The following is a 57,507-nucleotide window of genomic DNA, read 5'->3' on the forward strand; positions in this document are numbered from 1 at the left end:
ACTTCGCCTCCTCGATGACGAACATCAACGCCTTCTTCCCGCTGCGCAAGAAGGGCTGGGCGCTCGGGCTGAACGCGGGCGGCGGCAACATCGGCGTGCCCGTCGTGCAGCTCATCGGCCTGCTCGTGATCGGGACCGCGGGCGCCATGCACCCGCGGATCGTGCTCGGCGTGTACATCCCGCTGATCGTCGTCGCCGGGCTGTGCGCCGCGAAGTTCATGGACAACCTGGCACCCGTACAGAACGACACCGGGGCCGCGAAGGATGCCGCGCGCGATCCGCACACCTGGATCATGGCGGTGCTCTACATCGGCACCTTCGGCTCCTTCATCGGCTACAGCTTCGCCTTCGGGCTCGTCCTGCAGACCCAGTTCGGCCGGACCCCGCTGCAGGCCGCCTCGCTCACCTTCGTCGGCCCGCTGCTGGGCTCGCTCATCAGGCCGGTCGGCGGCTGGCTGGCCGACCGGTACGGCGGCGCCCGGATCACCCTTGCGAACTACGCCGCCATGGCCGTGGCGACCGGTGTCGTCGTCTACGCCTCCGGCATCGAATCGCTCACCGTGTTCCTCATCGGCTTCACGGCCCTGTTCGTCCTGACGGGGCTCGGCAACGGATCGACGTTCAAGATGATCCCGGGCATCTTCCACGCCAAGGCGATCGCCCAGGGGCTGCGCGGCGAGGAGGCGGCGGCCCAGGGGCGGCGGCTGTCCGGGGCGGCGATGGGACTCATCGGCGCGGTCGGGGCGCTCGGCGGGCTCGCCATCAACCTCGCCTTCCGGCAGTCCTTCCAGACCTCGGGCACCGGAACGGCGGCCTTCTGGTCCTTCCTGGCCTTCTACGGGGTGTGTTTCGCGCTCACCTGGGCGGTATACCTTCGCCGGACCGCGGAGGTCCCCGCGAAGCCCCAGCTCAGCTACGCCGAAGTGTGATGATGACCTGAGGGCCGTCCGTTTGGATCAGGCTGGGCTCGCGGGGTCCGGTGCCGCGCCTCGCGGCGTTGTCGTCGGTCGCCATGGCTCCGCCATGACTCCCTCCTCCGCCTTGCGATGCACGGCACCGGACCCCGCTCCCTGATCCAGCCTGATCCAAACGGACGGCCCTGACATGTCGGGTGACGTAACGGGCGGGAAATACGGGTGAACCGAGCCTGTCACGCTTCGTTGGCAGGCTCGGCCCTCCGCACCATTGAGCAGCAGCGGGACGAGAGCCGGGTAGACCATATGCACGACGACGAACAGCACGGGCCCCTCGCGGGCTTCACGGTCGGTGTCACCGCCGCGCGCCGGGCGGACGAACTCTCCACCCTGCTGCGGCGGCGGGGTGCCACCGTGGTGCACGCGCCCGCCCTGCGGATCGTGCCGCTCGCCGACGACAGCGAACTGCTCGCCGCCACCAAGGAACTCATCGACGTCGTCCCCGACGTGGTCCTCGCGACCACGGCGATCGGCTTCCGCGGCTGGATCGAGGCCGCCGACGGCTGGGGCATCGGGGAACAGCTGCTGGACACCCTGCGCGGAGTCGAACTGCTCGCCCGTGGCCCCAAGGTCAAGGGTGCGGTCCGTGCCGCAGGGCTGACCGAGACCTGGTCACCGGCGTCCGAATCCATGGCCGAGGTGCTGGAGCGGCTCCTGGAGGAGGGCGTCGAGGGCCGCCGCATCGCCCTCCAGCTGCACGGCGAACCCCTGCCCGGCTTCGTGGAGTCGCTGCGCGCAGCCGGCGGCGAGGTCATCGGCGTGCCCGTCTACCGCTGGATGCCGCCCGAGGACATCGCACCGCTCGACCGGCTGATCGACATCACCGTCGCCCGCGGTCTGGACGCGCTCACCTTCACCAGCGCCCCGGCGGCGGTCTCCCTGCTGCGCCGGGCCGAGGAACGCGGGCTGCTGACCGACCTGATGGGCGCCCTTCAGGGCGACGTCCTCTCGGCCTGCGTCGGACCGGTCACCGCACTCCCGTTGCAGGACCGCGGCATCGACACCGCCCAGCCGGAGCGCTTCCGGCTCGGCCCGCTCGTTCAGCTGATCTGCCGCGAACTGCCCTCCCGGGCCCGGACCCTGCCGGTCGCCGGGCACCGCGTCGAGATCCGCGGCCACGCCGTCCTGGTCGACGACGAACTGCGCGCGGTGCCGCCCGCCGGCATGGCCCTGCTGCACACCCTGGCCCGCAGGCCCGGCTGGGTGGTGGCCCGCGCCGATCTGCTGCGCGCCCTGCCCGGCAGCGGTACGGACGAGCACGCGGTGGAGACGGCGATGGCCCGGCTGCGCACCGCGCTCGGGGTGCCCCGGCTGATCCAGACGGTGGTCAAACGCGGCTACCGGCTGGCCCTGGACCCGGCATCGGACGCCAAGTACGCCGACTCCTGAGCGCTGCGAAAACCGTGGGCGCACCGCTGCGACCTGCGGTTACCGTGGACGGATGAGTAATGACACCCATCGCGTCGACGCCGGGGTGCGGCTGCGTCCCGTGACCCTTGCCGATGCCTCCTCCCTCGCCGATTCGCTGACCCGCAGCCGTGCGTACATGCAGCCCTGGGAGCCCCTGCGGCCCGACGCCTTCTACACCGAGGAGGGGCAGCGCGAGCGGCTGGCGGGTGCGCTGGCGGACCGCGACGCGGGGCGCGCGATGCCCTGGGTGCTCTGCGACGCGCAGGACCGGGCGGTCGGCGGGTTCAACCTGAACGGCATGGTGCTCGGACCGTTCCGCAGCGCCACCCTCGGCTACTGGGTGGACGTGGATCTCGCGGGGCGCGGGCTGGCCACCGCGGCGGTGCGGCTGATCTGCGAACTGGCCCGGGACGAGCTGCGGTTGCACCGGGTCGAGGCCGGGACGGTGCTGGACAACGCGGCGTCGCAGCGGGTGCTCGCCAAGTGCGGCTTCGAGGAGTTCGGCCTGGCCCCGCGCTATCTCCACATCAACGGGGAGTGGCGCGATCACCGGCTCTTCCAGCGCATCCTGCACGACGGCCCGGTGACCGGGGAACCGGCGGGGTCCGGAGCCTGAACGGGCGGTCGGGTCAGTCCGCCCGGCGCGCGTGGCGGTGGCCGTCGAGCGGCCACGGCGGGTGCGCGGGCAGCAGTTCCGCGAAGCCGTATCCGGCCTTCTCCGCCACCCGGCACGATGCGTCGTTGTCCACCTGGTGCAGCAGGTCCAGCCGTACGAGACCGTCCCCGGCGAACGCCGTGAACGCCCAGTGGGTGAGCGCTTCGAGGGCCTGCGGAGCGATGCCACGACCGCGGGCGTGCGCCGCCGTCCAGTAGCCGACCTCGGCCGAACCCGAACCCGAGCCCGGCGCAGGGTGCACGAGGACGACGTTTCCGACCGGCCCGTCCCCGAGCGCGGGGTCCACCACGGCGAAGCTGTGGCGCAGCCCGGACGCCCGGCCCTCGTCCTGTGCGCGCAGCCAGCGCGCCGCCGCCTCCTCGTCCTCCACCGGGGCGCGCGACCCCGCCTGGATCGCCGGGTCGCGGTACGCGTCGAGCAGGACTGCGAGGTCGCCCGGCAGCCAGGGGCGGAGCACCAGGGAGCCGGCCCGGATGCGGTCGGTGCGCAGGTGGTCGGAGCGCAGGTGGTCGTCCATCCGGCCATCGTACGAGGGGAGTTGTCGCGGGTCCGCGCGGCGGCAGGGGTTACGGCCGGAGGCCGCGCGGGGCACTCTGGTGGGGACGGCGATCGGACCCGAGGCGGTGGCATGCGCATGGCGACGCGCAAGGGCTCGTACGACTGGCGGTTCGACTCCGGACGGCTCTGCCTGGACCTGGCCGCGACAGCTGCCGGGAGTCCGGGCACCGCCGACCCGCTGGACCGGCCCGAGCGGCTCGCCGACTGGCTGGTGCGCGCCGGGGCCGTACCGCTGGGCACCCGGCTCGACGGCGTGGACGACCACTGGCTCGTGCGGTTCCGGCAGCTGCGGAGCGCCGTGGACCGGCTGCTGACCGCGCAGCTCGGCGGACGGGCGGCGGACGGCGCCCTGGAGCGCGTCAACGCGCTCGCGGCCGCCGCCCCGCCCGGCCTGTGCGCCGTGCGCGCCGGGAACGGCGCCCTGGTACGCGGCCTGAGCACCGAGCCCGGCTGCGGGGCGCTGCTGGCCGCCGTGGCGCGGGACGCCGTGGACCTGCTCACCGACCCGGTCGCCCTGGCCGGGCTGCGCCGCTGCGAGGGCGACAACTGCCGCCGCGTCTACCTGGACACCTCACGCGGCCGACGCCGGCGCTGGTGCTCCAGCGAGGTCTGCGGCAACCGCGAACGGGTCGCCCGGCACCGGAGGCGTCATACCGAGCCGGCCGGTCCCTCCGCGGACCGCGAAACCCCGGATCCGTAAAGAATCTTGGACGGGCGTTGAATGGATCGCCCCGCATCCCCGTATCGATGGCCAAGGAGCTCGACAGGGTCTCGACCGGGAGGTTCGGGTGCGCAAGGATGCGGCCGTGGCCGATGACCGTCCGCACAGGGCCCGGCATCGCAGTGGGCCGCCCCCGTCGCCCTCCGCCGTCCCCGACGAGGAGCTGATGCGGGCGCTCTACCGCGAGCACGCCGGACCTCTGATCGCGTACGTGCTCCGTCTCGTCGCCGGCGACCGGCAGCGCGCCGAGGACGTGGTGCAGGAAACGCTCATCCGTGCCTGGAAGAACGCCGGTTCGCTCAACAGGGCCACCGGTTCCGTCCGGCCCTGGCTGGTGACGGTCGCCCGGCGCATCGTCATCGATGGCCACCGCAGCCGGCAGGCCCGGCCGCACGAGGTCGACCCGTCGCCACTGGAGGTCATTCCCGCGGAGGACGAGATCGACAAGGCGCTGTGGCTGATGACGCTCTCGGACGCGCTCGACGATTTGACCCCGGCCCACCGGGAAGCACTGGTCGAGACCTACTTCAAGGGCCGTACGGTCAACGAGGCGGCCGACGTGCTCGGTATCCCCAGTGGCACGGTGCGGTCCCGGGTCTTCTACGCACTGCGCTCGATGAAGCTCGCACTCGAAGAAAGGGGGATCACGGCATGAGCGACCAGGAATGGGAGCCCTTCGGACCCCGGCCGGCCGGTCCCCCCGACCCCTTTGCCGCCGCTGCCCCCGCTGCAACCCCCACCGGGCCCATGGACGAGGCAGGACACGACGCGGCGGGCGCTTACGCCCTGGGCATCCTGGACGGGACCGAGGCCGCCGCCTTCGAGGCGCACCTGGCCCGCTGCGCCCGCTGCGCCGCCCACCTCGACGAGTTCGCCGGGATGGAGCCGATGCTCGCGATGCTCGCCGAGTCCCCGGCCTCCGTGCCGGGCGCCCGCCCGGTCCCGCACGTCCCCACGCCGCCCGCGCCCCGGGTGCTCGACACCCTGGTCGACGAGGTGGCGGCCGGGCGCGCCCGGCGCACCCGGCGGACGAGGTATCTGGTGGCGGCGGCAGCGGCGCTGATCATCGGTGGCCCGGTGATCGCGGTGACGGCCACCGACGCTGGCCCGCGCGGCGTGGCGGCGGCCGACCCGCACCCCACCAGCCCCGCCGAGGACGCCTTCTTCCACCACATGAAGGAGAAGGCGGAGGCGACCGACCCGGTCACCGCGGTCGACGCCACGGTCGGGATGGAGCCGAAGGCCTGGGGCACGCACACCGTGCTGGAGCTGAAGAACGTGAAGGGCCCGCAGAAGTGCAGGCTGGTCGCCGTCTCGAAGACCGGCGAGGAGGAGGTCGTCACCTCCTGGTCCGTACCGCAATGGGGATACGGCATCGCGGACTCCGCCCACCCCACCGCCAGGTACCCGCTCTACGTCCACGGCGGGGCCGCCATGGACCGGGCCGACATCGACCACTTCGAGGTCCGTACGTTCGACGGCGAACGGCTGGTGAGCGTCGGCGTCTGAGGGCCGCAGCGCACGTCCTCGGAGGTGGCATCCCGGCCTCCGACACGCAATCGATATCCCGGAGCGCAAGATCGATGGCGGCGGCAGGTGCGCGACGGCCCCCCTTCGCATAGGGTTGACGGCTGCCCAATGCACGTCAGAAGGGGGCCTCGGTGGCCGCGCAGGATGCCGCTGTCGATTCGTTGCGGGACCGGGAAATCGGTGTCGAGCAGGAACATCTCGACCGTGTTTACCACCGCCTCGAGGAGAAGATCCACGAGGCGGAATTTCTCATGAATGACGCCGTCAAGCGCGGCCAGGTGGGTACACCGGGAGCGCTCGCCGAACGTGACGCCCAGGTGTTCCGCGCCGGAATCCACCTCAACCGGCTGAACAGCGAGTTCGAGGACTTCCTCTTCGGAAGGATCGATCTGCTGCTCGGCAAGGACGGTGAGCGCGGCCCGGACGGCGCGTTCACCTCCGTCGAACCCGCCGACGACGTCGTACGGGACGACGGCACCGCCGATATCGCCGAGACGCTGCACATCGGCCGGATCGGGGTCCTCGACTCCGACTACGCGCCGCTGGTCATCGACTGGCGGGCCCCGGCGGCCGCGCCGTTCTACCGCTCGACGCCGAAGGAACCGGGCCGGGTGGTACGCCGCCGGGTCATCCGCTCCAAGGGCCGCCGGGTCCTCGGGGTCGAGGACGACCTGATGCGGCCCGAGCTGACCGCGTTCCTGGAGGGCGAGAAGCTCCCCGTCATCGGCGACGGCGCGCTGATGGCGGCGCTCGGCCAGGCCCGCAGCCACACCATGCGGGACATCGTCTCCTCCATCCAGGCCGAGCAGGACCTGGTGATCCGGGCGCCCGCCGCCTCGGTCACCGAGGTCTCCGGCGGTCCCGGCACCGGCAAGACCGCGGTCGCCCTGCACCGGGCCGCGTACCTGCTCTACCAGGACCGGCGGCGGTACGCGGGCGGCATCCTCGTCGTCTCACCGACCCCGCTGCTGGTCGCGTACACCGAAGGCGTGCTGCCCTCGCTCGGCGAGGAGGGCCAGGTCGCGATCCGTGCGGTCGGCTCGCTCTCCGACGAGGCGGCCGGCATCGAGGGCGCCACCACCTACGACGAACCCGCCGTCGCCCGGATCAAGGGCTCCTCCCGGATGCTCCACGTGCTGCGCAAGGCGGCCCGCGGGGCGCTGGACCGGCCCGGACACCGCCCGTCTGCCCAGGAGGAGGGCCAGCTGGCGTTCGGGGAGGCCGAGGAGGCCCCTCGGGACGCCGGCACCCCCACCCGGCTCAGGGTGGTGGCCTTCGGCGCCCGCGTCGAACTGCACGAGGACGAGCTCCGGCGCATCCGCAACAACGTGCTCAGCGGCACCGCACCGGTCAACCTGCTGCGCCCGCGCGCCCGCAAGCTGCTGCTCGACGCGCTGTGGACCAGGTCGTCGGGCCGGGGCCGCTACACCGATCAGGAGCTCGCGGCCGAACTCCGCTCGTCGTTCGACGAGGACGTCTCCACCGAGGCACCGTTCATCGAGTTCCTGAACGCCTGGTGGCCCGAGCTCACCCCGCGCGGGGTGCTCGCCGCGATGGCGGACGAGAAGCAGCTCGGCCGGTGGGCGCGCCGGACCCTCAACCAGGGCGAGGTGCGCCGGCTCGCGCGCTCCCTGAAGCGGCTGGACGCGGAGGGCCGCGGGCCGCTCTCCGTCCACGACGTGGCGATCCTCGACGAGCTCCAGACCCTGCTCGGCACCCCGAACCGGCCCAAGCGCAAGCGCGAGTTCGATCCGCTGGACCATCTCACCGGTCTGGAGGAGCTGATGCCGCAGCGCGAGGAGACCCAGTGGGAGCGGGCCGAACGGCTTGCGGCGGAGCGCACGGAGTACGCGCACGTCATCGTCGACGAGGCGCAGGACCTCACGCCCATGCAGTGGCGGATGGTCGGCCGCCGTGGCCGGCACGCCACCTGGACGATCGTCGGCGACCCGGCGCAGTCCTCCTGGTCCGATCCGGACGAGGCGTCGGCGGCGCGTGACGAGGCGCTGGGCAGCCGGCCGCGCCGGAACTTCACGCTGACCGTCAACTACCGCAACCCGGCGGAGATCGCCGAGCTCGCCGCCAAGGTCCTGGCGCTCGCGATGCCGGGCATGGAGTCCCCGGCCGCGGTCCGCTCCACGGGCGTGAAGCCGCGCTTCGAGACCGTGCGGGACGGCGATCTGGCCGGCACCGTGCGGGAGGAGGCGCGGCGGCTGCTCGGCGAGGTGGACGGCACGGTCGGTGTCGTCGTCGCGATGAACCGGCGGGCGCAGGCCCGTGGCTGGCTCGCGGAGCTCGGCGAGCGCGTGGTGGCGCTCGGCAGCCTGGAGGCGAAGGGCCTGGAGTACGACGCGACGGTGGTCGTCTCGCCCGCGGAGATCGCGGACGAGTCCCCGGCGGGGCTGCGGGTGCTGTATGTGGCGCTGACGCGCGCGACGCAGCAGCTGACGGTCGTCTCGGGGGAGCGGGACCTGCCCGACGAGGACGGGGTGCCGGACCTGCTCAGGGACTGACGGGACCCGGGAGGTGGCGGTGCGGGAGCCTTTTTCGGGTCAACCTGCGCTGGGGGAATCACTTCTCCGGGGTGTTTGTTAGCCTGGAGTCGGCACCGGCTCGATCCAAGCCCCCGGGCCCAACCTTCGTCGCTTCGAGCGACCACTTGCCGCGAGGCGAGCATGGCGGGTCGGTGCCGTTCAACTGAAGAAGACAGACCCGCGTCACCCTCCGGTGGCGCGGGTCTGTTTTTGTTCACGGTCCCGGATGCGCGGCCGGCAGGGGTTCCGCCGAGGCCCTCATATCTCGTATGGTGGAAAACACTTTCCGAAGCGTGGCAGTCATTACCGGCTACTCGTCGGTAGGTGCGAATATCGGAAGGCGTGTCCGGGGCGGCAGTTCCGGCCACGTATAGCAATGAAGCTAAGGAAAGCGAAGGACTCGGCCATGGCAACGGCGCCCAGCGTCTCGTACTCGATGACGGTCAGGCTGGAGGTGCCCGCGAGCGGCACAGCGGTCTCCCAGCTCACCACGGCCGTGGAGTCCTCCGGCGGTTCGGTCACCGGCCTCGACGTGACCGCTTCCGGCCACGACAAGCTGCGGATCGACGTCACGATCGCGGCCTCCTCCACCTCGCACGCCGACGAGATCGTCGAGGGTCTGCGCGACATCGAGGGCGTCATCCTCGGCAAGGTGTCCGACCGTACGTTCCTGATGCACCTCGGCGGCAAGATCGAGATGCAGTCGAAGCATCCCATCCGCAACCGTGACGACCTCTCGATGATCTACACCCCGGGCGTGGCCCGGGTCTGCATGGCGATCGCCGAGAACCCCGAGGACGCCCGGCGCCTCACCATCAAGCGCAACTCCGTCGCAGTCGTGACGGACGGCTCCGCGGTGCTCGGCCTCGGCAACATCGGCCCGATGGCCGCCCTCCCCGTCATGGAGGGCAAGGCGGCCCTCTTCAAGCGCTTCGCCGGCATCGACGCCTGGCCGATCTGCCTGGACACCCAGGACACCGACGCGATCGTCGAGATCGTCAAGGCGATCGCCCCCGGCTTCGCGGGCATCAACCTGGAGGACATCTCCGCGCCGCGCTGCTTCGAGATCGAGGCCCGGCTGCGCGAGGCCCTGGACATCCCCGTCTTCCACGACGACCAGCACGGCACCGCCATCGTCGTCCTGGCCTCGCTGACCAACGCCCTGCGCGTGGTGGGCAAGGGAATCGGGGACGTACGGGTCGTCATGTCCGGTGCCGGAGCGGCCGGTACGGCCATCCTGAAGCTGCTCATCGCCGCGGGCGTCAAGCACGCGGTCGTCGCCGACATCCACGGTGTGGTGCACGCCGGCCGTGAGGACCTGGTCTCCGCCGACGCCGACTCGCCGCTGCGCTGGATCGCCGACAACACCAACCCCGAGTCCGTCACGGGCACCCTCAAGCAGGCCGTGGTGGGCGCCGACGTCTTCATCGGCGTCTCGGCCCCGAACGTGCTGGACGGCGACGATGTCGCGGCCATGGCCGACGGTGCGATCGTGTTCGCGCTCGCGAACCCGGACCCCGAGGTCGACCCGGCGATCGCGCGCCGGACCGCGGCGGTCGTGGCCACCGGCCGCTCGGACTTCCCCAACCAGATCAATAACGTCCTGGTCTTCCCCGGCGTCTTCCGCGGGCTGCTGGACGCTCAGTCCCGCACCGTCAACACGGAGATGATGCTCGCCGCCGCGCGCGCCCTCGCCGACGTGGTCGCCGAGGACGAGGTGAACGCGAACTACATCATCCCGTCGGTCTTCAACGACAAGGTCGCCGGAGCGGTCGCGGGAGCCGTCCGGGAGGCCGCGAAGGCGGCCGGTGCGGCTGTGACGGGCCCCACGTCCGTCTGATATCCGGCGCGTCGCGGGTCGCGGCGCCCCAAACGCCCCTTTAGGGTGGGCGGGCGACGCGTCCCGTAGAGCCCCGCATCAGGTGCGGACCGCTTTTGGGGAGTCGACGGAACGTCACCATGACGAGGCAGTGGTGCTTTTCGTGTGACTCCGGAGGGTGCCGGATTGGCTTTCCCGCCGCAGGTGGGGGCAGGATGCTTTCCCAAGGACTTCGTCCGGGGGAGACCCCACGGGGCGCGAAGGTCTAAAAAAACGGACCCGGGTCCGGGGACTGTCCGAGGGCCCTGGCAGCATCGGCTTCGATCTCACGCCTCACAGGCAAGAAGAACACGGGAGTAACAACATGAACCGCAGTGAGCTGGTGGCCGCCCTGGCCGACCGCGCCGAGGTGACTCGCAAGGACGCCGACGCCGTGCTGGCCGCGCTCGCCGAGACCGTCGGTGAGATCGTCGCCAAGGGCGACGAGAAGGTCACCATCCCCGGCTTCCTGACCTTCGAGCGCACCCACCGTGCCGCTCGCACCGCTCGTAACCCGCAGACCGGCGACCCGATCAACATCCCGGCCGGCTACAGCGTGAAGGTCTCCGCGGGCTCGAAGCTCAAGGAAGCCGCCAAGGGCAAGTAAGACCCTGGGCACGACGAAGGGCGGTCACCCCGACCAGGGTGGCCGCCCTTCGGCGTACGGGCCGCAGAACGCCGTTCCGGGCCTCGGAAGAGGCAGTCCCGGGGGCGCTGGGCCCCCGGGAGCGTCCTCAGACCAGTGAACCGCCCGGCAGCTCCACCTTGGCGCCGAGCTTCTCCAGCTTGTCCATGAAGTTCTCGTAGCCGCGGTTGATCAGGTCGATCCCGTGCACCCGGGACGTCCCCTGGGCCGCCAGGGCGGCGATCAGGTACGAGAAACCGCCGCGCAGGTCCGGGATGACCAGATCCGCGCCCTGCAGCTTCGTCGGCCCGGAGACGACCGCGGAGTGCAGGAAGTTGCGCTGGCCGAAGCGGCAGTCGCTGCCGCCCAGGCACTCGCGGTAGAGCTGGATGTGCGCGCCCATCTGGTTGAGCGCCGAGGTAAAGCCGAGCCGCGACTCGTACACCGTCTCGTGCACGATCGACAGACCGGCGGCCTGCGTCAGCGCCACGACCAGCGGCTGCTGCCAGTCGGTCTGGAAGCCGGGGTGCACGTCCGTCTCCAGCGCGATGGCGTTCAGCGCGCCGCCCGGGTGCCAGAAGCGGATGCCCTCGTCGTCGATCTCGAAGGCGCCGCCGACCCGGCGGAAGGTGTTCAGGAACGTCATCATCGACCGCTGCTGGGCGCCGCGGACGTAGATGTTGCCCTCGGTCGCAAGCGCCGCGGACGCCCAGGAGGCGGCCTCCAGGCGGTCCGGGATCGCCCGGTGCGTGTAACCGTCGAGACGGTCGACACCGGTGATCCGGATGGTCCGGTCGGTGTCCATGGAGATGATCGCGCCCATCTTCTGCAGTACGCAGATGAGGTCCTCGATCTCCGGCTCCACGGCCGCGTTGGACAGCTCGGTGACACCCTCGGCGAGCACCGCGGTCAGCAGCACCTGCTCGGTCGAGCCGACCGAGGGGTACGGCAGCCGGATCTTGGTGCCGCGCAGCCGCTGCGGGGCCTCCAGATACTGGCCGTCCGCCCGCTTCTCGATCGTCGCGCCGAACTGGCGCAGCACGTCGAAGTGGAAGTCGATCGGCCGGCCGCCGATGTCGCAGCCGCCGAGACCCGGGATGAACGCATGGCCCAGCCGGTGCAGCAGCGGGCCGCAGAAGAGGATCGGAATGCGCGACGAGCCCGCGTGGGCGTCGATGTCGGCGACGTTCGCACTCTCGACATGAGTGGGGTCGAGGATCAGCTCACCCGGTTCGTCACCCGGACGGACCGTCACGCCGTGCAGCTGCAGCAGCCCGCGCACCACCCGCACGTCGCGGATGTCGGGCACGTTGCGCAGTCGGCTGGGCCCGCTGCCGAGCAGCGCGGCGACCATTGCCTTCGGCACCAGGTTCTTGGCGCCTCGGACGCGGATCTCGCCCTCCAGCGGGGTTCCGCCGTGGACAAGCAGGACATCGTCTGTGCCGGTCATGAATCTCGCGTTCCGGAGTGGTCGGGCAGGGGGCCAACCGAAAGGGTAATGGCCCGGCACCCCCCTTCCATAAGAGAGCGGGGGGTGTACGAACGTCATGAATCCGCCACAACACGCTCTGCTGCCGGGATCTTGCGGAGGGTTACCGTCCGGATGAGCGGCCCGGCCGTGCGCTCCTTGTGCATCCGTGCGCCCTGAGCTGCGCTCGGGCACCCTGGGCGATCAGGGAGTCACTTGGCCCCCGCGAACGCCGAAGATGCGGGATCATTTCTGCCATGACGGAGGTGTCCTCGCTCACAGGGCGACTGCTCGTGGCCACACCCGCCCTCGCCGACCCGAATTTCGACCGTGCGGTGGTGCTGCTCCTCGACCACGACGAGGAGGGCTCGCTCGGCGTGGTCCTGAACCGCCCGACCCCGGTCGGCGTCGGTGACATCCTCGCGTCCTGGGCGGAGCTGACCGGTGAGCCGGACGTCGTCTTCCAGGGCGGCCCCGTCTCGCTGGACTCGGCGCTCGGTGTGGCGGTGATCCCCGGCGACGAGGGCCCCCTGGGCTGGCGCCGGGTGTACGGGGCGATCGGTCTGGTGGACCTGGAGACGCCCCCTGAGCTGCTGGCCGCGGCCCTCGGCTCGCTGCGGATCTTCGCCGGTTACGCGGGCTGGGGCCCCGGCCAGCTGGAGACGGAACTGTCCGAGGGTGCCTGGTACGTCGTCGAGTCGGAACCCGGCGATGTCTCCTCGCCCCGCCCGGAAAGTCTCTGGCGGGCGGTCCTGCGCCGTCAGCGCAGCGAACTGGCCATGATCGCCACGTATCCGGACGACCCTTCGCTGAACTGATGCCGGGTCTTTCAGTACGCTTGGCGGTTATGAGCACTCTTGAGCCCGAGCGCGGGTCAGGCACCGGAACCCTCGTGGAGCCGACACCACAGGTGTCGAACGGCGACGGCGACCACGAGCGCTACGCCCATTACGTCCAGAAGGACAAGATCATGGCGAGTGCCCTGGAGGGCACCCCCGTGGTCGCGCTGTGCGGCAAGGTCTGGGTACCGGGGCGTGACCCCAAGAAGTACCCGGTCTGCCCCATGTGCAAGGAGATCTACGAGTCCATGGGCGCCGGCGGCGACAAGGACAAGGGCAAGGGCGGCAAGGACAAGAAGTAGTCCCACCCGCACCACCGGACAGCCCGGGAGAGCCCCCGGGGCACGCAGTCGCGTGCCCCGGGGGCTCTTCTTCGTGCGCGGCCGCCGGCGTTGCACGGGCTGCTCCCGACGGTCACAGAGTGGTGGAGACCACTTGTCGGCGACCTGGTCCGGACCTACCCTCCTGCAAGTTGTGCAGAACGAAACGAGCGTTGCGCATGCTGCAACGCCTACCGGTAGGGGTTCCCGGATGAAGATTTCTGCCCGAATTGCCGCCCCGGCCGCGGCCCTTGTGCTGGCCGGCCTGACCGCCACCGCCTGCGGAGCGCCGCAGACCTCCGACAACGGCGCCAAGAGCGACGAGAAGACCGGCACGCTGCGCGTCTGGCTGTTCCAGGAGGTCGGCAACAAGCCCAAGGAGAAGGTCGTCGACGCCGCGGTCGCCGGCTTCGGGAAGACCCACAAGGGCGCGAAGGTCGAGATCGAGTACATACCCGTCGAGACCCGCGCCCAGCGCGTCAAGGCCGCGTTCAACGACCCCAAGAGCGCCCCCGACCTCATCGAGTACGGCAACACGGACACCGCCGGCTACGTCAAGGACGGCGGACTGGCCGATGTGAGCACGGAGTTCGCCGCCTGGGACGAGGCCAAGGACACCGACCCGACCGCCAGGCAGTCGGTGACGGTCGACGGCAAGGTCTACGGGGCCCCGCTCTTCGTCGGCGTACGGGCGCTGTACTACCGCACCGACGTCTTCGCGGAGCTGGGGATCAAGGCCCCCAAGTCCCAGGCCGAACTGATCTCCACCGCAAGGAAGATCCACCGGAAGAAGCCGGACCTGTACGGGCTCGCGGTCGGCGGCGCGTACACCTACGGCGCGATGCCCTTCATCTGGGCCAACGGCGGCGAACTGGCCGACGGGAGCGCCTCCTCGTACAAGGCGGCCATCAACAGCGACAAGGCACGCAAGGGCATCGAGGCCTACACCTCGCTCTTCGGCGACACCAACTGCCCGGCCGCCAAGTGCGCCGCCATGGGCGGCAACGCGACCGTCACCGCCTTCGCCGCCGGCAAGGCCGCGATGGCCATCGGCGGCGACTTCAGCCACACGGCCGTCGAGGCAGGCACGGTGAAGGGCAAGTACGCGGTCGTGCCGCTGCCGGGAGTGGCCGAGGGCTCCGTCGCCCCGGCGTTCGCGGGCGGGAACAACATCGGCGTACTGAAGAGCAGCGCGCACCGCACGCTGGCCGTCGACCTGATGAAGGCGCTGACCGGCAAGGCGACCCAGGCCAGGATGTTCGACGCGATGGGCTTCCTGCCGACGTACACGGACGTGCGGGCCGATGCGGCGAAGCGGGAGCCGTTCGTGGAGCCGTTCGTCGAAACACTCGGCGCGGGCGCCAGGTTCGTGCCCGCCTCGCCGGCCTGGGGGCAGATCGACTCCTCGCTGATCCTGCCGACGATGTTCCAGGAGATCGTCAGCGGCCGTAAGGACGTGGCGAAGGCCTCGGACGACGCGGCGAAGAAGATGGACGCGGCGTTCGCCGACGCGGGCTGACGATGACGGCCAACAGCACGGCGTACAAAGCGCCGCCCCCCGTACCCGGAACGGACGCTCCCCCTCCGCGCCCGCTCCGGCGCCGCCGCCCGGCCTCACCGGCCGGGCGGCCGGGCTGGACCCCCTGGCTCTATCTGCTGCCCGCACTCGTCCTGATCGGCGGGCTGCTGGTCTACCCGATCTACCAACTGGGCCTGATCTCCTTCCTGGAGTACACCCAGGCCCAGGTCAGCGGTGGTGAGCCGGCCACCTTCCAGGGCTTCGGCAACTACGCGACGCTCTTCCACGACAGCCAGTTCTGGCAGGTGCTCCTGGCCACCGTGGTCTTCGCCGCGGCCTGCGTACTGGCGACCCTGCTGACCGGCTGCGCGCTGGCCGTCCTGCTGACCCGGGTGCGGGCCGTGCCGCGGCTCGCGCTGATGATGGCCGCGCTCGGCGCCTGGGCGACCCCGGCGATCACCGGCTCGACCGTCTGGGTCTTCCTCTTCGACGCCGACTTCGGGCCGGTCAACCGGGTGCTGGGGCTCGGTGACCACTCCTGGACGTACGGGCGCTACAGCGCCTTCGCGCTGGTGCTCCTCGAAGTCCTGTGGTGCTCGTTCCCGTTCGTGATGGTGACCGTGTACGCGGGCATCCGGGCGATCCCCACCGAAGTCCTGGAGGCGGCCGCGCTGGACGGGGCCTCGCAGTGGCGGATCTGGCGGTCGGTCATGGCGCCGATGCTGCGGCCGATCCTGGTCGTCGTCACCATCCAGTCGGTCATCTGGGACTTCAAGGTCTTCACCCAGATCTACGTCATGACCAACGGCGGCGGCATCGCGGGCCAGAACCTGGTGCTCAACGTGTACGCGTACCAGAAGGCGTTCGCGTCCTCGCAGTACAGCCTCGGCTCCGCGATCGGTGTCGTGATGCTGGTGATCCTGCTGGCCGTCACGCTTGTCCATCTGCGCCTGGTGCGGCGCCAGGGGGAGGAACTGTGAGCCTGCCGACCCTGTTGCGCGTCCGCCGGCCCGGCCGGCTCGCCGCCGAGGCCGCGGCCCTGCTGATCGCCGCCGCCGTCGCCTTCCCGCTGTACTGGATGGTGCTCTCCGCCATCAAACCGGCGGGCGAGATCCAGTCCGCGCACCCGCGCCCGTGGACGCTGTCGCCGTCCCTGGACTCCTTCCGCCGGGTCTTCCAGCAGCAGGACTTCGGGCGCTACTTCCTCAACAGCCTGCTCGTCGCCGGCACGGTCGTCGTGGTCTCCGCGCTGGTCGCCTTCCTGGCGGCCACGGCGGTGACCCGGTTCCGGTTCCGCTTCCGGACCACTCTGCTGATCATGTTCCTGGTCGCGCAGATGGTGCCGGTCGAGGCGCTGACCATCCCGCTGTTCTTCCTGATGCGGGACTTCGGCCAGCTGAACACGCTCGGTTCGCTGATCCTGCCGCACCTGGCCTTCTCGCTGCCGTTCGCGATCTGGATGCTGCGGGGCTTCGTCAAGGCCGTCCCGGAGGCCCTGGAGGAGGCCGCGTACATCGACGGGGCGAGCCGTACCCGCTTCCTGTGGCAGATCCTCTTCCCGCTGGTCTTCCCGGGACTGGTCGCGACCAGCGTCTTCTCGTTCATCTCGACCTGGAACGACTTCCTGTTCGCGAAGTCCTTCCTCATCAGCGACACCTCCCAGTCGACGCTCCCGATGGCGCTGCTGGTCTTCTTCAAACCCGACGAAAACGACTGGGGAGGGATCATGGCAGCCTCGACGGTGATGACCGTTCCCGTGCTGGTCTTCTTCGTACTCGTACAGCGACGCCTGGTCTCGGGACTGGGCGGAGCGGTTAAGGACTGACGACATGGACATGGAACTGATCCCGGCGCCCGTGAGCGTCGGTGACCAAGGGCGGTGCGGATTCGTCCTGGACCCGTCCACCACCATCGCGGCGGCGCCCGGCACCGAGGGCACCGAGCGGTGGCTGCGCGCCACGCTCGGCGCCGCCTTCGGCCTGCCGCTCGCACCGGGCGGCGAGGGCGCCGCGCGCGCCGTCCGGCTGCGCATCGACCCGTCTCTGGCCTCCGAGGGCTACCGGCTGACCACCCAGCCCGACGAGAGCGTCGTGATCACGGGCGGCAGCCCCGCCGGAGTCTTCTGGGGCGCCCAGACCCTGCGTCAGCTGCTGGGCCCCGAGGCCTTCCGTCGGGCGCCCGTCGACGGCCGCACCGAGACCGCCCTCGCGTTCACGGACATCGAGGACCGCCCCCGCTTCGGCTGGCGCGGTCTGATGCTCGACGTGTCCCGGCACTTCCTGCCGAAGGACGACGTCCTGCGCTACCTCGACCTCCTCGCCGCCCACAAGCTGAACGTCTTCCACTTCCACCTCACCGACGACCAGGGCTGGCGCGTCGAGATCAAGCGCTACCCGCGCCTGACCGAGGTGGGCGCGTGGCGTTCGCGTACGAAGTACGGACACCGGGCGTCCGAGCTCTGGGACGAGACCCCGCACGGCGGCTACTACACCCAGGACGACATCCGCGAGATCGTGGCATACGCCGCCGAGCGGCACATCAGGGTCGTCCCCGAGATCGACATCCCGGGCCACTCGCAGGCCGCCATCAGCGCCTATCCGGAGCTGGGCAACACCGACGTCGTCGACACCGCCGCGCTGTCCGTCTGGGACAACTGGGGCGTCAACCCGAACGTGCTCGCCCCCTCCGACCACACCCTGCGCTTCTTCGAGGGCGTCTTCGAGGAGCTGCTGGAGCTCTTCCCCGCGGCCACCTCGCCGTTCATCCACGTCGGCGGCGACGAGTGCCCCAAGGACCAGTGGAAGCAGTCGCCGGCCGCCCAGGCCCGCATCAAGGAACTCGGCCTCGCCGGCGAGGACGAGCTGCAGTCCTGGTTCATCCGACACTTCGACACCTGGCTCACCGCGCGCGGCCGCCGGCTCATCGGCTGGGACGAGATCCTGGAGGGCGGACTGGCCGAGGGAGCGGCCGTCTCCTCGTGGCGCGGTTACGCGGGCGGCATCGCGGCCGCCGAGGCCGGGCACGACGTCGTGATGTGCCCGGAGCAGCAGGTGTATCTGGACCACCGTCAGCACGGCGGTCCCGACGAGCCGATGCCCATCGGGTACGTCCGCACCCTGGAGGACGTCTACCGCTTCGAGCCCGTACCGCCGGCGCTCTCCGAGGAAGCGGCCCGGCATGTCCTCGGCGCCCAGGCCAACGTCTGGACCGAGGTCATGCAGAACCGGTCCCGCGTCGACTACCAGGTCTTCCCCCGCCTCGCGGCCTTCGCCGAGGTCGCCTGGTCGGCCCTGCCCGCCCCCGCGGACCGGGACTTCGCGGACTTCGAGCGCCGAATGGCCACGCATTACGCGCGACTTGACGCGCTCGGTGTCGACTACCGGCCGCCGGGCGGTCCGTTGCCGTGGCAGCGGCGCCCCGGTGTCCTCGGGCGCCCGATCGAGGGAACACCCCCGAACGTGTGAGTCCGGACGCGGTCCGGTTGCCGCCACCACGGTCCCCGGGACCGTGGTGGCGGCGCCGTTTCGGGCGGGATTCCGTCCGGGGGAGCCTTCGCCCACCGGAAGGGATATGTCACACAAGCACGTGTAAGAGCGGCAATTCGCACTCTGTGCCGAAGAAGTGCGAAACGGGATCATTCCCCTGGTCAGGGACGGATACACCCTTCGCGGACCCTCGCGTCGGACCGGTCCGAAGATGTGCCAGAGTTGCCACGTCCGGGCTTTGAGCACGTACCGTACGGCGAAACAGGCCGGACGCCGGGACACCGGGAAGGGGCAGCTGGGTTGACCACGCACGCACCGCAGGCGACGCAGTCCGTCACGCTGCCTGCCTCGCTGGACGAGGCCGTGGCGGCACTCGGCGCCATGCCCGCCGCCGTCCCCGTGGCAGGCGGCACGGACCTGATGGCGGCCGTCAACAGGGGGCTCCTGCGGCCCTCCGGACTGGTCGGCCTCGGCCGGATCAGCGAGCTCCGCGGCTGGCACTACCAGGACGGCCACGCCCTGCTGGGCGCCGGTCTCACCCACGCACGCATGGGGCGGCCCGACTTCGCCGCCCTCATCCCCGCGCTCGCCGCGTCCGCCCGCGCGGCCGGCCCGCCCCAGATCCGCAACGCCGGAACGCTCGGCGGCAACATCGCCACCGCCGCACCGACCGGCGACGCCCTGCCGGTGCTGGCCGCCCTGGAGGCCGAGCTCGTCATCGCGGGCCCCGGCGGCGCGCGCCGCGAAATCCCGGTCTCGCACCTGCTGGCAGGCCGCGAGATGCTGGAGCCCGCCGAGCTGATCGGCTTCGTCCGCGTCCCCCTGCTGCACGCCCCGCAGGTCTTCCTCAAGGCGACCGGACGCACCGGCCCCGGCCGTGCCACCGCCTCCGTCGCGATCGTGCTCGACCCGGCCCGGCGCGGGGTGCGCTGCGCGGTCGGCGCCATCGCGCCGATGCCGCTGCGGCCGCTGGAGGCCGAACGCTGGATCGGCTCACTGATCGACTGGGACGGCGAACGGGGCCTCGCCCCCGACGCGCTGGCCGCCTTCGGCGAGTACGTCGCCGCGGCCTGCATCCCGGACCAGGCACCACCGGCCGACGGGGGAGAGGCGCCACCGCTGCCCGCCGCCGTACTGCACCTGCGGCGCACCGTCGCCGCGCTGGCCCGACGCGCGCTGGGGAGGGCACTGTCGTGAGCAACGAGGACCGCACCGATCAGCACGGGGGCTGGGAGCCCACCCCGCAGGGCGGCGAGTACGACGCCGAGGCGACCGCCTTCGTCCACCTGCCGCCGGAGGACCTGGCGAACATCCCGCTGGCCGCGCCCGGCCAGGGATACGTACCGCCGATGATCCTTCCGCTGACCCCTGCCGCCGGCCTCGACCCGGCGGCCACCGGCAGCTGGGTCGTACCGACGCAGGACCACCAGGACCCGCACGGTCAGCAGGACCGGCACGGCCGGCCGGATCCGCAGGACCCCGGTGCGGAGTCCGCGCCCGCCGCGGTGCACTGGCCGGACCCCAACCAGCAGCAGACGCCGTACGGATACCCGCAGCCCGGCCCGCAGGCGTCCCACGAGTACCCGGACCAGTACCCCGGGGACCGGGGCGCCACCGGCCAGTGGAACTTCGCAGAGTCCGGCGGCCACGCCGAGGCGGCCGGCCACACCGGACAGTGGACGATCCCCGTCGCCGACGGTGACCTCCCTGAGGAGTCCGGCGAGTTCTCGGCCTCCGCGCTGGCCGCCGGCCTGTACGCGGACCGCACCCCGCCGGCCACGCTGCCGGGCGGTGCGCCCGCGCCGTGGGCGACGCAGGAGCCGCAGGAACCGCAGCCCGGTGCCAGGGACACCCCGGTGCTGGGGACGGACCTGGGCCACCTGCCGGAGCCCGCCGCCGACGCACCGGCCGACGAGCCCGGCCCTGCCCCCGTCGAGGACGCCGAGGCGGGAGCCGCCCCGGACACGCCCGAGGACCCCGCGCACCGGACCCCGGAGGACGAGGCCGCGCAGGACCCCGCCCCCGAGGACGCGGGGCAGCCCGACGCGGCAGCCCCGGACGAAGCGGTGCCGGACGACGCCCCGGCCGATGCCGCGCCGGACGACGCCCCGGCCGACGCGGTCGCGGCCGACGCGCCCGCCGCCCCGCTCGACCTGCCCAGCGAGCACCCCGCCGCCTCCTACGTGCTCCACGTGAACGGCGCCGACCGGCCCGTCACCGACGCCTGGATCGGCGAGTCGCTGCTCTACGTGCTGCGCGAGCGCCTCGGCCTCGCCGGCGCCAAGGACGGCTGCTCGCAGGGCGAGTGCGGTGCCTGCAACGTCCAGGTGGACGGTCGGCTCGTCGCCTCCTGCCTGGTCCCCGCGGCCACGGCGGCGGGCAGCGAGGTCCGTACCGTCGAGGGCCTGGCCGTCGACGGCGAACCGTCCGACGTCCAACGGGCCCTGGCCGAGTGCGGCGCCGTCCAGTGCGGCTTCTGCATCCCCGGCATGGCGATGACCGTCCACGACCTGTTGGAGGGCAACCACGCCCCCAGCGAGCTGGAGACCCGGCAGGCGCTCTGCGGCAACCTCTGCCGCTGCTCCGGCTACCGCGGCGTGCTCGACGCCGTGAACGAGGTCATCGCGGGTCGCGAGGCCGCCGCCGAGGCGGCCTCGGCACCCGCTCAGGAATCCGCGGAGCCGGACGAGGCCCGCATCCCGCACCAGGCAGCGCCGGGCGCGGGTAGTGTGCAGGCCCATCTGCAGGACGGAGGCCTGGCGTGAGCGACGCAGCCACCGCGGCGGGCGCGACCCACACGGCGATCAGCATCCCGTCGCTGGACGGCCCGAGCGGCCCCGACACCGAGCAGCCGCTGCTCGGCCTCGGTGCCTCCCTGCGGCCCGCCGACGCCCGAGCGAAGACCGAGGGCACCTTCCCGTACGCCGCCGACCTGTGGGCCGAGGGACTGCTCTGGGCGGCCGTGCTCCGCTCCCCGCACCCGCATGCCCGCATCCTGTCGATCGACACCTCGGCCGCCGCCGAGATGCCGGGCGTCCGCGCGGTCGTCACCCACGAGGACGTCCCCGGCGAGAGCGACTACGGGCGCCGCGTCGTCGACCGCCCCGTCTTCGCCTCCGACCTGGTCCGCCACCACGGCGAGCCCATCGCCGCGGTCGCCGCCGACCACCCGGACACCGCCCGGCTGGCCGCTGCCGCGATCGCCGTCGAGTACGAGGTGCTGGAACCGGTCACCGACCCGGAGAAGGCGTTCGCCGCCGAGCCGCTGCACCCCGACGGCAACCTGATCCGCCACATCCCGCTGCGCTACGGCGACCCCGAGGTCGTCGGCGAGGTCGTCGTCGAGGGCCTGTACCGCATCGGCCGCCAGGACCCGGCACCCATCGGCGCCGAGGCCGGACTCGCCGTGCCCCGCCCCGACGGCGGCGTGGAGATCTACACCGCCTCCACCGACCCGCACACCGACCGCGACCTCGCCGCCGCCTGCTTCGGCCTGGAACCGGACCGGGTGAAGGTCGTCGTCACCGGAGTGCCCGGCGCCACCGGCGACCGTGAGGACCCCGGCTTCCAGCTCCCGCTCGGTCTGCTCGCGCTGCGTACCGGCTGCCCGGTCAAGCTGGCCGCCACCCGCGAGGAGTCCTTCCTCGGCCACGCCCACCGCCACCCGACGCTGCTCCGCTACCGCCACCACGCGGACGCGGAGGGCCGCCTGGTCAAGGTCGAGGCCCAGATCCTCCTGGACGCCGGCGCGTACGCCGACTCCTCGTCGGAGTCGCTGGCCGCCGCCGTCGCGTTCGCCTGCGGACCGTACGTCGTCCCGCACGCCTTCATCGAGGGCTGGGCGGTCCGTACGAACAACCCGCCCTCCGGCCATGTCCGGGGCGAGGGCGCCATGCAGGTCTGTGCCGCGTACGAGGGCCAGATGGACAAGCTGGCGGCCAAGCTCGGGATCGAGCCGGCCGAACTGCGGCTGCGCAACGCCCTGTCCACCGGCGACATCCTGCCCACGGGGCAGACGGTGACCTGCCCCGCCCCGGTCGCGGAACTCCTCCTCGCCGTACGGGACTTCCCGCTGCCCTCGCTGCCCAAGGACGCCCCGGAGGACGACTGGCTGCTGCCCGGCGGCCCCGAGGGCGCGGGTGAACCCGGCGCGGTGCGGCGCGGGGTCGGATACGCGCTCGGCATGGTCCACATGCTCGGCGCCGAGGGCACCGACGAGGTCTCCACGGCCACGGTCCGGGTCCACGACGGAGTCGCCACCGTCATCTGCGCCGCGGTCGAGACCGGCCAGGGCTTCTCGACACTGGCCCGCCAGGTGGTCCAGGAGACCCTGGGCATCGAGGAGGTCCACGTCGCGGCCGTCGACACCGACCAGCCCCCGGCCGGTCCGGCGACACACGGCCGGCACACCTGGGTCTCCGCCGGAGCGGTCGAGCGCGCGGCGAGGATGGTCCGCACCCAGCTCCTCCAGCCGCTGGCCCACAAGTTCGGCATGTCCACCGAGCTGCTCCAGATCGCCGACGGCAAGATCACCAGTTACGACGGGGTGCTCTCCACGACCGTCGCGGAGGCGATGGACGGCAAGGAGCTCTGGGCCACCGCCCAGTGCCGCCCCCACCCCACGGAGCCGCTCGACGAGTCCGGCCAGGGCGACGCCTTCGTCGGCCTCGCGTTCTGCGCGATCCGCGCGGTGGTGGACGTCGACATCGAACTCGGCTCGATCCGGGTCGTGGAGATGGCGGTCGCCCAGGACGTCGGCCGGGTCCTGAACCCGTCCCAGCTGGCGACCCGCATCGAGGCCGGCATCACCCAGGGCATCGGGGCCGCCCTGACGGAGAACCTCCGCAGCGCCCGCGGTCTCGTCCGCCACCCCGACCTGACGGGTTACGCGCTGCCGACGGCGCTGGACGCCCCGGACATCCGTATCGTCAAACTCGTCGAGGAACGCGACGTGGTGGCCCCCTTCGGTGCCAAGCCCGCCTCGGCGATCCCGGTCGTGACCTCACCGGCCGCCGTGGCCGCGGCGGTCCGCTCGGCCACCGGCCGCCCGGTCAACCGTCTCCCGATCAGGCCGCAGGCGGCGGTCGCCACCGCCAAGTCCTGACCCCGGCACGGACGGTGTGATCCGAGTGGTCCACCTGCGCTGGTCGTGAGCACGGGTACTCGCGACCAGCGCAGAACTGTGTCCGGCCTACGGATCACGAGCGACCGTGGGGAACACATGTGCACGCGGGAGCATGCGGCCTTCGGGTCCTTCAGTGAGTCGCCACGGCAGCGGTAGCCGGAGAGCCGCGGAAGCGTGAGGCCCGGCACGCGTCCCGTCGAGGACAGGGGAGTGCCGGGCCGTCGCCGGCCGGCAGCGTACTCAGCGATCAAGGCCGGAACTTCGTGGGCGAGCCGCGGAGCCGTTCGAGTGTCCGTAATGTCATACATTCCTATACTGAGTGCGGTAACGCACACAGATGAGGAGTCAGCTGTATGAGCAATCTGTTCGCCATCGCCTACGACGATCTCGCCACCGCCGACGAGGTCCGCGACAAGCTGCTGTCCCTGAACCGTGAGCACCTCGTCGAGCTGGAGGACGTGGTCGTCGTCGAGCGACGCGCGAGCGACGGGAAGATCAAGCTGCACCAGGCCAACAACCACGTGGCCACCGGCGCGGTCGGCGGCGCCCTGTGGGGGAGCGTCATCGGGCTGCTCTTCCTCGTGCCGTTCCTGGGTGCGGCAGTCGGTGCGGCGGCGGGTGCGGCGGGCGGGGCGGCGACCGACACCGGTGTGGACGACGGCTTCATGAAGGAAGTCAGCGCCCACCTCAAGCCCGGCGGCGCGGCCGTCTTCGTGCTGGTCCGGACGGCGGCCCGTGACAAGGTCGTTCCCGAGATCGCCAAGTTCGGCGGACAGCTCCTGCAGACCTCGCTCAGCAAGGCGGACGAGGAGCAGCTGCGGGAGATGGTGAAGGACGCGCTGCGTGAGGGCGACGCGGCGCCGGTCGCCTCCTGACCTCCTGCGGTCCGTACATGCCACCGCCCGCCCCTCTGCGCTTGCGTGCGAGGGGCGGGCGGTGGTGCGTGGAGACCGTGACCGGATTCGAACCGGTGTAACTCGAGTTGCAGTCGAGCCCCTGAGCCTCTCGGGCACACGGTCGTGCGTTGTTGCGATGTCCCGACCGTAGGCCCGGGGCGTCCGGCCGTTCAAGAGTGCGGGCCGCCGTGCAATGCGACTGCCATACGGCGTTCATGTTCCCGGGGTGTCCCACGGTCGGCGGTCCTACGACCAAGGGACGAGAGCAGGGCGACCCGCGACAGGGTTCATGACGGATTTCGCCCCTTACTCTTGGGCCTATGACCGCCCTGGAACCGCGCGACGCCGATGTCTCGCCCCGCACCGAAGACACCGTCGAAGCCCTCGGGACAGCGGTGGCCGCAGCGCCCGACGGGGTTCTCGGGCGGACCTACCGGGCGCTCAGCATCGGCATCGTCTCCGTCGTGTTCCTGATCGCCTTCGAGGCGACCGCGGTCGGGACCGCGATGCCGGTCGCCGCCCGTGAGCTGCACGGCATTCCGCTGTACGCGTTCGCGTTCTCCGCGTATTTCACCACCAGCCTCTTCGCCATGGTGCTCTCCGGCCAGTGGGCCGACCGGCGCGGGCCGCTCGCGCCGCTCGCCGCCGGGATCAGCGCCTTCGGGGCGGGGCTGCTGCTGTCCGGGACCGCGGGCACCATGTGGATGTTCATCGCTGGCCGGGCCGTGCAGGGGCTGGGCGGCGGGCTGGTGATCGTCGCGCTGTACGTGGTGATCAGCCGGGCCTACCCGGAGCATCTGCGGCCGTCGATCCTGGCCGCGTTCGCCGCGAGCTGGGTGATCCCCTCGGTCGTCGGGCCGCTGGCTTCCGGAAGCGTGACCGAGCACCTGGGCTGGCGCTGGGTCTTCGTCGGCATTCCGGTCCTGGTGGTCTTCCCGCTGGCGCTCGCGCTGCCCGCGATCCGGCGGACGGCGTCCGGCCCCGCCGACCCGTCGGCGCCCGCCGTGCCGTACGACCGCCGGCGCATCGCGCTCGCGCTGGGCATCTCGCTGGGTGCCGGTCTGCTCCAGTACGCCGGGCAGGAGCGGGACTGGTTCTCCCTGCTGCCCGCTGCCGCCGGTGTGGCCCTGCTGGTCCCCGCGGTGCGCGGTCTGCTGCCCCCGGGCACCGGGCGCGCGGCGCGCGGGCTGCCCGCGGTGGTGCTGCTGCGCGGGGTGGCGGCCGGATCGTTCATCGCCGCCGAGTCGTTCGTCCCGCTGATGCTGGTCACCCAGCGCGGGATGTCCCCGACGATGGCCGGACTCTCGCTCGCCGCCGGCGGCGGGACGTGGGCGCTGGGCTCGTACGTACAGTCCCGGCCGCGCGCGGAAGCGCATCGCGAGCGGCTGATGGTGGGCGGCATGGTGCTGGTCGCCGCGGCGATCGCGGCGGCGCCGGCCGTGCTGATCGACGGGGTGCCGGTCTGGACGGTCGCCGTGGCCTGGGCCGTCGGCTGCTTCGGCATGGGCGTGGTGATCGCCTCGACGAGCGTGCTGTTGCTGAAGCTGTCCGCGCCGGAGGAGGCGGGGGCGAACTCCGCGGCCCTGCAGATCTCCGACGGCCTCTCGAACGTCCTGCTGCTGGCGGCGGGTGGCGCGGCGTTCGCGGCGCTCGGCGGGGGAGCGGTGGGGGCCGTGCACGAGGCGGTGGAAGCGGGTGCGTCCGGCTCGCACCCGGGGGCGTTCGCGGTGGTGTTCCTGCCGATGGCGGGGGTGGCGCTGGTGGGGGCCTGGGTGGCTACGCGGGTGCGGACGAACGCGTAGCACCGCACGGTTGCGTGACTACGGGTTGCTCGACTCGGCTCCACATGAACGGGCATCCGCTGAACGCCGTTTTCGATGTGGACGAGGCCGAGCGGTTCGTCCTCGATGTCTGCCAAGGGGCACTGGACATGCCCAAGATCGCGGAGCAGCTGCCCGGGTTCGCCAAGTAGAGGTTCCCCTGTGAAGCGGGTCTCAGCGGCGCGGAACCACGGCTGGTTCGTACGGGGTTCCGCCCCGCCCCCCGGTAAGGTGGCCCGGTTGTCGTATCGCGTACGGGCCCGTCCCGGTCCGTGCGGACAGCCCCACACGTACCCGAGAGACCCGAACCGGAGACCGTGACTACTACCGCCTCCCACCACCTCTCACCCGCCTTTCCCGGCCGCGCCCCCTGGGGCACGGCCGGCAAGCTGCGAGCCTGGCAGCAGGGCGCCCTCGAGAGGTACATCCAGGAGCAGCCGCGCGACTTCCTCGCGGTCGCGACCCCCGGCGCCGGGAAGACCACCTTCGCGCTGACCCTCGCCTCATGGCTGCTCCACCACCACGTCGTGCAGCAGATCACCGTCGTCGCCCCCACCGAACACCTGAAGAAGCAGTGGGCGGAGGCGGCCGCCCGGATAGGGATCAAGCTCGACCCCGAGTACAGCGCCGGCCCCGTGAGCAAGGAGTACCACGGGGTAGCGGTCACGTACGCGGGCGTCGGCGTCCGCCCGATGCTGCACCGCAACCGGTGCGAGCAGCGCAAGACCCTGGTGATCCTCGACGAGATCCACCACGCCGGTGACTCGAAGTCCTGGGGCGAGGCCTGCCAGGAGGCGTTCGACCCGGCGACCCGCCGGCTCGCCCTCACCGGCACGCCGTTCCGCTCCGACACCAACCCGATCCCCTTCGTCGCGTACGAGGAGGGCAACGACGGGATCCGGCGGTCCTCCGCCGACTACACCTACGGCTACGGCAACGCGCTCGCCGACGGCGTCGTCCGCCCCGTGATCTTCCTCAGCTACAGCGGCAACATGCGCTGGCGCACCAAGGCCGGTGACGAGATCGCCGCCCGGCTCGGCGAGCCGATGACCAAGGACGCCATCGGGCAGGCCTGGCGCACCGCGCTGTCGCCCACCGGGGACTGGATCCCCAACGTCCTCAGCGCCGCCGACAAGCGGCTGACCGAGGTCCGCAAGGGCATCCCGGACGCGGGCGGGCTCGTCATCGCCACCGACCAGGAGTCGGCGCGCGAGTACGCCAAGATCCTCAAGAAGGTGACCGGAGAGAAGCCCACCGTCGTCCTCTCCGACGAGAAGGCCGCGTCGAAGAAGATCGACTCGTTCACCGAGGACGGATCGCGCTGGATGGTCGCGGTCCGGATGGTGTCGGAGGGCGTCGACGTGCCACGTCTGGCCGTCGGCGTGTACGCGACCACCATCTCGACGCCCCTCTTCTTCGCCCAGGCCGTCGGCCGCTTCGTGCGCTCCCGCAGGCGCGGTGAGACCGCGTCCGTCTTCGTACCGACGATCCCGATGCTCCTCGACTTCGCGAACGAGATGGAGGTCGAGCGGGACCACGTCCTCGACAAGCCCAAGAAGGGCAGCGACGAGGAGAACCCGTTCTCCGAGGAGGACAAGCTCCTCGCCGACGCCGAGAAGCTGGAGGACGAGGAGACCGAGGAACAGCTGCCCTTCGAGGCGCTGGAGTCCGACGCGGTCTTCGACCGGGTGCTGTACGACGGTGCCGAGTTCGGCATGCAGGCACACCCGGGCAGCGAGGAGGAGCAGGACTACCTCGGCATCCCCGGGCTGCTCGAACCCGACCAGGTGCAGCTGCTGCTCCAGAAGCGGCAGACCCGGCAGATCGCGCACAGCCGGCAGAAGCCGGCCTCGGAGGCGGACCTGCTGGAGAAGCCGGCCGAGGACCGGCCGGTGGTCACGCACAAGCAGCTGCTGGGACTGCGCAAGCAGCTGAACACGATGGTGTCGGCCTACACGCACCAGAGCGGCAAGCCGCACGGAGTCATCCACACCGAGCTGCGCCGGGTGTGCGGCGGGCCGCCGAGCGCGGAGGCCACGGCCGGGCAGATCGAGCAGCGCATCAAGAAGGTCCAGGAGTGGGCCACCCGTATGACGTGAGCCGGCGGGGGCATGCGGCGCACCGGCCCGGGGCGGGGACAGCGGTTCCCGCCCCGGGCCGGCGTCATGCGCGGGCCGCTACCAGACGAACGGAGCGGACTGGACGGACGTCGTCACACACTGCACGGTGGCGGACGTCGGGGACGAGGTCACGATCAGCAGTGACCAGTTGGTGGCGGTCGCGGGCGGGGACAGCACCACGGAGTTGGTGCTGTCGCCGGCCGCCAGAGTGCCGGAGCTGAGCTTCAGCGGCCCCAGGGTGATCGGATTGGGGTAGGTCATACCCGGGTTGGCCTTGGCGGAGAACTGGACCTGACTGGTGACGCCGCCCGAGGTCTTGGTGGCCTTGAGCGTCGTCGTGATGCTGTTCGGGTCGGCACTCGTACCGACCGGCATCGTGATCGCCGACGAATTGAGCTTGATGGACTTGGTGGTGCCGTTGTCGGCGGCGGTCAGGGTGGCGCTGCCACTGCCCCAGGAGCCGCAGTCGAAGGTGGCGGTCGCGGTGGCCGGGGCCACTGCGAAGGCCGTCGGGGACGACAGGGCGAGCAGGGCGCCGGTCGAACACGCCGTCGCCAGGATCAGCGGGAGGCGTCTTCGGGCCGACGCGTGGTTCGAAGAGATCGACATGACGGTTGGAACTCCTTCCGGTTGCATTACGCGGATTCGCTGCACGCGCTGTACTCAATCTCTGTGCCGTATGTGCGGATCTGCGTGCCGGGCCCGGCATGTCGGTCGCAGTGAAACGGTGATCTTCGAAGATGTCAACAGATGTGCGGGAAACGCCTGTGGAAATGCTTTTCGGGCATTTCCGAAAGGATCAATTCGGTCTCTCTTGACTTCTCTGCACGTGACCTCCTCAATGTGCGCAATCAATGGTCCATGAAGGGGTGTCAGGTGATCCGACGACGAAGACCCGGTGTGACCGGTCTGCTCGCGGCCTGCTTCGTACTGTCACTGGGCTGCGTCGGGGCGACGGCCGCACCGTCCCCGCCCGATCCGGCCGCCGCCGCCGGGACGGTGACCCCGGACGTGCACTGCGTCCTGCCCGCGGGGCAGGGGGAGGCGACCGGGCCGCAGGAGATGACCGTCGAACTGTCGCCGGCCGTCGTCGAACCCGGTGGAAAGGTGCACGCGACGGTGACGCTAGGACCGTCCCCGGCCACCAGCGCCATCGAGCTGAAGGACGTGCCGACGATCCCCAGTCTCGACCTCGCGATGTCCGGCGGGGCGACCGGAACCGTCACCGTGCGGGGCGCCGAGTTCTCGATGGACGTCCCGGCCGAGACGCACATCGAGATCCCGACGTACGAAGGAGACTTCCTGGTTCCGGCGGACGCCTCGGGTGAGATCTCGTTCGCTCCGATCCGTACGCTGACGCAGACCAAGGTGTTCGGATCGGTCTTCGAGACACCCTGCGACGTCGTCGGCGGCGGCGGTTCCATCGGCACCGTCACCGCGGAGGGCTCCGCTTCCGAGCCCGCCACGCTGACCGCTCCCGCCGACCCCGTGCGTCCGAACACCGCGGTGAAGCTGGGCGGTTCGGGATGGACCCCGGATGCCGCACCCGTGCCCTCGCTGTGCGCGGTGGGCGGTGGCGGCTGTGACCCGCTGAAGTTCACGGCCCACACCCTGAGGATCGACTCCTACGGCACACTCACCGGCACCGCGACCCTCGGCGAGGCCGGAGCCGTGCCCGACGGCAGTTACGAAGTGAAGGTCAACGACGGCACCAAGGAGGCCACCGCCCCCCTCACTGTCGAAGCCGTCGCGGCCGGCAACCGGGAGATCACGCTGTCGTCCGACAGCGGTCCGGTCGGCAGCGTCATCACCGTCAGTGGCCGGAACTACAACCCGGACCGCTGGATCAACGTCATCGGCCTCGACGCCTCGGGCACCACGCTCGACGACAGCGCGGTCTACGCGAAGAGCGGAGCGGACGGCACCTTCGCCGTCGAGTTCACCGTCATCTCCGACGCCGTCGCCGCCGTCCAGGCGGACGAGGGCAATGACCCGGCGACCGTACGCACCGCCCCGTTCACCGTCACCACCGGTGGCGGCGGGGGCGGCAGCACGGCCGAGCAGCAGGTGAGCACCCAGGTCAGGGCGGGAACACTGTCCATGACCCAGGACGGCGACACCGTCGACTTCGGTACGACGGTCCTGGGCGAGGGCAGCGGTGTGCAGCGGGCCCACCTCAACCGGGTGGAGGTGCAGGACGCCCGCGGCGTCAACAGCGGCTGGTCCCTGACCGCCACCCTCACCGGCTTCACGAGCCCCGACGGGAGCACCATCCCGGCCGGTGCGGTGCGGTGGGCGCCGGCCTGCACGGCACAGGACGGGAGCGTGGGGGCGCCGGTCGCCGGATCACCCACCGTGCTCGGGAGCGAGGCGGCGAGCCTCTGCCGGATGAATCCGGACGGATCACGTCCGTTCACCGGCGGAAAGTTCGACGCCGAGGCGGGTCTCGCCCTCACGGTTCCCGAATTCACCCGGCCCGGAGATTACAGCGCCACCCTGACCCTGACCCTGTTGTAAAGGGTCGGCAGGGAAAGCACCGACGACGCCCGTCTGTTCCGTACAGCAATGGAGCAGGCGGGCGTCGCCCATTCCGCATTCGGACCAGTCGCATTCCGTTTCCTTTGGAGGAGCCGCATGTTCGCGCATCGCAGACCCACCGGAAGGCCGGGCCGCCCGGCCTGGCGCCGCGCCGTCGCGCTCGGCGCCGGAGCCTTACTCGCGTGGACCGGGGGAACCGTCGCGTTCGCCCCCCTCGCCCACGCCGGCACCATCACCCCGACCGTCCACTGCACCCTGCCCGCCGGCCAGGGAGAGGCGACCGGGCCCCAGCAGTTCAGCATCGAGCTCACGCCCGACGTCGTCGACCCCGGCGGCAAGGTCCACGCGAAGGTGGCGCTCGGCCCGTCCCCCGCCACCAGCGGAATCGGCCTCAACGACGTGCCCACCACCCCGAGCGTCGACCTCGCCATGTCCGGCGGCGCCACCGGCACGGTCACCGTCACCGGACCCGAGGTCTCCCTCGACGTCCCGTCCGGGAAGCCGATCGAGATCCCGCCGTACGAAGGGGACTTCCTCATCCCCGCCAACGCGAGCGGCCCGATCACCTTCACCCCGCTGCGCAACATCACCCGCACGAAGGTGCTCGGCTCCAACTACACGACGACCTGCGAGGTCATCGCGGGCGGCGGCCCCATCGGCACCGTGACCGCGGAGGGCAGCGCCGGCCAGCCGGCCACGCTCATCGCCCCCACCACAGCGGTCAAGCCGTCCACCTCGGTCGCCCTGTCGGGCAGCCGCTGGACCGTGGGCGCCACCCCCGTGCCGTCGCTCTGCGCGACGGACGGCGGAGGCTGCGACACCGGGAAGTTCGCGAGCAGCTCCCTCGCGATCAACGGCTCCGGACAGCTGACCGGCAGCGCCGTACTCGCCGCGGCCGGCACGGTGCCGAACGGCTCGTACCTCGTGAAGGTCGGCGACGGTACGAAGGAGGCGACCGCACCCCTGACCGTCACGGCCTTCGTCCCCAAGGGGCCCCGCGCGATCGCCCTGTCCCGCGGCAGCGGACCCGTCGGCAGCGTCATCGCCGTCACCGGCAGTGACTACTACCAGGACCGGTGGATCAACACCGTCGGCCTCGACGCGACCGGAGCGACGCTCGACGACACGGCCGTCTATGTGAAGAGCCGCCCCGACGGCACGTTCTCCGTCGACTTCACCGTCTCCGACCCGGCGATCGCCTCGATCCAGGTCGACGAGGCCAACGACCCGGCGACCGTACTGACCACACCGTTCACCGTGACCGAGGCCACCGCGACGCTCTCCGCAGGCGCGGCCAAGGTCAAACCGGGCGGCACGATCAGCGTCTCCGGCTCCGGCTGGCCCTCCGGCGTCACCCCCACCGCCGCCCTGTGCGCGACCGACGGCAGCGGCTGCGCCCCGGCCGGGATCAGCGGCTCCACCCTGCGGATCGCCGCCGACGGCACCCTCTCCGGTACGGTCACCGCCGCCGGATCCACCGCCCGCGGCGTCTACGCCCTCCAGGTCACCGCAGGCGGACAACAGGCCCTCACCCAGCTGACCGTCGCCCCGACCTTCGTCGTCCTCACCCCGGCCGCCGGACCCAGGGGCACCGCGGTCACCGTTCTCGGCCAGGGCTTCGCGAAGGTGGCGACCGTGTCGATCATCGGGCTGCGGGCGGACGGCTCGCAGACCTCCGACTCGGTGCGCACCAAGGTGGTCGGCCTCGACGGGGCGTTCTCGCAGACCTTCACCGTCAACGCGGCCGACACCGTCGCCCTCAGGGTCCGCGAGGTCCTCGTCAACCCGCGCACCGAGACGGCCGCCTTCACCGTCCAGGACGGCACCGCCCCCACCGGGGCCTCCTTCGCGCTCTCACCGCCCGAAGGGCCGCCCGGCACGGTCGTCCAGGTGACCGGGCGGGGCTTCGCACCCGTCGCCACGGTGTCCGTCACCGGACGCACCGCGGACGGTAAGCAGACCGCCGACTCCTACGTCACCCGCGTCATCGGACTCGACGGCACGTTCGCCCTCAACTTCACCGTCCGGGACCCGGCGACGAAGGCGATCAGGGCCTGCGAGGTACTCGTGAACGGAAAAACTGTCCAGCAATTGTTCACGGTGAGTTAACGCCGGTTCACATCCGGTGTACGGAGCGTCGCGGGGGAGTCGGCCGACATGGACGCGCGTAGATGCGCGCCGTTCGGCCGACGCCCCGCTGACCGGCACTTATGCTCGCTCGGCACAACCGCGTTTCCGCAAGCGCCCGGATTCTGGACGAGGTCTTCCGCTGAGCGGACTGGCTCGCTACTGTCCCAAAAATGTGAACGCCCCGTGGCAACGCCGCCGCGGAGCGCAGCCGGTGCCTGGCCAGGCCGGCGGCCTCTCCGTGCGTCGCCGCTGGGACCGGTGACGCACAATCCGTGGGAACAGCCGCCGCCGCTCACCAAAGAGGGAGAGGGCGTCGTGACCGCGGAGACCTCCCAGACGCTCGACCGAGGACTGCGTGTCCTCAAACTGCTTGCCGACACCGACCACGGCCTGACGGTCACCGAGTTGTCCAACAAACTCGGCGTCAACCGCACCGTGGTCTACCGTCTGCTCGCCACCCTGGAACAACACACCCTGATCCGCCGAGACTTGGGCGGCCGGGCGAGAGTCGGCCTGGGCGTGCTGCGCCTGGGCCGCCAGGTGCATCCGCTCGTACGGGAGGCCGCGCTGCCCGCACTGCGGTCCCTGGCCGAGGACATCGGGGCCACGGCCCACCTCACCCTGGTCGACGGCTCGGACGCGCTGGCGGTCGCGGTCGTCGAACCGACCTGGACGGACTACCACGTGGCCTACCGGGCCGGCTTCCGCCACCCCCTGGACCGGGGTGCCGCGGGCCGGGCGATCCTCGCCGCACGGCAGAAGCCGGTGGGCGAGACGGCCTTCACCCTCACCCACGGCGAGCTCGAAGCGGGGGCCAGCGGAGCCGCGGCCGCGCTGATGGGGGTGACGGGGGTCGAGGGCAGCGTCGGTGTGGTGATGCTCGCGGACGCGGTGCCGGAACGGGTGGGGCCCCGGGTGGTGGACGCCGCGCGCGAGGTCGCGGACGCGCTTCGCTAGCGGGGCGGGGCCCTTGGGCGGGCGGCAGCGTGTCCCTTGCCCCGGTCCTTGGTGCGGGGTTCCGTCCTCAATCGCCGGACGGGCTTGGTGGTGCGGGTGCTCCGCGTTGCGGGGTGCGCCACCACCGTGGGTGGGGGTCCGGGGCCCCTCCGGGGCGTCTCCTCAAACGACGAACGTTCCGCGGGTACGTGATGGACCCGGGTATCTGTTCGTCGTCCTGCGGGGACTCCCCTGCACGGCCCCGGCCCCGGCCGTCGCGCGTCTGCGACAGTCGTTTCGCCGGCGTGCAGACGCGACCGAGACCGGGTGGGGGCGTGCAGGGGAGTCCCCGCAGAAAATGGCGTACGACCCGGGTGTCTGTTCGTCGTCGGGTGCACACGCCATTTTTGAGGAGTCTCCCCGGAGGGCCCCCACCCCCACCCACCGGGTGAAGCGCCCCGCGGGGGACCCGCACCCAAGCCCGTCCGGCGATTGAGGACGGAACCCCGCCACTGGTGGGGCCGAGACCCACAGCGCACCCGGACCGTTAGATTGGGTGGGTGTTCACACGTCGCTCGCGCCCCCGCACCCTCGCCCTGTGCGCCCTCCCGGTCCTCGCCCTCTTCGGTGTCGCCGCCTTCGCGCCGCTGCCGTTCACGCTGGCGCAGCCGGGTACGACCGCGAATGTGCTCGGCGACGACCACGGCACCCCGGTGATCAGCATCGAGGGCACCCCCACCCGGCCCACCAAGGGCCAGCTGCGGATGACGACGATCGTGGCCACCGGGCCCGAAGCCGATGTCGGGGTCGGTGACGTGATCGACAGCTGGTTCCGTACGGACCGGGCGGTCATGCCGCGCGACTCCGTCTACCCGTCCGGCGGCTCCGAGAAGGAGATCGAGAAGCACAACCTCGACGACATGGTGGAGTCGCAGGACTCCGCGGTCGACGCCGCCCTGAACTACCTCGGCAAGAAGCCCGGCTCGGTCGACGTGACCCTGCACCTCGCCGACGTGGGCGGTCCCAGCGCCGGCCTGTTCTTCGCGCTCGGCATCGTCGACAAGCTCGACGGCGACGGCTCCGGCGGCGACCTCACCGGCGGCCGGACCATCGCCGGTACGGGCACCATCCAGGCGGACGGCGAGGTCGGCGCGGTCGGCGGCGTCTCGCTCAAGACGCAGGCGGCCCGGCGGGACGGGGCGACCGTCTTCCTCGTACCGGAGGACGAGTGCAAGGAAGCGAAGTCCGAACTGCCGAAGGGGCTCCGGCTGATCCCGGTCACGACTCTGAAGGGCGCGGTGTCCTCGCTGCGGGCGCTGGATCACGGAGGGAAGATCCCGAGCTGCTGACCGGGTCCGCCGCACGCTCGCCGGGCTCCCCGGACGGCGTGTCGTCCATCGTCCGCCAGGCCGGGAAGACCAGCGGGCTCAGCGTCGCGATCAGGTACACCGCCCCCATCGCCAGCAGCGCACCCGTGGCGCCCGCGCTCTCCACCAGCAGGCCGGCCGCGAGCCCGCCCACCGGCATGGCCAGCTCGCACCCCGCGGTGATCGCACCGGAGACCCGGCTGCGCAGCACGTCGGGGACGCTCCCGTAGATCACCGTCGTCAGGATCGGGTTCAGGACCCCGCCCGCGATCCCGCTCAGCACCATGGTCACGGCGAGGGGGAGTGTCGTACCGGTCAGCGCGGCGACGAGGAACCTCGGCGCCCCGCACAGCACCACGCACACGGTGAACACGGTCCGCCGCGCGTATCGGTGCCCCACGGCCCCGTACAGCAGCGCCCCGGTCAGTCCGCCCGCCCCGAACAGCGCGGTGAGCAGTCCGAGATCGCGTGCCCCGCCCAGCTCGGCGGAGGCGTGCACCGGGAGCAGGACGGCGTTCCACCCCTGGTCGGTGCCGTTCATGAACAGGACCATCACCACGACGCCGAGCAGCAGCCGGTTGCCGAACAAGTAGGCGTAGCCCTCGCGCAGTTCGCGCCGGTAGGTGGGCAGTGAGACGGGCGCCGCGTCCTTGACCGGTTCCGCCGCGCGCACGCCCCGCACTCCCGCCGCGATCAGCGCGGCCGAGACCAGGAAGGTCGCCGCGTCCAGCAGCAGCACGGTCTCCGCGCCGACCAGTGCGATCAGTACGCCGGCCAGGGCCGCCCCGACCATCCGGGCCCCGCGCGACACCGCGTCGAAGAGGCTGGCGGCGCGGGCGAGCGTGGTGCCCGCGTGTTCGGCCAGGTCGGGTACGAGGACGTAGCGCGCGGTGTTGCCCGGGGTGTGGGCGAGCCCGTTGAGTGCCATCAGGGCGCAGAGCATCCAGAAGGCGAGCGCGTCGGCGTAGTACAGCAACGGCACTGCGGCGACGGCGAGTCCGCACACCGTGTCCGAGCCGATGGCCACCCGGCGCCGGCCGATCCGGTCGATGACGGGCCCGCCGATCAGTGCGGAGACGACGATCGGCAGGGTCGCGCAGAAGGCGACGAGTCCGGCCCGTCCGGCGCTTCCCGTGGTTTCGAGGACGAACCACGGTACGCCGATCAGGGTGAGTGAAGTCCCTGCTGTGGATATTGAGTTGGCGGACAGTACCGCGATGAGTGGCAGCCGGCCCGGTTTGTTCTTCCCCCCGCCCACGGTTACGCCGTTCGAGGGGCGCCGGACTGCAGGGTGGCCCCGGCGGGTATCAGGCGCAGACCCATCTCGACCATGGTCCAGCCCAGTCGGGTACGGAGGACCTTGCGCGGGGCGCGGCGGCGGGTGAGGCGGAAGTCGCGCGCCTGGTCGCGCAGTTCGGTGGAACGGATGCGGTGCAGTTCGAGGTGCGTCTCGGGATGCATGGCGTGGTGGTCCCTTCAGTCGGTGGGGCGCGGGAAGACGTGCAGGTGGGTGCGGACGACGGCGGAGCCCTCGGTGTCCTCGGGGACGCGGCCGCGGTAGCTGTTGACCAACTCGTGGATCTTGTCGGCGAGTTCCCTGGAGAGCTCGGGGGTGAGCCGCACCTTGAAGTCGCTGAGGTCCGAGCTCTCGAGCCACTCCCTGGGCCATTCGTGCATCGTGCCGAGCCAGGTGCTCAGTTGCTGCGCGTGCACCGTCGCGACCTCGTGGAGTACGACGTCCATGGCGCCGCGCACCTCGGGGTCGGCGTCGTACAGCAGCTCGGGATCGAAGGAGGCGCCGGCGTGCACGGCCCGCCACCAGCGCTCGCGGCCCTTGCCGAGCGTCGGATCGTCCTCGACGAAGCCGTATGCGGCGAGCTGCCGCAGGTGGTAGCTGGTGGCGCCGCTGGACTCCCCGAGCCGCTCGGCGAGACCGGATGCGGTGGCGGGTCCGAACTCCCGCAGGGTGTTGAGCAGCCGGATACGCAAGGGATGGGCGAGTCCGCGCAGGGTCCGGGCGTTGATGCTGAGGACCTGCGGATCCGGTGCGGTCGCGGACCTGTCGTCGGGCTCTTTCTTTGGCATGCCCCAACCATAGAGTTACAAAGAGAGCTTTGCAACGAGTCTTTGCAACATTTTCTTTGTAACTTCGGCGGGGTCACCCCTCCTCGATGAACCCCTCCTGGATCAGCCACTCCTTCGCCACCTCGTGCGGGTCCTCCCCGTCGACGTCCACCTTGGCGTTCAGCACCTGCGCGACCTCCGTGGTCAGCCGTGCGCTGAGCGGGTCCAGCAGGTCGGCGATCACCGGGTACTTGTCGAAGGTCGCGGAGTGGATGACGGGCGCCGCGTTGTAGTTGGGGAAGAAGTGCTTGTTGTCCGTCAGCACATCGAGGTCCATCGCCTTGATGCGGCCGTCCGTGGTGAACACCTCGCCCAGCAGACAGGAGTCGGACTTCGACACCTGGGTGTAGATGATTCCCGCGTCCATCTTCTTGATGTTGGCGGCCGGGATCGACATCCCGTACGCCTTCTCCATCCCGGGCAGTCCGTCGTTGCGCGAGGCGAACTCGTTCTCCACGCAGATCGTCACCGCCGAGGGGTTCTTCTTCGACAGCGCGGCGACGTCGGAGAGCGTCTTCAGGTGGTACTTCGCGTTGTTCTTCTTGCTGATGGCGAGCGCGTAGGTGTTGTTCAGGGTGGACTGCGGCAGCCACGTCACCCCGTTCTTCCGGTCCGCGTCGCGCACCGCCTCCCACTGCTCCAGCGGGTCGGTGATCGGTTTCGCGTGGCCCAGGTAAGTGATCCAGCCGGTGCCCGTGTACTCGTACATCGCGTCCGCGTCGCCCTGGATGATCGCCTCGCGCGCACTGATCGAGCCGGGCAGGTTCGTGCGGTCCAGGACCTCGGCCCCCGCGGCCTTGAAGATCAGGCCGATCATCTGGCCCAGGATGATGTTCTCGCTGAAGTTCTTCGAGGTGACGGTCAGCGAGGCGCCCTGCAGCGGCTGCCCCTGTACGGACGGCCCCGGCACCACGTCGTCCACCATCGGGGAGCCGCTCTTCAGCCCGCACCCCGCCAGGACGAGGGCCAGGGCGGCCGCGCCCGCCAGGGCCGTACGCACGCGTCGCGTCCTCATCGCTCCACCTCCAGTCCTCGCGGTGTCAGCGCCACTTCGACGAGCGAGGCCAGCCAGTCCACCAGCAGCGCCAGCACCACCGTCAGCACGGAACCGAGCACCAGCACCGGCATGCGCTGCGTCTGGATGCCGGAGGTGATCAGGTCGCCGAGCCCGCCGCCACCGCCGAACGTCGCCAGCGTCGCCGTGCCCACGTTGAGCACCAGCGCGGTACGCACACCCGCCAGGATCAGCGGTACGGCGAGGGGGAGTTCGACCTTCCGCAGCGTGCCCATCGCCGACATGCCGATGCCGCGCGAGGCCTCCACCAGCGTCGGTTCGATCGCCTTCAGTCCGGCGACCGTGTTGGAGAGCACCGGCAGCACCGCGTAGATCACCATGCCGGTGATCGCCGTCGACGGGCCGATGCCCAGCCAGATCACCAGGAGCGCCAGCAGGCCGATCGCCGGGGTCGCCTGCCCGATGTTGGCGATCGCGGTGACCACCGGAGCGGCCTTGCTCAGACCGCGCCGGGTCAGGGCGATGCCCAGCGGAATGGCGATGATCAGCACCCAGAACGTCGAGATGGCCGTCAGCCTGACGTGCTGCCACCACCGCAGCTGGACCGTGTCGCCGGCCAGGGAGTTCTCCGCGATCGAGTCGAGTTCGACGTTGGTGATCCATACGTACGTGATGACCAGCACCACCGCGAGCGCGGCCGGCACCACCACGAGCTTGCGCCAGGTGAGGCGGCGCGGCGGCCCGGCCGGTGGCGGGGCCGGTTCCTGCTCCTCGTCGTGGAAGGCGAGGCCCTTGACGTCGTGTTCGCCCGGCGGCCGGTCCCGGTCGGACGCGGGGACCGGCCCGGAGGAGCGGGGGCCGGTCGGAGACTGGGGAGTCATGCGCCCGCACCGCCCTCCAGCTCCTGGACGGTCTGGTGGGTGCGCAGCTCCTCCAGGTCGTGCTGGTGCTCGATGGCGGTGAGCCGGTCGGCCTCCAGGAGTTCGTGCACGGAGTTCATCAGCGTGGCCATGTCGACGACCCCGATGAACTCCCCGCGCCGCCCGGTCACCGCGACCCGCCCGCCGCTGTCGGTCAGCACCGCCTCCAGCGCGTCGTGCAGCGTCGCGTCCCTGGTCACCGTGTCGTGCACCAGCTGCCCGGCCCGCGCCAGCGAACCGCGGGCCCGCATCAGGTCGCCGCGCCGCAGCCACTTGTACGGACGGTTCCTGCGGTCCAGCATCAGCAGCTCGTTGTGCGGGCCGCTGCGCAGCTTGTTGAAGATGGACTGGAGCGGGTCGTCGACCGTCACCGTCGGGAACTCGGCGATCTCCACGTCCCGCACACGCGTGAGGTTGAGCCGCTTCAGCGCCGCGCCCGCCCCGACGAAACCGGAGACGAAGTCGTCCGTCGGATTGGTGAGAATGGCCTCCGGGGTGTCGAACTGCGCGATGTGCGAGTGCTCGCGCAGCACGGCGATCCGGTCGCCCAGCTTGATCGCCTCGTCGAAGTCATGGGTGACGAAGACGATCGTCTTGTGGAGTTCGTGCTGGAGCCGGATCAGCTCGTCCTGGAGGTGGTCACGGGTGATCGGGTCGACGGCGCCGAACGGCTCGTCCATCAGCAGCACCGGCGGATCCGCGGCCAGCGCCCGTGCCACGCCCACGCGTTGCTGCTGACCTCCGGAGAGCGCGCGCGGATAGCGGCCGTGGAACTCGCGCGGGTCCAGGCCGACCAGATCGAGCATCTCCTCGACCCGGTCCTTCACCTTCGACTTCGACCAGCCCACCATCTTCGGTACGAGGGCGATGTTCTCGGCGACCGTCATGTGCGGGAAGAGCCCGGACGACTGGATCGCGTAACCGATCTTGCGGCGCAACTTCACCGGGTCGATGTCGGTGACGTCCTCGTCGCCGATCCTGATCCGGCCGGAGGTCGGCTCGATCAGCCGGTTGATCATCTTCAGGGTGGTGGACTTCCCGCAGCCGGACGGGCCCACGAAGATGACGGTCTCGCCGGCCTTGATGTCCATCGAGACGTTGTCCACGGCCGGGCTGGGGTTGCCCGGATAGATCTTGCTCAGGTCCTCCAGCTGGATGGTCGCGCCGGAGGTGGCGTTGACGGCCGGCTTCGGTTCGGTCTCTGCGGCGGTCTCAGACACGGATCCCCCTCGGGATGGTGAGCCGCCCCAGCAGCACGTACGCGGCGTCGAAGAGCAGGGCGAGGATGACGATGCCGAGCGTGCCCGCGAGCACCGAATTGATCGCGTTGGCACTGCCCAGCGAGGCGATACCGCGGAAGATCTCATTGCCGAGACCGGGCCCGGAGGCGTACGCGGCGATGGCGGCGATGCCCATCAGCATCTGGGTGGAGACCCGGATGCCGGTGAGGATCGGCGGCCAGGCGAGCGGCAGTTCCACCTTGCGGAGCCGGGTGATCCGCGACATCCCGATGCCCTTCGCCGCGTCCACCAGCGCCGGGTCGACGCCGCGCAGTCCGACGATGGAGTTACGGACGATGGGCAGCAGCCCGTACAGCGTCAGGGTGATCACCGTCGGCGCCACCCCGAGCCCGACCAGCGGGATCAGCAGACCGATCGCGGCGAGCGACGGAATGGTCAGGACGGTCGCCGTCGAGGTGATCGCCACCGAGGAGCCCCAGCCGCTGCGATAGCTGACCACCCCGATCAGTACGCCGAGCACGGTGGCGATGACCATGCACTGGAAGACGGCGCTGACGTGCTGGAACGCGTCGGTGAGCAACTGCTGGTGCCGATTTGCCAGGTACTCCCAGAAGCTCACACGTCACTCCTCGGCTCAGTCGGTGTCCTGTGCGGCCTGCTCGACGAGCGGGATGATGCGCAGGGGTACGGGGTTCTCCATGACGATGGCCGTGGAGGCCCGGACAATGCCATCAAATCCGACAACCCGGTCGATCACCCGCTGAAGATCGGCGTTGGAACGGGCCACGAGCCGGCACAGCATGTCGCCGTGCCCGGTGGTGGTGTGCAGCTCCAGCACCTCCGGTACGCCGCCCAAGTGGGCGCGTACGTCGGCTCCTTGGCCCTGCTTGATCTCCAGCGTCGCGAAGGCGGTGACGGGATAGCCGAGGGCCGCCGGGTCCACGTCCGGACCGAAGCCCCGAATGGCGCCATTCGACTGAAGGCGGTCCAGGCGCGCCTGCACCGTGCCGCGCGCCACGCCGAGCCGGCGCGAGGCCTCCAGGACCCCGATCCGGGGCTCGCGGGCCAGCAGGACGATGAGCCGCCCGTCGAGATGATCGATTGCCATGGCCGGCCTCCGGGCGTGGTGTGATGGTCATCATGTACAGATAGCCCGCCCATCATCGCGATGTGCTGGGCATATTGCCCAGTGAATTCGCGAACTGTTGCGCACCTTGCGAAGTGGCGGGACGCTTCGGACATGACTGAGACGATGCACAGCACCCCCGACACCGCCCGGCAGGCCGATCCCTTCCCGGTCAAGGGAATGGACGCGGTCGTCTTCGCCGTCGGCAACGCCAAGCAGGCGGCGCACTACTACTCGACGGCCTTCGGCATGAAGCTGGTCGCCTACTCCGGACCGGAGAACGGCAGCCGCGAGACCGCGAGTTACGTCCTCACCAACGGCTCCGCCCGCTTCGTGTTCACCTCGGTCATCAAGGCGTCCACGGACCACGGCCGCTTCCTCGCCGACCACGTGGCCGAGCACGGCGACGGCGTCGTCGACCTGGCCATCGAGGTCCCCGACGCCCGCGCCGCGTACGCCTACGCCGTCGAGCACGGCGCCCTCGGCCTCACCGAGCCGCACGAGGTGAAGGACGAGCACGGCACCGTCGTCCTGGCCGCCATCGCCACATACGGCAAGACCCGCCACACCCTCGTCGAGCGCACCGGCTACGAAGGCCCCTACCTCCCCGGCTTCGCCGCCGCCGACCCGATCGTCGAGCCCCCGGCCAAGCGGTTCTTCCAGGCCGTCGACCACTGCGTCGGCAACGTCGAGCTCGGCCGGATGAACGAGTGGGTCGCCTTCTACAACAAGGTCATGGGCTTCACCAACATGAAGGAGTTCGTGGGCGACGACATCGCCACCGAGTACTCCGCGCTCATGTCCAAGGTCGTCGCCGACGGCACGCTCAAGGTCAAGTTCCCGATCAACGAGCCCGCCGTCGCGAAGAAGAAGTCCCAGATCGACGAGTACCTGGAGTTCTACGGCAGCGCCGGCGTCCAGCACATCGCGCTCGCCACCAACGACATCGTCGCCTCCGTGAAGGCGATGCGCGCGGCCGGCGTCCAGTTCCTCGACACCCCGGACTCCTACTACGACACCCTGGGCGAGTGGGCGGGCGAGACCCGGGTGCCCGTCGAGACCCTGCGCGAGCAGAAGATCCTCGTCGACCGCGACGAGGACGGCTACCTGCTGCAGATCTTCACCAAGCCGGTCCAGGACCGGCCGACGGTCTTCTTCGAGATGATCGAGCGCCACGGCTCGATGGGCTTCGGAAAGGGCAACTTCAAGGCCCTGTTCGAGGCGATCGAGCGCGAGCAGGAGAAGCGCGGCAACCTCTGATCCACCGTGACGGGGAAAACCACGACGGGCGGGCCGGACATCCGGCCCGCCCGTCGCGGCATGTACCGACGCGGGACCTCAGCGGCCCGCCGGTGACTTCGTCGCCGACGGCTTCGCCGGGGTGTGCGCGGCGCCGCCGGCCTTTTCGGCTGCGGCCTTCGGGCCGGCCGGCTTCGCCTTCCGGCCCGGCGGACCCGCCGCCGGGGCCGGCGCCTCACCGGGAGCCGGCGCCTCCCCGGCCGGGGCCTCGGGCTCCACCGGACCGGGCTCCGGCTCGGCAGCGGGCGCCGGCGCCTGCTGCGCCTCCTGCGACGGCTCCGGGACCGGCGGCGCAGCCGGCTGCATGTCCTGCGGACCGCCCGCCGGAGGCAGCCCCAGCGTGTCCAGCGCCTCCTGCGCCCGGGGCGCGTCCAGCGGCGAGAACTGCGGGTTGGTGCGCAGGGCCTCCTCCAGATGGCGGCGGGCCGGACCGAAGTCCTTCAGCGCCCGCTGGACCATGCCCAGGTGATACGCGTACGACGCGTTCTGACCGCCCGAGTCGACCGCCTGCTCCGCGTACTCCAGCGCCGCGTCCGGATCGCCCGAGCGGTGCAGCGCCCAGCCCAGCGCGTCGGCCACCGCCGCGCTGTGGTGGCCGCGGCCCCACTCCGCCCGCAGCAGCTCCACGGCGGCGGCCGCATCGCCGTGGGCGGCCTCGAAGCGGCCCAGGAGCAGGGAGTCGTCCACGCCCTGCGCCTTCGTACGGGCCAGCGCCCTGCGCAACTGCGTGTACTGGTTGACCGAGTCGCCGTCCAGGCCGAGCGACTCGTACAGCTCACCCAGCTCCAGCATGTAGGCCGGGCGCGGCGACTTCGTCAAAGCGGCCTGGTAGTCGCGCTGGGCCTCGTCGGTGCGTCCGAGGGCCGCCAGTGCGCGCGCCCGGCCGGCAAGGGAGGGGTGATGGGCGGGATCGGTGCGCAGAGCGGCCCCGTACTGGGCCACCGCCTCCCGCGGCTCACCGCGCTCCCAGGCCAGCTCGCCCAGCCGGGACAGGCAGGCGGCCTTCTCCGCGGGCGTCTTCGCCCGGTTCGCGGCATCCTGCGCGGTGGCCAGCGCGTCCTCCCGCCAGCCCCGGTCCCGGTACATCTGGGCCGTCAGGCCCAGCGCCGGGACACCGGACCGCAGCGCGGCGTACTTCTCCACCGCCGTCGTCGCCGACTTGTAGTCACCCAGGCCGTTGTACGCGTCGATCAGTTCCGGGTACACCGTCCACTGCTTCGGCTGCCGGGACCGTACCGTCTCGCCCCACTTCTTCGCCGTCACGAAATCGTGCCGGGCGTTGGCGAGCGAGGCGAGCCCCACCCAGGCCGCCTCGTTCCCCCGCTCGCCCGGCTGCACGTCCAGGGACCGCTTCAGCGCCTGCTCGGCCCGGCCGTAGTACGCCGCGTCCGAGGCCCGCTGCCCCCACTGCACGTACGCCGACCCGAGCACCGCCCACGACCGGGCGTCCGACGGATGCGTCCCCACCCACTTCTGCCGGTCCCCGATGAGCGCCGTCAGATCGGAGAGCGAGGCGGGGGAGCCCGCGGCCGTCGCGCTCATCGCCCGCGAGACCGGACCCGGCAGCGGCGGCGGTGCGTCCTGGTCGTCGTCGGGCACCGCGACCACCGCACCCGTCACCAGCACCGCCCCCGCCACCACGCCGAACGCGGCCCTGCGCAGGGTCGTGCGCAGCGAGGCGGGCGGCGGCTCGGCCAGGGACGCGAGGTCGGGCGGGGACGCGTAGGGCGCGGTGGGGGGAGTCTCGAGGTCGAGGTCCAGGTCGTGGTCCGGCCCGTGGGCCGTCGGGGTCTGCTGCGGCGTGACGTCCATGCTGATCACTCTGCGTCAGTACGAAGATCACACCGCGCCTTGCGAACGCTGCCGCAGACGGGTTCACACCAATGGGCCCGGGTGCCAGTCTTGGATCATGGACGATCTTCTCGAACTTCTGCGTGCGGGTCTGCCGGCCGAGGCCCTGATCACCGACCCGGACATCACCACCACCTACGCCAACGACATGGCCAGCTTCTGCGACGCGGGCACCCCCGCCGTCGTCACGCTTCCCCGCACCGTCGAGCAGGTCCAGCACATCATGCGCACCGCCACGCAGTTGCGCGTCCCGGTCGTCCCCCAGGGCGCCCGCACGGGCCTGTCCGGCGCGGCCAACGCCTCGGACGGCTGCATCGTGCTCTCCCTGGTGAAGATGGACCGGATCCTGGAGATCAGCCCCGTCGACCGCATCGCCGTCGTGGAACCGGGCGTCATCAACGCCGTCCTCTCCCGGGCGGTCAACGAACACGGGCTGTACTACCCGCCGGACCCCTCCAGCTGGGAGATGTGCACCATCGGCGGCAACATCGGCACCGCGTCCGGCGGCCTGTGCTGCGTGAAATACGGGGTCACCGCCGAATACGTCCTGGGCCTCGACGTCGTCCTCGCCGACGGACGCCTGCTCACCACCGGCCGCCGCACCGCCAAAGGCGTCGCCGGATACGACCTCACCCGGCTCTTCGTCGGCTCCGAGGGCAGCCTCGGCATCGTCGTCAAGGCCGTGCTCGCGCTCAAGCCGCAGCCACCGCAGCAACTCGTCCTGGCCGCCGAGTTCCCCAGCGCGGCGAGTGCCTGCGACGCCGTCTGCCGCATCATGGAACGCGGTCACACACCGTCACTCCTCGAACTGATGGACCGTACAACAGTCCGTGCCGTCAACGCGATGGCGAACATGGGCCTCCCCGACACCACCGAGGCACTCCTGCTCGCCGCCTTCGACACGCCGGACCCCTCCGCCGACCTCGCCGCCGTCGCCGAGCTCTGCACCGCCGCCGGAGCCACCGAAGTCGTCCCCGCCGACGACGCGGCCGAGTCCGAAATGCTGCTCCAGGCCCGGCGCATGTCGCTCACCGCACTGGAGACCGTCAAGTCGGCGACCATGATCGACGACGTATGCGTACCGCGCTCGCAGCTCGGCGCCATGCTCGAAGGCACGGCCGCCGTCGCCGAGAAGTACGACCTCACCATCGGCGTCTGCGCACACGCGGGCGACGGCAACACCCACCCCGTCGTCTGCTTCGACCACACCGACGCCGACGAGTCCCGGCGGGCCCGCGAGTCCTTCGACGAGATCATGGCGCTCGGCCTCGAACTCGGCGGCACCATCACCGGCGAACACGGCGTCGGCGTACTCAAGAAGGAGTGGCTCGCCCGGGAACTCGGCGAGGTGAGCGTGGAACTGCACCGGGGCATCAAGCAGGCCTTCGACCCACTGGGTCTCCTCAACCCGGGCAAGGTCTTCTGAGCGGCCGTCCGACGCCCCGGCCGCCCCTCTCAACCCTCACCGTCCTGCGACTCGTCCGACGGCCACGGGTCGCTCATCCACAGGTCGTCGGCCGGCAGCGGAGCGAGCAGCTCGGCCAGCGCCTCGTCGATGCCGAGCCGCTCGGACTCCGTACCCGGCGCGACGGCGTGCAGGGTCCGCTCCACCCAGGTGGCCACCGCGGCGGACGGCACCTCCAGCAGGGCGTTGCCGTCGGGCGAGGTCAGCGCCACGCAGATGACGCTGCGCCCCTCGACCTTGGTGGGCCAGATCCGTACGTCACCGTGCCCGCACGGCCGGAACACCCCCTCGACCAGCAGATCGCGGGCGAACGTCCAGTGCACGGGGGCGTCCGAGCCGATGTGGAAGGTGATGTGCACGGCGTAGGGGTCCTCGGTGCGATACGTCAGCCGGGCGGGCACGGGGATGCTGCGCTCGGGCGACAGGACCAGCTTGAGCTCCAGCTCGCGTTCCACGACGGTGTTCATGAGGTGCGTCCTTTCGATGCCTGTGGGCCGGTCGCACGACCGCCCGCACAGGGAGAGAGCACCCTCCCCGCCATCCATTACGCGACTTCGGGAAAAATATTTCGGAGGGACCGGAAAGTGGCCCAAACACCGGGACCGGCCCGGTGACAGGCGGCTGTCTGATAGATGTGGACCCTTGTATGAGGACCGGTCGTTCCCCCATCGCCGTCCGGTCCCAGGCCTCGAAGAGATACGGGACCACGGTGATGAGCGCCCCAACCCCGGCACCCGGTGACGACAGCCCCCGCGAGGGGTACTACCCCGACCCGTCCATTCCCGGATACGTCCGGTACTGGAACGGCGCCTCGTGGGTGCCCGGCACCAGCCGGCCCGCCCCGCAGCAGGGCGAACCCCTGCCCACCGCACCCGCCGAAGAGGAGGACGCACCGCACGCCCCCGCGTCCGGACCCGCCGCGGTGGACGAGACCGGCCCGCTCTTCCTCGACGAGGAGCCGTACGAGGGGAACCGCCCCGAACCCGCCACCGCCTGGCAGGCCGACGCCTCCCGGCAGGCCGGCTTCGGCGGCGAGCGCGACCGGCGGGTCTCCTGGGGCGGCACGCCCGCACCCCTGGACGGGCCCGCGGAAGCCGATCCGCGTACGCCCGCGAGCGGTACAACGCCCCCCGGAGCCACCGCACCCGCGGACCGGGCCCCCGCCGACCCGCGCCGCCCCGCACCCGCGGACCCCACCCGCGGCGCACTGCCGGGCATGCGCGACGCCGGCGGCCAGGCCCCCGAGAACACCGTCGCCATCCGGGTCGGCCGCCCCGCCCGCCCCGGCGGCGGAACCGGAGAAACACCGCGCCCGCCCGCCGACGGCACCGTCACGATGCGCGCCGTGGGACCGGGCGGCAGGACACCGGCCCCGCGCGACGCCCAGCAGCCGCCCGAGGACGGCACGCTGACGATCCGTGCGATCACCCCGGGCACCGCACCGGCCGGCCCCGCCGCCCCGCAATCCGCCACACCGCCCTCCACGGCCGCCCCGCACGCCTCTGCGCCCGCCCCGGCCCCTGCCCGGCAGCCCGCGCCCTCCCCGGCCCCCGCGGCGCTCAACAGCCCCCTCACGCCCGGCCCCGGCGGCGGCTCCGCCTCCTGGGCGCAGCAGGCCCATCAGTCGGCCCGGCCCGAACAGGGCGCGCGGCCGCGGCCGCAGGCACCCGTACGGCAGCAACAGCCCGCGTTCCCGCAGCAGTCCCAGCAGTCCCCGCACGCGCCGCAGCCCGACCAGCCCGTCGTGCCCTGGAAGCCCCCGGTCCAGGACCACTTCCAGCAGCTCGCCGCGGCCCGGACGGCGGCCCGCCCGGCGCCGCTCGGCAAGCGGCTGGCCGCCCGGCTCATCGACACGGTCGTGCTCGGCGCGCTCGTCGGCGCCGTCTCCGTGCCGCTCGCGGCCCGGGCGACGGACCACATCAACGACAAGATCGACGCGGCCAAGCTGTCCGGCGAGACGGTCACCGTCTGGCTGCTGGACTCCACCACGGCCTCGCTGGCCGGCGTGGTTCTCGGCGCCTTCCTGGTGCTGGGTGTCCTCCTGGAGGCGCTGCCGACCGCGAAGTGGGGCCGTACGCTCGGCAAGAAGCTCTGCGGACTCGACGTACGGGATATCGAGTCCCACGACGCGCCCGGCTTCGGTGCCGCCCTGCGCCGCTGGCTGGTCTACGGGGTGCTGGGCCTGCTCGTCATCGGCGTGGTCAGTGTGCTCTGGTGCCTGATCGACCGGCCGTGGCGCCAGTGCTGGCACGACAAGGCGGCCCGCACCTTCGTCGCGGGCTGAGGCGGCGCCTACGGAAGCGGTGCGGGGAGCGACCCGTACGGCTGACGGCCCTTCGGGTGAGGGGCCGTCGGACGGAATCCGTTCCCCCGAACGCACCTGAGCCGTTGCGGGCGCCCGTGGGGCGGGGTGCACTGCCCGCATGAGCAACGATCAGCCGACGTCCGGTCAGCCGCCCGAGGACGACCCGTTCTCCAAGAAGCCGCACGGGTCCCAGCCGCCGCCGTCATCGGGCTCGCCCTACGACAGCGCGCCGCCACCGCCGCCGTACGACCCCGGTCCGTACGGCGGCGGCCAGTACGGCGGAACGGATCCGCTGTCGGGCATGCCCCCGCTCGCCGAACCCGGCAAGCGGATCCTGGCCCGGCTGATCGACTTCCTGATCATCTCGATCCCGCTGTACCTGATCTCGCTGCCCTGGGGCGGCGCGGTCGAGATGTCGGACAACAACAACGACGACAACGTCAGCGACGTCTTCGCCCAGACCTACAGCGGGCATCAGTTGCTCTGGTCGCTGATCGCTCTGGTGGTCTACGTCGCGTACGACACGTACTTCACGCACAAGGACGGCCGCACCCTGGGCAAGCGGCTGCTGAAGCTGCGTGTCGCGATGCTGAACGACGGCAGGGTGCCGGACACCGGCAGTGCGTTCCTGCGGGCCGTGGTGCTGTGGGTGCCGGCGCTGCTGTGCTGCCCTTGCCTGTGGTGGCTGATCAACATCGTACTGATGTTCACGGACAAGCCGTACAAGCAGGGGCTGCAGGACAAGGCGGCCAAGACGGTGGTGGTGGTCACCAACTGACGGACCGCCGGGAGGGCGTCGGCACCCCCCGGCCGCGCCGGACGTCAGTGCCGCAGCGAGTGCTCGCCCACCCGCTCCGATGCGGCACGTGCGGCCGGGATCCTGCTCTGTACGGGGTCGAGGGTGCGGCCCTCGGATTCGGCAGCGGCGGGGACGGTGTCACGGTGTACGGACACCGCGGCCCTTGTCCTCGCCGCTTTCGCGGTCCTGCGCGCCGGCAGGGGAACGGTGACGGCCACCAGCAGACCGAGCGCGAGCGCGGCCGTGCCGATGACGGCGATGCCGATGCCCGATTCGGTCCGGGACAGCAGCAGCATGGCGAGGGTCGAGAAGACGACGGTCACCGAACCGTAGGAGAGCTGTGCAGCAGTGGGACGCGGCATGGCGGTATCCGTCCTCGGGACGTCGGATGGGCGGTCTCTCGACACGGTCTCGCTGTCAAGTGACTCTACGACGGTGAATGCCCGAGAGGAACGGGTAGTAAGCGTCACCTAACCCACGGTACCGTTGCACGGGGGGCGCACGGAGTCATGTCGCGCGCCCGTGGAGCCAGTTGGCGCGCCGGTCGGGCGTGGGCCGATCGTCCGGATAGCGGAAACGCGCTCCTGCATAGTGCACTTGGTATGTTCAAGTCAAGGTCTGTCTTTTCTTCTGTAACTCCGGTCAAATGTCGTCACTTGTGGCGCGTTTCCGCGCGCGGCCCTTTCACACCTCCAGGCCGCAGCCGCGGGCGCCGGGGAGGACTGCATCACGTGATCATTAAAAGACGGGCGCTTCGCACCGGGGCGGTTGTCGTGGCCATGGCCGCGACCGCCGCCACCGCATCCGCCTTCGCCACCGCTCAGGCAGATGACAAGGCGTCAGGCACCGCCGCCACCGCCATAGACCGCCGGGACCCGGGGTCGGCCAAGGGCAACGCGCACGACCTGGAGGGCCCGTTCAGCGAGCAGCAGGACGCCCAGCGTCAGGCCGCTCTGGAACAGGTCATATCCGGCGACAAGAAGGTGTCGACGCGCGGCGGCTCCAAGGTCGTCAAGCTCGACGACAAGAAGTACGTCGAGCTCGGCCGGGAGAAGACCGACAAGATCTTCACCGTTCTGGTGGAGTTCGGCGACCAGGTCGACAACACGACCATGTTCGACCCGGACGGCGACGGCCCCAAGCCCGCCGTTCCGAAGTACGGCGGCACCGCGGGACCGGCGCACAACGAGATAGCCCAGCCGGACCCCAAGAAGGACAACAGCACCGCCTGGCAGGCCGACTACAACCAGGCCCACTTCCAGGACCTGTACTTCGGTGAGGGTGCCGGGAAGAACTCGCTCAAGACGTACTACGAGAAGACGTCCTCCGGGCGCTACTCGGTCGACGGCGAGGTCTCCGACTGGGTCAAGGTCCCGTACAACGAGGCCCGCTACGGCTCGAACTACTGCGGTTCGACCAACTGCGCCAACGCCTGGGACATGATCAAGGACGGCGTGAACGCCTGGGCCGCCGACCAGAAGGCCAAGGGCCGTACGCAGGAGCAGATCAAGACCGATCTCGCCCAGTACGACCAGTGGGACCGCTACGACTTCGACAACGACGGCAACTTCAACGAGCCCGACGGCTACATCGATCACTTCCAGATCGTGCACGCCGGCGAGGACGAGTCCGCGGGCGGCGGCGTCGAGGGCACCAACGCCATCTGGGCGCACCGCTGGTACGCCTACGGCACCAACGCCGGTGCGACCGGCCCGGCCGACAACAAGGCCGGCGGCACCCAGATCGGTGACACCGGCATCTGGGTCGGCGACTACACCGCACAGCCCGAGAACGGCGGCCTGGGCGTCTTCGCCCACGAGTACGGCCACGACCTCGGTCTGCCGGACCTGTACGACACGACCAACACCGCCGAGAACTCGGTCGGCTTCTGGTCGCTGATGTCGGCCGGTTCCTGGCTCGGCACCGGTAAGAACAGCATCGGTGACCTGCCCGGCGACATGACCGCCTGGGACAAGTTCCAGCTGGGCTGGCTGGACTACGACGTGGCCAAGGCCGCGACGAGGTCCACCCACAAGCTGGGTGTGTCCGAGTACAACACCAAGAACAAGCAGGCACTCGTCGTCGAGCTGCCCGACAAGGCCGTCACCACCGATGTCACGACGCCCGCCGAGGGCGCCAAGCAGTGGTGGAGCGACATGGGCGACAACCTCAGCAACACGCTGTCGCGTCCGGTCGACCTGACCGGCAAGTCCAAGGCATCCCTGGACCTCGCCGGCTGGTGGGACATCGAGGCGGACTACGACTACCTCTACACCGAGGTGTCGGACAACGGCGGCACGAGCTGGACCGCGATCGACGGCACCGCCGACGGCAAGGCCATCCCGCGCGACGCCAGCGACAAGCCGGCCCTCACCGACGTCTCCGGCAAGTACCAGAAGCTCTCGTACTCGCTGGACGCCTACGCCGGCAAGAAGATCGACATCCGCTTCCGCTACGCCACCGACGGCGGCGCCGGCGGCGTCGGCTTCGCGGCCGACACCATCGCGGTCAACGCGGACGGTGCCGCGCTCTTCTCGGACAACGCCGAGGGCGACGACAACGGCTGGACCGCCAAGGGCTTCTCGCGGGTGGGCTCGTCCTTCACCAAGGACTACCCGCAGCGCTACATCGCGGAGAACCGCCAGTACGTCTCGTACGACCAGACCCTCAAGGTCGGCCCGTACAACTTCGGCTTCTCCAAGTCCCGTCCGGACTGGGTCGAGCACTACCCGTACCAGAACGGCCTGCTCATCTGGCTGTGGGACAGCTCGCAGAAGGACAACAACGTCTCGACCCACCCGGGTCACGGCCTGATCCTGCCGATCGACGCGCACGCCAAGCCGCTGAAGTGGGCTGACGGCACGGTCATCCGCAACAAGATCCAGCCGTTCGACGCCCCGTTCAGCTGGTACCCCACCGACGGCTTCACGCTCCACAACGGTGACGTGGCCACGAAGATCAAGCCGCAGTTCGGCGTTCCGGTCTTCGACGACCACAAGGGCACCTACTGGTACGAGGAGAACAAGACCGGCAGCGTGCAGGTAACTGACACCAACACCCGGATCTCGATCATCAACGAGCCCTTCAGCGGCTCCACGGTGACCGTCCACGTCGGTCCCTCGCACAAGTAATTCGGTAACACCGCAGGTCAGAGCATGATCGGCCGTCGCCCTCTAGCGGGCGGCGGCCGATCGTGTTTAGGTGCCTCTTGTTCGGTTTCTTATTGACACAACGTCTCACGGGGGAGCGCGGAGCATGGCAGGCGGAGGATTCAGCAAATTGCCGAACGGCAGTGTGGTCGTCGCGATCACCCTGCCGAGCCCGGCAGGAGGCGTGGGGCCGGACACCCCGGTACGCGTCCTGGTGCACGCGGCCAACCGGGCCCGCGCACTGACCCGGCTGCGCAATCTGGGCCTGCGCGCCGTCTACCTCCGCGGCAACGCGGAGCCGCCCACCCCGGACGAGATCACCGCCGTCCTGCACCACCCGGACGGCCTTCTGTGGCGCGCGAGACCCGAGCGGGCCCAGGAGCTCTGGCACCCGATACGAGCCCTGCTGAGGCCCGCCCTGCCCGCCCGGCAGAGCTGACTCCCGGGACGGGCCGCCGCTCAGACCACCGGCTTGCCGGACAGCACCACGCCGGCGTCCCGCAGCTCGGCCAGCGCCCGGTCCGTCGTCGCCTCGGCGACGCCCGCGGTCAGATCCAGCAGTACGTGCGTGGCGAAGCCCTCACGGACGGCGTCCAGCGCGGTGGCCCGCACGCAGTGGTCGGTCGCGATACCGACCACATCGACCTCGGTGACCCCGCGGTCACGCAGCCACTCGGCAAGACCCGCCCCGTTCTCGTCCTGCCCCTCGAAGCCGCTGTACGCGGCGGCGTACGCACCCTTGTCGAAGACGGTGTCGATCGCCCCGGAGGCGACCGCGGGGGCGAAATTGGGGTGGAAGCCCACCCCTTCCGTGCCGGCGACACAGTGCCTGGGCCAGGAGTGCTCGAAGTCCGGCGACTGCGAGAAGTGGTCACCCGGGTCGATGTGGTGGTCACGGGTGGCCACCACATGCCGGTAGCCCGGCTGGCCCGCACCGATCAGGTCGGTGATGGCGGCGGCGACATCGGCGCCCCCGGCCACCGCGAGGCTCCCGCCCTCACAGAAGTCGTTCTGGACGTCCACGACGATCAAGGCGCGGTGCATGGCGGGTGTCCTTCGGTGGGGGAGAGGGGGAGCGGCGGTTACGGGGGTGGCATCGAGCCTAGGGAATCGGACTTGGGTTAGGGAGGGGGGCGCCCGTGCAAATCAAGCCCGTCCGGGCAAAATCAAGCCCGTCCGGCGATTGAGGACAAAGCGATCACCGGGCGCCCCGCACCGAACCCCGCCGCCCCCTCACACGTACTCCGTAGGCAGCACCGGCTCGCCCCGGGACAACTGCATCGCGGACATCGGCAACCCCGCCCGCGCCGCGACATGCCGCTCCCGAGCCGCCTCCAGCGGCTCGCGCGCGACGACCTCGCCGCCCCTGACCAGCTCCACCAGCAGCTGCCGGCCCGCCAGCTCCGGCGGCACCGGACCGGTGCCGATCACCTCGGCCTCGGCCACCCCGTCCTCGTCCAGCCGGCGGGCCGCCCACTTGCGACCGCCCTTCGAGGACTTCGCGCCCAGCGACTTCTTCGCCACCGGCCGCAGCTCGTCCGCCGGATCCGCCGAGGCGGCGCGGGCGACCAGCTTGTAGACCATCGAGCAGGTGGGGTGCCCGCTGCCGGTCACCAGCTGCGTGCCCACCCCGTACGCGTCCACCGGCGCCGCGGCCAGCGACGCGATGGCGTACTCGTCCAGGTCCGACGTCACCACGATCTTCGTTCCCGTCGCGCCCAGCTCGTCCAGCTGCTGGCGCACCCGGTGCGCGACCAGCAGCAGGTCGCCCGAGTCGATGCGTACCGCACCGAGCTCCGTCCCGGCCACCTCGACCGCCGTACGGACCGCCGCGGTGACGTCGTACGTGTCGACCAGCAGCGTCGTGTCACGCCCCAGCGAGTCGACCTGCGCCTGGAACGCGTCGCGCTCGGAGTCGTGCAGCAGAGTGAACGCGTGGGCGCTCGTGCCGACCGTCGGGATGTTGTACCGGAAGCCCGCGGCCAGGTCGGACGTGGTGTCGAAGCCGCCGATGTACGCGGCACGGGCCGAGGCCACCGCCGACAGCTCGTGCGTGCGCCGGGCACCCATCTCGATCAGCCTGCGCCCGCCCGCCGCCGCCGACATCCGCGAGGCCGCCGCGGCGATCGCCGAGTCGTGGTTGAGGATCGACAGGATCACCGTCTCCAGCAGCACGCACTCGGCGAAGGAGCCCTCGACCCGCAGGATCGGCGACCCCGGGAAGTACACCTCGCCCTCCGGGTAGCCCCAGATGTCGCCGCTGAAGCGGTAGTCGGCCAGATAGGCGAGCGTCGGCCCGTCGACGACGTTCTGGTCGCGCAGGAAGGTGAGCATCTCGTCGTCGAAGTGGAAGTTCTCCACCGCGTCCAGGACCCGCCCGATGCCCGCGACGACGCCGTAGCGCCGCCCCTCGGGCAGCCGGCGGGTGAACGCCTCGAAGACCGAGCGCCGGTCGGCGGTGCCGGCCTTCAGTGCGGCCTGCACCATCGTGAGCTCGTACTGGTCGGTGAAGAGTGCGGTCGACGGCACACCGACCCGTCGCCCAAGGTCCGCTGAGTTCATGCCGGGGATGCTACCCCTATTTCGTCAAAGTGACGAGATGGGGGTGTCGCGGCAACCCCGCGGCAGGCCCCGGGCCCGCCGCACCACCGGCCCCGTTTGTGCGATGGGCCCTCCCGAGTGGCAGCATGGGGTAGGTGAGCGTCGCCCCCGTAGAGATCGAACGTCCCGAATCGGCCGAGGAGAACCTCGTTGTCCCCGAGCCCGACGTCCCCTGGGTGACGCTGGTCCACAACGACCCGGTCAACCTCATGAGCTACGTGACCTATGTCTTCCAGGCCTACTTCGGCTACTCCAAGGACAAGGCACACAAGCTGATGCTCGACGTCCACCAGAAGGGCCGCGCAGTCGTCTCCAGCGGCAGCCGCGAAGAGATGGAACGCGACGTCCAGGCCATGCACGGCTACGGACTGTGGGCCACCCTCACCCAGGACCGCAACTAGTACGTCCCGCCCCCGCCCCGCCCGACCACCATCGGAGAGAACCCATGGCCGGCCACTTCGAGGCCACCCCCGGCGGCGGCGCGGCCGTCGCGCTCGACGAGGTGGAGATCGCGATCCTGCGCTCCCTCGCCGTCCAGCTGCTCGAACTCATCGGCCCCGGCGACGAACCCGCCGAGGGGGAGGACCCGCTCGCCGCCCTCTTCGCCGAGGGCCCCAGCGAACCGCCGTCCGACCCCGCCCTCGCCCGCCTCTTCCCCGAGGCCTACGGCGACGACGACACCGAACTGCGCGCCGCGTCCGCCGAGTTCCGCCGCTTCACCGAGAACGACCTGCGCACCCGGAAGCGCGACGACGCCCTCGTCGTCGTCCGCACCCTCGACGCGCTCACGCCGCAGACGGAAGGGGCGTCGCGCAGCGACTCCGGCAAGGGCGGTGGTGGGCGACGGGCGGGCGGGGCCGCCGTACTCACCCTCACCGCCGACGAATGCCGCAGCTGGCTGGGCTCCCTCAACGACCTCCGGCTCACCATCGGCACCCGCCTGGAGGTCTCCGACGAGGACGGGGGCGAGGACGGCTCCCTCTACCGGCTGCCCGACAGCGACCCGCGCAAGCCCATGGTCATGGCCTACCTCTGGCTGGGCGGGCTCCAGGAAACACTCATCGAAACGCTGATGCCGTAAGAGGCCGACTGCCGGGTGTTCGCTCAACGGACGCTCAAATCCGAATAACGATCCCGTCACCTGAACGGTCTTTTTTGCAGCCGCAGGACACCGTTGTCCGCTTTTTCCTGTGGCGTGCGCCACATAATGTCCGGTGGATCACCGAGGGGCCCGTGATAAATCTTCACGACCACTCGGGGGACGCCACCCCTGTTTCCCGAGGGCGCTATGAACCGGCAACCGCCGGTGGCACTCCATCCATATCCGGGGGGATCAGGACCTGATCCGCAGCCGCAAGGCTCGGATCGGCGTGGAGAAAGGCGCAGCACATGACATCGGCGCAGGTCGACGACAAGGGACAGGGCCCGCACGCCACAGGCGTGGATGCCACCACATCCGCCGAGGGCTACCAGAGAGCACTCGGCGCCCGCCAGATCCAGATGATCGCGATCGGCGGAGCCATCGGCACCGGCCTCTTCCTCGGCGCGGGCAAAGCCATCGCCAAGGCCGGCCCCAGCCTCATCCTGGCGTATGCCATCGCAGGCCTGGTGATCTTCTTCATCATGCGGGCCCTGGGCGAACTCCTCATGTACCGCCCGGTCTCCGGCTCCTTCTCGGAGTACGCCCGCGAATTCATCGGCCCCTTCGCAGGCTTTGTCACCGGCTGGACCTACTGGCTGTTCTGGGTCGTCACCGGAATCACCGAAGTCACCGCGGCCGCCCAGTACATGACGTTCTGGTTCGACATTCCGCAATGGGTCTCAGCGCTGATCTTCACGATCATCCTGTACGGCGTGAACCTGATCTCCGTGAAACTGTTCGGTGAACTCGAATTCTGGTTCTCGATGGTCAAGGTCACCGCCATCGTCGGCATGATCCTCATCTGCGCCGGAATTCTCACCCTCGGCTTCTCCGACGCCGGCGACACCGCGTCCGTCACCCACCTGTGGGCCGACGGCGGCTTCTTCCCGCACGGCATCAAGGGCACCCTGATGACCCTGCAGATCGTGATGTTCGCCTTCCTCGCCGTCGAGCTCGTCGGCGTCACCGCAGGCGAGTCCAAGGACCCCAAGACCGTCCTGCCCAAGGCCATCAACACCGTG

The 57,507-nt window shown here is 70.9% G+C and carries 50 protein-coding genes, 1 tRNA gene and 1 pseudogene (2 of these 52 running past the window's edge); 35 read left to right on the forward strand and 17 right to left on the reverse strand.

The window, feature by feature from the left end; all coding sequences use genetic code 11:
• The 3 genes from OG912_RS22050 to OG912_RS22060 all read left to right on the forward strand — a co-directional run.
• Positions 1-929, forward strand: partial view of a nitrate/nitrite transporter gene (locus OG912_RS22050; RefSeq protein ID WP_327710911.1) — the 3' portion only. Its footprint begins 403 nt before the window's first position; only the last 929 of its 1,332 coding nucleotides appear in the window; its start codon lies off the left edge, out of view; the stop codon is at positions 927-929.
• 291 nt (positions 930-1,220) lie between these two features.
• Entirely contained in the window at positions 1,221-2,363 is a 1,143-nt protein-coding gene (locus OG912_RS22055) for a uroporphyrinogen-III synthase (RefSeq protein WP_327710912.1), read from the forward strand.
• Positions 2,364-2,415: 52 nt separating this feature from the next.
• Positions 2,416-3,000 (forward strand): GNAT family N-acetyltransferase, encoded by a 585-nt coding sequence (locus OG912_RS22060; RefSeq protein WP_327710913.1) that lies wholly within the window; start codon positions 2,416-2,418, stop codon positions 2,998-3,000.
• A gap of 13 nt (positions 3,001-3,013) precedes the next feature.
• Here OG912_RS22060 and OG912_RS22065 read toward each other — a convergent pair whose 3' ends face one another.
• On the reverse strand, positions 3,014-3,577 hold the full coding sequence (locus tag OG912_RS22065; RefSeq protein WP_327710914.1) for a GNAT family N-acetyltransferase: 564 nt from the start codon (positions 3,575-3,577) through the stop codon (positions 3,014-3,016).
• Between the two features lie 117 nt (positions 3,578-3,694).
• On the opposite strand from OG912_RS22065, the gene OG912_RS22070 reads away from it, so the two are divergent.
• The 6 genes from OG912_RS22070 (at position 3,695) to OG912_RS22095 (ending at position 10,868) form a co-directional block, all read left to right on the forward strand.
• On the forward strand, positions 3,695-4,318 hold the full coding sequence (locus OG912_RS22070; RefSeq protein WP_327710915.1) for a CGNR zinc finger domain-containing protein: 624 nt from the start codon (positions 3,695-3,697) through the stop codon (positions 4,316-4,318).
• A gap of 88 nt (positions 4,319-4,406) precedes the next feature.
• Positions 4,407-4,994 (forward strand): sigma-70 family RNA polymerase sigma factor, encoded by a 588-nt coding sequence (locus OG912_RS22075; protein ID WP_327710916.1) that lies wholly within the window; start codon positions 4,407-4,409, stop codon positions 4,992-4,994.
• Complete coding sequence (locus tag OG912_RS22080) at positions 4,991-5,848, forward strand: zf-HC2 domain-containing protein (RefSeq protein WP_327710917.1); 858 nt, start codon at positions 4,991-4,993, stop codon at positions 5,846-5,848. The genes OG912_RS22075 and OG912_RS22080 overlap by 4 nt, the downstream gene beginning before the upstream one ends.
• A gap of 152 nt (positions 5,849-6,000) precedes the next feature.
• Positions 6,001-8,382 carry a HelD family protein gene (locus tag OG912_RS22085; RefSeq protein WP_327710918.1) on the forward strand — a complete coding sequence of 794 codons (2,382 nt, stop codon included), beginning with the start codon at positions 6,001-6,003 and terminating at the stop codon, positions 8,380-8,382.
• Between the two features lie 427 nt (positions 8,383-8,809).
• Positions 8,810-10,243, forward strand: a complete 1,434-nt coding sequence (locus OG912_RS22090) for an NAD-dependent malic enzyme (protein WP_326736458.1) — start codon at positions 8,810-8,812, stop codon at positions 10,241-10,243.
• Positions 10,244-10,586: 343 nt separating this feature from the next.
• Positions 10,587-10,868 (forward strand): HU family DNA-binding protein, encoded by a 282-nt coding sequence (locus OG912_RS22095; protein WP_003968811.1) that lies wholly within the window; start codon positions 10,587-10,589, stop codon positions 10,866-10,868.
• A gap of 127 nt (positions 10,869-10,995) precedes the next feature.
• On the opposite strand, the gene murA is transcribed toward OG912_RS22095, so the two are convergent.
• Positions 10,996-12,336 (reverse strand): UDP-N-acetylglucosamine 1-carboxyvinyltransferase, encoded by a 1,341-nt coding sequence (gene murA, locus OG912_RS22100; protein WP_030922987.1) that lies wholly within the window; start codon positions 12,334-12,336, stop codon positions 10,996-10,998.
• 275 nt (positions 12,337-12,611) lie between these two features.
• Here murA and OG912_RS22105 point away from each other — a divergent pair, with 275 nt between their 5' ends.
• The 10 genes from OG912_RS22105 to OG912_RS22150 all read left to right on the forward strand — a co-directional run bounded on the left by OG912_RS22105 (position 12,612) and on the right by OG912_RS22150 (position 24,517).
• Entirely contained in the window at positions 12,612-13,172 is a 561-nt protein-coding gene (locus OG912_RS22105; protein WP_326736457.1) for a YqgE/AlgH family protein, read from the forward strand.
• Between the two features lie 29 nt (positions 13,173-13,201).
• On the forward strand, positions 13,202-13,495 hold the full coding sequence (locus OG912_RS22110) for a DUF3039 domain-containing protein (RefSeq protein ID WP_148018922.1): 294 nt from the start codon (positions 13,202-13,204) through the stop codon (positions 13,493-13,495).
• Between the two features lie 229 nt (positions 13,496-13,724).
• Positions 13,725-15,032, forward strand: a complete 1,308-nt coding sequence (locus OG912_RS22115) for an extracellular solute-binding protein (protein WP_327710919.1) — start codon at positions 13,725-13,727, stop codon at positions 15,030-15,032.
• 2 nt (positions 15,033-15,034) lie between these two features.
• Complete coding sequence (locus OG912_RS22120; protein WP_327710920.1) at positions 15,035-16,012, forward strand: carbohydrate ABC transporter permease; 978 nt, start codon at positions 15,035-15,037, stop codon at positions 16,010-16,012.
• Positions 16,009-16,857: a carbohydrate ABC transporter permease gene (locus OG912_RS22125; protein WP_327710921.1), complete on the forward strand. Its 849-nt coding sequence runs from the start codon at positions 16,009-16,011 to the stop codon at positions 16,855-16,857. Before OG912_RS22120 ends, OG912_RS22125 begins: the two co-directional genes overlap by 4 nt.
• Positions 16,858-16,861: 4 nt before the next feature.
• Entirely contained in the window at positions 16,862-18,496 is a 1,635-nt protein-coding gene (locus OG912_RS22130) for a beta-N-acetylhexosaminidase (RefSeq protein WP_327710922.1), read from the forward strand.
• Positions 18,497-18,817: 321 nt separating this feature from the next.
• Positions 18,818-19,714: an FAD binding domain-containing protein gene (locus tag OG912_RS22135; RefSeq protein ID WP_326736452.1), complete on the forward strand. Its 897-nt coding sequence runs from the start codon at positions 18,818-18,820 to the stop codon at positions 19,712-19,714.
• On the forward strand, positions 19,711-21,282 hold the full coding sequence (locus OG912_RS22140; RefSeq protein WP_327710923.1) for a (2Fe-2S)-binding protein: 1,572 nt from the start codon (positions 19,711-19,713) through the stop codon (positions 21,280-21,282). Before OG912_RS22135 ends, OG912_RS22140 begins: the two co-directional genes overlap by 4 nt.
• Entirely contained in the window at positions 21,279-23,621 is a 2,343-nt protein-coding gene (locus OG912_RS22145; protein ID WP_327710924.1) for a xanthine dehydrogenase family protein molybdopterin-binding subunit, read from the forward strand. Before OG912_RS22140 ends, OG912_RS22145 begins: the two co-directional genes overlap by 4 nt.
• Before the next feature lie 374 nt (positions 23,622-23,995).
• On the forward strand, positions 23,996-24,517 hold the full coding sequence (locus OG912_RS22150; RefSeq protein ID WP_327710925.1) for a DUF1269 domain-containing protein: 522 nt from the start codon (positions 23,996-23,998) through the stop codon (positions 24,515-24,517).
• Between the two features lie 69 nt (positions 24,518-24,586).
• On the opposite strand, the gene OG912_RS22155 is transcribed toward OG912_RS22150, so the two are convergent.
• Positions 24,587-24,661: transfer RNA gene (locus OG912_RS22155), tRNA-Cys, on the reverse strand.
• Positions 24,662-24,858: 197 nt separating this feature from the next.
• Between OG912_RS22155 and OG912_RS22160 the strand changes: the two genes are divergently transcribed.
• The 3 genes and pseudogenes from OG912_RS22160 (at position 24,859) to OG912_RS22170 (ending at position 28,457) form a co-directional block, all read left to right on the forward strand.
• Positions 24,859-26,340, forward strand: a complete 1,482-nt coding sequence (locus OG912_RS22160; protein WP_327710926.1) for an MFS transporter — start codon at positions 24,859-24,861, stop codon at positions 26,338-26,340.
• 38 nt (positions 26,341-26,378) lie between these two features.
• A pseudogene (locus OG912_RS22165) lies at positions 26,379-26,510 on the forward strand (death-on-curing protein); the annotation flags it as partial.
• A 165-nt stretch (positions 26,511-26,675) separates the two neighbouring features.
• The gene (locus OG912_RS22170; RefSeq protein ID WP_327710927.1) at positions 26,676-28,457 is read left to right on the forward strand and encodes a DEAD/DEAH box helicase; all 1,782 of its coding nucleotides are present in this window, start codon (positions 26,676-26,678) and stop codon (positions 28,455-28,457) included.
• 78 nt (positions 28,458-28,535) lie between these two features.
• Here the strand turns inward: OG912_RS22170 and OG912_RS22175 are convergent, their stop codons facing one another.
• Positions 28,536-29,087 carry a hypothetical protein gene (locus OG912_RS22175; RefSeq protein ID WP_327710928.1) on the reverse strand — a complete coding sequence of 184 codons (552 nt, stop codon included), beginning with the start codon at positions 29,085-29,087 and terminating at the stop codon, positions 28,536-28,538.
• Between the two features lie 267 nt (positions 29,088-29,354).
• On the opposite strand from OG912_RS22175, the gene OG912_RS22180 reads away from it, so the two are divergent.
• From OG912_RS22180 to OG912_RS22195, 4 genes are all read left to right on the forward strand, one after another.
• Positions 29,355-30,995 (forward strand): hypothetical protein, encoded by a 1,641-nt coding sequence (locus OG912_RS22180; RefSeq protein ID WP_327710929.1) that lies wholly within the window; start codon positions 29,355-29,357, stop codon positions 30,993-30,995.
• Positions 30,996-31,112: 117 nt separating this feature from the next.
• Positions 31,113-33,125: a hypothetical protein gene (locus OG912_RS22185; RefSeq protein ID WP_327710930.1), complete on the forward strand. Its 2,013-nt coding sequence runs from the start codon at positions 31,113-31,115 to the stop codon at positions 33,123-33,125.
• Positions 33,126-33,461: 336 nt separating this feature from the next.
• Positions 33,462-34,103: an IclR family transcriptional regulator gene (locus OG912_RS22190; protein WP_266779352.1), complete on the forward strand. Its 642-nt coding sequence runs from the start codon at positions 33,462-33,464 to the stop codon at positions 34,101-34,103.
• A gap of 539 nt (positions 34,104-34,642) precedes the next feature.
• Positions 34,643-35,431 carry a YlbL family protein gene (locus tag OG912_RS22195; RefSeq protein ID WP_327710931.1) on the forward strand — a complete coding sequence of 263 codons (789 nt, stop codon included), beginning with the start codon at positions 34,643-34,645 and terminating at the stop codon, positions 35,429-35,431.
• Here the strand turns inward: OG912_RS22195 and OG912_RS22200 are convergent.
• From OG912_RS22200 to OG912_RS22235, 8 genes are all read right to left on the reverse strand, one after another.
• Positions 35,361-36,707: an MFS transporter gene (locus OG912_RS22200; protein ID WP_327710932.1), complete on the reverse strand. Its 1,347-nt coding sequence runs from the start codon at positions 36,705-36,707 to the stop codon at positions 35,361-35,363. The two genes, OG912_RS22195 and OG912_RS22200, sit on opposite strands and share 71 nt — an antisense overlap.
• Before the next feature lie 2 nt (positions 36,708-36,709).
• Entirely contained in the window at positions 36,710-36,910 is a 201-nt protein-coding gene (locus OG912_RS22205; RefSeq protein WP_327710933.1) for a hypothetical protein, read from the reverse strand.
• A 15-nt stretch (positions 36,911-36,925) separates the two neighbouring features.
• Positions 36,926-37,534 carry an ArsR/SmtB family transcription factor gene (locus OG912_RS22210; protein WP_327710934.1) on the reverse strand — a complete coding sequence of 203 codons (609 nt, stop codon included), beginning with the start codon at positions 37,532-37,534 and terminating at the stop codon, positions 36,926-36,928.
• Positions 37,535-37,607: 73 nt separating this feature from the next.
• A complete protein-coding gene (locus OG912_RS22215; RefSeq protein WP_327710935.1) occupies positions 37,608-38,588 on the reverse strand; it encodes a glycine betaine ABC transporter substrate-binding protein in 981 nt (326 codons plus the stop codon).
• Positions 38,585-39,469, reverse strand: coding sequence for an ABC transporter permease (locus OG912_RS22220; protein WP_327710936.1), 885 nt, complete (start codon positions 39,467-39,469; stop codon positions 38,585-38,587). Before OG912_RS22220 ends, OG912_RS22215 begins: the two co-directional genes overlap by 4 nt.
• Positions 39,466-40,728, reverse strand: a complete 1,263-nt coding sequence (locus tag OG912_RS22225; protein WP_327710937.1) for a betaine/proline/choline family ABC transporter ATP-binding protein — start codon at positions 40,726-40,728, stop codon at positions 39,466-39,468. The genes OG912_RS22220 and OG912_RS22225 overlap by 4 nt, the downstream gene beginning before the upstream one ends.
• Entirely contained in the window at positions 40,721-41,368 is a 648-nt protein-coding gene (locus OG912_RS22230) for an ABC transporter permease (RefSeq protein ID WP_327710938.1), read from the reverse strand. The genes OG912_RS22225 and OG912_RS22230 overlap by 8 nt, the downstream gene beginning before the upstream one ends.
• Before the next feature lie 15 nt (positions 41,369-41,383).
• Positions 41,384-41,857, reverse strand: a complete 474-nt coding sequence (locus tag OG912_RS22235; RefSeq protein ID WP_326736431.1) for an Lrp/AsnC family transcriptional regulator — start codon at positions 41,855-41,857, stop codon at positions 41,384-41,386.
• A 132-nt stretch (positions 41,858-41,989) separates the two neighbouring features.
• Between OG912_RS22235 and hppD the strand changes: the two genes are divergently transcribed.
• On the forward strand, positions 41,990-43,135 hold the full coding sequence (gene hppD, locus OG912_RS22240) for a 4-hydroxyphenylpyruvate dioxygenase (RefSeq protein ID WP_326736430.1): 1,146 nt from the start codon (positions 41,990-41,992) through the stop codon (positions 43,133-43,135).
• 78 nt (positions 43,136-43,213) lie between these two features.
• Here the strand turns inward: hppD and OG912_RS22245 are convergent, their stop codons facing one another.
• Positions 43,214-44,986 carry a tetratricopeptide repeat protein gene (locus tag OG912_RS22245; RefSeq protein WP_327710939.1) on the reverse strand — a complete coding sequence of 591 codons (1,773 nt, stop codon included), beginning with the start codon at positions 44,984-44,986 and terminating at the stop codon, positions 43,214-43,216.
• Between the two features lie 97 nt (positions 44,987-45,083).
• Between OG912_RS22245 and OG912_RS22250 the strand changes: the two genes are divergently transcribed.
• On the forward strand, positions 45,084-46,451 hold the full coding sequence (locus tag OG912_RS22250) for an FAD-binding oxidoreductase (RefSeq protein WP_327710940.1): 1,368 nt from the start codon (positions 45,084-45,086) through the stop codon (positions 46,449-46,451).
• A gap of 29 nt (positions 46,452-46,480) precedes the next feature.
• Here OG912_RS22250 and OG912_RS22255 read toward each other — a convergent pair whose 3' ends face one another.
• On the reverse strand, positions 46,481-46,957 hold the full coding sequence (locus OG912_RS22255) for an SsgA family sporulation/cell division regulator (RefSeq protein WP_326736427.1): 477 nt from the start codon (positions 46,955-46,957) through the stop codon (positions 46,481-46,483).
• A gap of 245 nt (positions 46,958-47,202) precedes the next feature.
• Here OG912_RS22255 and OG912_RS22260 point away from each other — a divergent pair, with 245 nt between their 5' ends.
• Positions 47,203-48,774 (forward strand): RDD family protein, encoded by a 1,572-nt coding sequence (locus OG912_RS22260; protein ID WP_327710941.1) that lies wholly within the window; start codon positions 47,203-47,205, stop codon positions 48,772-48,774.
• A 139-nt stretch (positions 48,775-48,913) separates the two neighbouring features.
• A complete protein-coding gene (locus tag OG912_RS22265; RefSeq protein ID WP_327710942.1) occupies positions 48,914-49,573 on the forward strand; it encodes an RDD family protein in 660 nt (219 codons plus the stop codon).
• 44 nt (positions 49,574-49,617) lie between these two features.
• On the opposite strand, the gene OG912_RS22270 is transcribed toward OG912_RS22265, so the two are convergent.
• Positions 49,618-49,956, reverse strand: coding sequence for a hypothetical protein (locus OG912_RS22270; RefSeq protein ID WP_327710943.1), 339 nt, complete (start codon positions 49,954-49,956; stop codon positions 49,618-49,620).
• Positions 49,957-50,325: 369 nt separating this feature from the next.
• On the opposite strand from OG912_RS22270, the gene OG912_RS22275 reads away from it, so the two are divergent.
• Both OG912_RS22275 and OG912_RS22280 read left to right on the forward strand, forming a co-directional pair.
• Entirely contained in the window at positions 50,326-52,725 is a 2,400-nt protein-coding gene (locus OG912_RS22275; RefSeq protein WP_327710944.1) for an immune inhibitor A domain-containing protein, read from the forward strand.
• A 124-nt stretch (positions 52,726-52,849) separates the two neighbouring features.
• The gene (locus OG912_RS22280) at positions 52,850-53,182 is read left to right on the forward strand and encodes a hypothetical protein (protein ID WP_326736422.1); all 333 of its coding nucleotides are present in this window, start codon (positions 52,850-52,852) and stop codon (positions 53,180-53,182) included.
• A gap of 20 nt (positions 53,183-53,202) precedes the next feature.
• On the opposite strand, the gene OG912_RS22285 is transcribed toward OG912_RS22280, so the two are convergent.
• Together OG912_RS22285 and OG912_RS22290 are read right to left on the reverse strand one after the other, a co-directional pair.
• Entirely contained in the window at positions 53,203-53,787 is a 585-nt protein-coding gene (locus OG912_RS22285) for an isochorismatase family protein (protein ID WP_326736421.1), read from the reverse strand.
• Between the two features lie 189 nt (positions 53,788-53,976).
• Positions 53,977-55,305 (reverse strand): nicotinate phosphoribosyltransferase, encoded by a 1,329-nt coding sequence (locus OG912_RS22290; RefSeq protein WP_327710945.1) that lies wholly within the window; start codon positions 55,303-55,305, stop codon positions 53,977-53,979.
• 134 nt (positions 55,306-55,439) lie between these two features.
• On the opposite strand from OG912_RS22290, the gene clpS reads away from it, so the two are divergent.
• The 3 genes from clpS to OG912_RS22305 form a co-directional block, all read left to right on the forward strand.
• Positions 55,440-55,745, forward strand: coding sequence for an ATP-dependent Clp protease adapter ClpS (clpS, locus tag OG912_RS22295; RefSeq protein WP_018555894.1), 306 nt, complete (start codon positions 55,440-55,442; stop codon positions 55,743-55,745).
• 44 nt (positions 55,746-55,789) lie between these two features.
• Positions 55,790-56,425: a DUF2017 domain-containing protein gene (locus OG912_RS22300; protein ID WP_327710946.1), complete on the forward strand. Its 636-nt coding sequence runs from the start codon at positions 55,790-55,792 to the stop codon at positions 56,423-56,425.
• A gap of 308 nt (positions 56,426-56,733) precedes the next feature.
• Positions 56,734-57,507, forward strand: the 5' portion of a protein-coding gene (locus OG912_RS22305; protein WP_327710947.1) for an amino acid permease. Its footprint extends 663 nt past the window's final position; the window shows 774 of its 1,437 coding nt (coding positions 1-774); the start codon lies at positions 56,734-56,736; the stop codon falls past the right edge of the window.

The organism is Streptomyces sp. NBC_00464 (assembly GCF_036013915.1).
GTDB lineage: Bacteria > Actinomycetota > Actinomycetes > Streptomycetales > Streptomycetaceae > Streptomyces.

What these genes read in the sequence shown, in the direction of transcription:
- OG912_RS22055 (WP_327710912.1), top strand. Translation starts at nt 1,221, where the DNA reads ATGCACGACGACGAACAGCACGGGCCCCTCGCGGGCTTCACGGTCGGT.
- OG912_RS22060 (WP_327710913.1), top strand. Translation starts at nt 2,416, where the DNA reads ATGAGTAATGACACCCATCGCGTCGACGCCGGGGTGCGGCTGCGTCCC.
- OG912_RS22065 (WP_327710914.1), bottom strand. Translation starts at nt 3,577, where the DNA reads ATGGACGACCACCTGCGCTCCGACCACCTGCGCACCGACCGCATCCGG.
- OG912_RS22070 (WP_327710915.1), top strand. Translation starts at nt 3,695, where the DNA reads ATGGCGACGCGCAAGGGCTCGTACGACTGGCGGTTCGACTCCGGACGG.
- OG912_RS22080 (WP_327710917.1), top strand. Translation starts at nt 4,991, where the DNA reads ATGAGCGACCAGGAATGGGAGCCCTTCGGACCCCGGCCGGCCGGTCCC.
- OG912_RS22090 (WP_326736458.1), top strand. Translation starts at nt 8,810, where the DNA reads ATGGCAACGGCGCCCAGCGTCTCGTACTCGATGACGGTCAGGCTGGAG.
- OG912_RS22095 (WP_003968811.1), top strand. Translation starts at nt 10,587, where the DNA reads ATGAACCGCAGTGAGCTGGTGGCCGCCCTGGCCGACCGCGCCGAGGTG.
- murA (WP_030922987.1), bottom strand. Translation starts at nt 12,336, where the DNA reads ATGACCGGCACAGACGATGTCCTGCTTGTCCACGGCGGAACCCCGCTG.
- OG912_RS22105 (WP_326736457.1), top strand. Translation starts at nt 12,612, where the DNA reads ATGACGGAGGTGTCCTCGCTCACAGGGCGACTGCTCGTGGCCACACCC.
- OG912_RS22110 (WP_148018922.1), top strand. Translation starts at nt 13,202, where the DNA reads ATGAGCACTCTTGAGCCCGAGCGCGGGTCAGGCACCGGAACCCTCGTG.
- OG912_RS22115 (WP_327710919.1), top strand. Translation starts at nt 13,725, where the DNA reads ATGAAGATTTCTGCCCGAATTGCCGCCCCGGCCGCGGCCCTTGTGCTG.
- OG912_RS22120 (WP_327710920.1), top strand. Translation starts at nt 15,035, where the DNA reads ATGACGGCCAACAGCACGGCGTACAAAGCGCCGCCCCCCGTACCCGGA.
- OG912_RS22130 (WP_327710922.1), top strand. Translation starts at nt 16,862, where the DNA reads ATGGACATGGAACTGATCCCGGCGCCCGTGAGCGTCGGTGACCAAGGG.
- OG912_RS22150 (WP_327710925.1), top strand. Translation starts at nt 23,996, where the DNA reads ATGAGCAATCTGTTCGCCATCGCCTACGACGATCTCGCCACCGCCGAC.
- OG912_RS22160 (WP_327710926.1), top strand. Translation starts at nt 24,859, where the DNA reads ATGACCGCCCTGGAACCGCGCGACGCCGATGTCTCGCCCCGCACCGAA.
- OG912_RS22175 (WP_327710928.1), bottom strand. Translation starts at nt 29,087, where the DNA reads ATGTCGATCTCTTCGAACCACGCGTCGGCCCGAAGACGCCTCCCGCTG.
- OG912_RS22185 (WP_327710930.1), top strand. Translation starts at nt 31,113, where the DNA reads ATGTTCGCGCATCGCAGACCCACCGGAAGGCCGGGCCGCCCGGCCTGG.
- OG912_RS22205 (WP_327710933.1), bottom strand. Translation starts at nt 36,910, where the DNA reads ATGCATCCCGAGACGCACCTCGAACTGCACCGCATCCGTTCCACCGAA.
- OG912_RS22210 (WP_327710934.1), bottom strand. Translation starts at nt 37,534, where the DNA reads ATGCCAAAGAAAGAGCCCGACGACAGGTCCGCGACCGCACCGGATCCG.
- OG912_RS22215 (WP_327710935.1), bottom strand. Translation starts at nt 38,588, where the DNA reads ATGAGGACGCGACGCGTGCGTACGGCCCTGGCGGGCGCGGCCGCCCTG.
- OG912_RS22220 (WP_327710936.1), bottom strand. Translation starts at nt 39,469, where the DNA reads ATGACTCCCCAGTCTCCGACCGGCCCCCGCTCCTCCGGGCCGGTCCCC.
- OG912_RS22235 (WP_326736431.1), bottom strand. Translation starts at nt 41,857, where the DNA reads ATGGCAATCGATCATCTCGACGGGCGGCTCATCGTCCTGCTGGCCCGC.
- hppD (WP_326736430.1), top strand. Translation starts at nt 41,990, where the DNA reads ATGACTGAGACGATGCACAGCACCCCCGACACCGCCCGGCAGGCCGAT.
- OG912_RS22245 (WP_327710939.1), bottom strand. Translation starts at nt 44,986, where the DNA reads ATGGACGTCACGCCGCAGCAGACCCCGACGGCCCACGGGCCGGACCAC.
- OG912_RS22250 (WP_327710940.1), top strand. Translation starts at nt 45,084, where the DNA reads ATGGACGATCTTCTCGAACTTCTGCGTGCGGGTCTGCCGGCCGAGGCC.
- OG912_RS22255 (WP_326736427.1), bottom strand. Translation starts at nt 46,957, where the DNA reads ATGAACACCGTCGTGGAACGCGAGCTGGAGCTCAAGCTGGTCCTGTCG.
- OG912_RS22260 (WP_327710941.1), top strand. Translation starts at nt 47,203, where the DNA reads ATGAGCGCCCCAACCCCGGCACCCGGTGACGACAGCCCCCGCGAGGGG.
- OG912_RS22265 (WP_327710942.1), top strand. Translation starts at nt 48,914, where the DNA reads ATGAGCAACGATCAGCCGACGTCCGGTCAGCCGCCCGAGGACGACCCG.
- OG912_RS22270 (WP_327710943.1), bottom strand. Translation starts at nt 49,956, where the DNA reads ATGCCGCGTCCCACTGCTGCACAGCTCTCCTACGGTTCGGTGACCGTC.
- OG912_RS22280 (WP_326736422.1), top strand. Translation starts at nt 52,850, where the DNA reads ATGGCAGGCGGAGGATTCAGCAAATTGCCGAACGGCAGTGTGGTCGTC.
- OG912_RS22285 (WP_326736421.1), bottom strand. Translation starts at nt 53,787, where the DNA reads ATGCACCGCGCCTTGATCGTCGTGGACGTCCAGAACGACTTCTGTGAG.
- OG912_RS22290 (WP_327710945.1), bottom strand. Translation starts at nt 55,305, where the DNA reads ATGAACTCAGCGGACCTTGGGCGACGGGTCGGTGTGCCGTCGACCGCA.
- OG912_RS22300 (WP_327710946.1), top strand. Translation starts at nt 55,790, where the DNA reads ATGGCCGGCCACTTCGAGGCCACCCCCGGCGGCGGCGCGGCCGTCGCG.